The sequence below is a fragment of the Streptomyces sp. DSM 118878 genome, assembly GCF_052936595.1.
Genome location: NZ_CP193622.1, coordinates 6,555,322 through 6,612,474, shown reverse-complemented (window position 1 = coordinate 6,612,474; position 57,153 = coordinate 6,555,322). Strand labels below are relative to the sequence as shown.

The 57,153-nt window shown below is 71.4% G+C and carries 52 protein-coding genes (2 of these 52 cut by a window edge); 41 read left to right on the top strand and 11 right to left on the bottom strand.

Annotated features, from left to right (window positions below):
- Together ACRAKF_RS29320 and ACRAKF_RS29315 are read right to left on the bottom strand one after the other, a co-directional pair.
- Positions 1–398, bottom strand: the 5' end (the start) of a protein-coding gene (locus ACRAKF_RS29320; RefSeq protein ID WP_447040542.1) for an ABC transporter ATP-binding protein. The gene continues 409 nt to the left of window position 1, outside the view; the window shows 398 of its 807 coding nt (coding positions 1–398); its start codon is at positions 396–398; the stop codon falls past the left edge of the window.
- Positions 398–1,276, bottom strand: coding sequence for a DUF4097 family beta strand repeat-containing protein (locus ACRAKF_RS29315; protein WP_447040541.1), 879 nt, complete (start codon positions 1,274–1,276; stop codon positions 398–400). The genes ACRAKF_RS29320 and ACRAKF_RS29315 overlap by 1 nt, the downstream gene beginning before the upstream one ends.
- A 157-nt stretch (positions 1,277–1,433) precedes the next feature.
- Here ACRAKF_RS29315 and ACRAKF_RS29310 point away from each other — a divergent pair, with 157 nt between their 5' ends.
- A complete protein-coding gene (locus ACRAKF_RS29310) occupies positions 1,434–2,012 on the top strand; it encodes a hypothetical protein (protein ID WP_447040540.1) in 579 nt (192 codons plus the stop codon).
- Between the two features lie 46 nt (positions 2,013–2,058).
- Here the strand turns inward: ACRAKF_RS29310 and ACRAKF_RS29305 are convergent, their stop codons facing one another.
- Together ACRAKF_RS29305 and ACRAKF_RS29300 are read right to left on the bottom strand one after the other, a co-directional pair.
- The gene (locus ACRAKF_RS29305; protein WP_447042232.1) at positions 2,059–3,228 is read right to left on the bottom strand and encodes a spore photoproduct lyase family protein; all 1,170 of its coding nucleotides are present in this window, start codon (positions 3,226–3,228) and stop codon (positions 2,059–2,061) included.
- A gap of 150 nt (positions 3,229–3,378) precedes the next feature.
- A complete protein-coding gene (locus tag ACRAKF_RS29300; RefSeq protein WP_447040539.1) occupies positions 3,379–4,161 on the bottom strand; it encodes an ANTAR domain-containing protein in 783 nt (260 codons plus the stop codon).
- A gap of 320 nt (positions 4,162–4,481) precedes the next feature.
- Between ACRAKF_RS29300 and ACRAKF_RS29295 the strand changes: the two genes are divergently transcribed.
- The 3 genes from ACRAKF_RS29295 to ACRAKF_RS29285 are packed head-to-tail and all read left to right on the top strand — an operon-like array spanning position 4,482 to position 6,667.
- Positions 4,482–5,225 carry an ANTAR domain-containing protein gene (locus ACRAKF_RS29295; RefSeq protein WP_447040538.1) on the top strand — a complete coding sequence of 248 codons (744 nt, stop codon included), beginning with the start codon at positions 4,482–4,484 and terminating at the stop codon, positions 5,223–5,225.
- Positions 5,222–5,950, top strand: coding sequence for a GAF and ANTAR domain-containing protein (locus ACRAKF_RS29290; RefSeq protein WP_447040537.1), 729 nt, complete (start codon positions 5,222–5,224; stop codon positions 5,948–5,950). Before ACRAKF_RS29295 ends, ACRAKF_RS29290 begins: the two co-directional genes overlap by 4 nt.
- Positions 5,951–5,974: 24 nt before the next feature.
- Positions 5,975–6,667: a GAF and ANTAR domain-containing protein gene (locus tag ACRAKF_RS29285; RefSeq protein ID WP_447040536.1), complete on the top strand. Its 693-nt coding sequence runs from the start codon at positions 5,975–5,977 to the stop codon at positions 6,665–6,667.
- Between the two features lie 10 nt (positions 6,668–6,677).
- Here the strand turns inward: ACRAKF_RS29285 and ACRAKF_RS29280 are convergent, their stop codons facing one another.
- Positions 6,678–7,859, bottom strand: a complete 1,182-nt coding sequence (locus tag ACRAKF_RS29280) for an epoxide hydrolase family protein (RefSeq protein ID WP_447040535.1) — start codon at positions 7,857–7,859, stop codon at positions 6,678–6,680.
- An 83-nt stretch (positions 7,860–7,942) separates the two neighbouring features.
- On the opposite strand from ACRAKF_RS29280, the gene ACRAKF_RS29275 reads away from it, so the two are divergent.
- The 23 genes from ACRAKF_RS29275 (at position 7,943) to ACRAKF_RS29165 (ending at position 36,926) form a co-directional block, all read left to right on the top strand.
- Positions 7,943–8,518: a CGNR zinc finger domain-containing protein gene (locus ACRAKF_RS29275; RefSeq protein ID WP_447040534.1), complete on the top strand. Its 576-nt coding sequence runs from the start codon at positions 7,943–7,945 to the stop codon at positions 8,516–8,518.
- Positions 8,519–8,640: 122 nt separating this feature from the next.
- Positions 8,641–8,796: a hypothetical protein gene (locus tag ACRAKF_RS29270; protein ID WP_447040533.1), complete on the top strand. Its 156-nt coding sequence runs from the start codon at positions 8,641–8,643 to the stop codon at positions 8,794–8,796.
- A gap of 530 nt (positions 8,797–9,326) precedes the next feature.
- A complete protein-coding gene (locus tag ACRAKF_RS29265; protein ID WP_447040532.1) occupies positions 9,327–10,805 on the top strand; it encodes a sugar transferase in 1,479 nt (492 codons plus the stop codon).
- A 70-nt stretch (positions 10,806–10,875) separates the two neighbouring features.
- Positions 10,876–12,192, top strand: a complete 1,317-nt coding sequence (locus ACRAKF_RS29260; RefSeq protein ID WP_447040531.1) for a nucleotide sugar dehydrogenase — start codon at positions 10,876–10,878, stop codon at positions 12,190–12,192.
- Positions 12,182–13,447, top strand: a complete 1,266-nt coding sequence (locus ACRAKF_RS29255; protein ID WP_447040530.1) for a glycosyltransferase family 4 protein — start codon at positions 12,182–12,184, stop codon at positions 13,445–13,447. The genes ACRAKF_RS29260 and ACRAKF_RS29255 overlap by 11 nt, the downstream gene beginning before the upstream one ends.
- Positions 13,444–14,850, top strand: a complete 1,407-nt coding sequence (locus ACRAKF_RS29250) for a Wzz/FepE/Etk N-terminal domain-containing protein (RefSeq protein WP_447040529.1) — start codon at positions 13,444–13,446, stop codon at positions 14,848–14,850. The genes ACRAKF_RS29255 and ACRAKF_RS29250 overlap by 4 nt, the downstream gene beginning before the upstream one ends.
- Positions 14,847–16,409 (top strand): Wzz/FepE/Etk N-terminal domain-containing protein, encoded by a 1,563-nt coding sequence (locus tag ACRAKF_RS29245; RefSeq protein ID WP_447040528.1) that lies wholly within the window; start codon positions 14,847–14,849, stop codon positions 16,407–16,409. The genes ACRAKF_RS29250 and ACRAKF_RS29245 overlap by 4 nt, the downstream gene beginning before the upstream one ends.
- Positions 16,410–16,412: 3 nt before the next feature.
- Positions 16,413–18,341 (top strand): asparagine synthase (glutamine-hydrolyzing), encoded by a 1,929-nt coding sequence (asnB, locus tag ACRAKF_RS29240; RefSeq protein WP_447040527.1) that lies wholly within the window; start codon positions 16,413–16,415, stop codon positions 18,339–18,341.
- 26 nt (positions 18,342–18,367) lie between these two features.
- On the top strand, positions 18,368–20,545 hold the full coding sequence (locus tag ACRAKF_RS29235) for a bi-domain-containing oxidoreductase (protein ID WP_447040526.1): 2,178 nt from the start codon (positions 18,368–18,370) through the stop codon (positions 20,543–20,545).
- The gene (locus tag ACRAKF_RS29230) at positions 20,545–22,512 is read left to right on the top strand and encodes an alginate lyase family protein (RefSeq protein ID WP_447040525.1); all 1,968 of its coding nucleotides are present in this window, start codon (positions 20,545–20,547) and stop codon (positions 22,510–22,512) included. The genes ACRAKF_RS29235 and ACRAKF_RS29230 overlap by 1 nt, the downstream gene beginning before the upstream one ends.
- A gap of 36 nt (positions 22,513–22,548) precedes the next feature.
- Entirely contained in the window at positions 22,549–24,060 is a 1,512-nt protein-coding gene (locus ACRAKF_RS29225) for a right-handed parallel beta-helix repeat-containing protein (RefSeq protein ID WP_447040524.1), read from the top strand.
- 1 nt (position 24,061) lies between these two features.
- Positions 24,062–25,303, top strand: a complete 1,242-nt coding sequence (locus tag ACRAKF_RS29220; protein WP_447040523.1) for an O-antigen ligase domain-containing protein — start codon at positions 24,062–24,064, stop codon at positions 25,301–25,303.
- Positions 25,304–25,305: 2 nt separating this feature from the next.
- Positions 25,306–26,550 (top strand): glycosyltransferase family 4 protein, encoded by a 1,245-nt coding sequence (locus ACRAKF_RS29215; protein ID WP_447040522.1) that lies wholly within the window; start codon positions 25,306–25,308, stop codon positions 26,548–26,550.
- A complete protein-coding gene (locus tag ACRAKF_RS29210; protein WP_447040521.1) occupies positions 26,547–27,800 on the top strand; it encodes a class I SAM-dependent methyltransferase in 1,254 nt (417 codons plus the stop codon). The genes ACRAKF_RS29215 and ACRAKF_RS29210 overlap by 4 nt, the downstream gene beginning before the upstream one ends.
- Entirely contained in the window at positions 27,797–28,591 is a 795-nt protein-coding gene (locus ACRAKF_RS29205) for a glucose-1-phosphate cytidylyltransferase (RefSeq protein ID WP_447040520.1), read from the top strand. Before ACRAKF_RS29210 ends, ACRAKF_RS29205 begins: the two co-directional genes overlap by 4 nt.
- Positions 28,588–29,250, top strand: a complete 663-nt coding sequence (locus tag ACRAKF_RS29200) for a PIG-L deacetylase family protein (protein WP_447040519.1) — start codon at positions 28,588–28,590, stop codon at positions 29,248–29,250. The genes ACRAKF_RS29205 and ACRAKF_RS29200 overlap by 4 nt, the downstream gene beginning before the upstream one ends.
- A gap of 3 nt (positions 29,251–29,253) precedes the next feature.
- On the top strand, positions 29,254–30,279 hold the full coding sequence (locus ACRAKF_RS29195) for an NAD-dependent epimerase/dehydratase family protein (RefSeq protein ID WP_447040518.1): 1,026 nt from the start codon (positions 29,254–29,256) through the stop codon (positions 30,277–30,279).
- Positions 30,267–31,550, top strand: coding sequence for a DUF4910 domain-containing protein (locus tag ACRAKF_RS29190; RefSeq protein ID WP_447040517.1), 1,284 nt, complete (start codon positions 30,267–30,269; stop codon positions 31,548–31,550). Before ACRAKF_RS29195 ends, ACRAKF_RS29190 begins: the two co-directional genes overlap by 13 nt.
- A gap of 5 nt (positions 31,551–31,555) precedes the next feature.
- A complete protein-coding gene (locus ACRAKF_RS29185) occupies positions 31,556–32,839 on the top strand; it encodes a hypothetical protein (protein ID WP_447042231.1) in 1,284 nt (427 codons plus the stop codon).
- Positions 32,836–33,783 (top strand): glycosyltransferase family 2 protein, encoded by a 948-nt coding sequence (locus ACRAKF_RS29180; RefSeq protein ID WP_447040516.1) that lies wholly within the window; start codon positions 32,836–32,838, stop codon positions 33,781–33,783. The genes ACRAKF_RS29185 and ACRAKF_RS29180 overlap by 4 nt, the downstream gene beginning before the upstream one ends.
- Positions 33,780–35,045: a polysaccharide pyruvyl transferase family protein gene (locus tag ACRAKF_RS29175; RefSeq protein ID WP_447040515.1), complete on the top strand. Its 1,266-nt coding sequence runs from the start codon at positions 33,780–33,782 to the stop codon at positions 35,043–35,045. Before ACRAKF_RS29180 ends, ACRAKF_RS29175 begins: the two co-directional genes overlap by 4 nt.
- Positions 35,042–35,593, top strand: a complete 552-nt coding sequence (locus tag ACRAKF_RS29170; RefSeq protein WP_447040514.1) for a dTDP-4-dehydrorhamnose 3,5-epimerase family protein — start codon at positions 35,042–35,044, stop codon at positions 35,591–35,593. Before ACRAKF_RS29175 ends, ACRAKF_RS29170 begins: the two co-directional genes overlap by 4 nt.
- A 22-nt stretch (positions 35,594–35,615) precedes the next feature.
- Positions 35,616–36,926 carry a glutamate-1-semialdehyde 2,1-aminomutase gene (locus ACRAKF_RS29165; RefSeq protein ID WP_447042230.1) on the top strand — a complete coding sequence of 437 codons (1,311 nt, stop codon included), beginning with the start codon at positions 35,616–35,618 and terminating at the stop codon, positions 36,924–36,926.
- Between the two features lie 12 nt (positions 36,927–36,938).
- On the opposite strand, the gene ACRAKF_RS29160 is transcribed toward ACRAKF_RS29165, so the two are convergent.
- Complete coding sequence (locus ACRAKF_RS29160) at positions 36,939–37,655, bottom strand: phosphatase PAP2 family protein (RefSeq protein ID WP_447040513.1); 717 nt, start codon at positions 37,653–37,655, stop codon at positions 36,939–36,941.
- Positions 37,656–37,751: 96 nt separating this feature from the next.
- On the opposite strand from ACRAKF_RS29160, the gene ACRAKF_RS29155 reads away from it, so the two are divergent.
- The 6 genes from ACRAKF_RS29155 (at position 37,752) to ACRAKF_RS29130 (ending at position 43,989) form a co-directional block, all read left to right on the top strand.
- Positions 37,752–38,024 (top strand): hypothetical protein, encoded by a 273-nt coding sequence (locus tag ACRAKF_RS29155; protein ID WP_447040512.1) that lies wholly within the window; start codon positions 37,752–37,754, stop codon positions 38,022–38,024.
- A gap of 91 nt (positions 38,025–38,115) precedes the next feature.
- Positions 38,116–39,327 carry a hypothetical protein gene (locus tag ACRAKF_RS29150; RefSeq protein WP_447040511.1) on the top strand — a complete coding sequence of 404 codons (1,212 nt, stop codon included), beginning with the start codon at positions 38,116–38,118 and terminating at the stop codon, positions 39,325–39,327.
- Between the two features lie 231 nt (positions 39,328–39,558).
- Positions 39,559–40,515 carry an ATP-binding cassette domain-containing protein gene (locus tag ACRAKF_RS29145; protein ID WP_447040510.1) on the top strand — a complete coding sequence of 319 codons (957 nt, stop codon included), beginning with the start codon at positions 39,559–39,561 and terminating at the stop codon, positions 40,513–40,515.
- Positions 40,512–41,306 (top strand): ABC transporter permease, encoded by a 795-nt coding sequence (locus ACRAKF_RS29140; protein WP_447040509.1) that lies wholly within the window; start codon positions 40,512–40,514, stop codon positions 41,304–41,306. Before ACRAKF_RS29145 ends, ACRAKF_RS29140 begins: the two co-directional genes overlap by 4 nt.
- A gap of 25 nt (positions 41,307–41,331) precedes the next feature.
- Positions 41,332–42,126 carry a MerR family transcriptional regulator gene (locus tag ACRAKF_RS29135; protein WP_447040508.1) on the top strand — a complete coding sequence of 265 codons (795 nt, stop codon included), beginning with the start codon at positions 41,332–41,334 and terminating at the stop codon, positions 42,124–42,126.
- Positions 42,127–42,417: 291 nt separating this feature from the next.
- Entirely contained in the window at positions 42,418–43,989 is a 1,572-nt protein-coding gene (locus ACRAKF_RS29130) for a pectate lyase family protein (RefSeq protein WP_447040507.1), read from the top strand.
- A gap of 50 nt (positions 43,990–44,039) precedes the next feature.
- On the opposite strand, the gene ACRAKF_RS29125 is transcribed toward ACRAKF_RS29130, so the two are convergent.
- Positions 44,040–45,560 (bottom strand): carboxylesterase/lipase family protein, encoded by a 1,521-nt coding sequence (locus tag ACRAKF_RS29125; RefSeq protein WP_447040506.1) that lies wholly within the window; start codon positions 45,558–45,560, stop codon positions 44,040–44,042.
- 27 nt (positions 45,561–45,587) lie between these two features.
- Positions 45,588–46,502 (bottom strand): MBL fold metallo-hydrolase, encoded by a 915-nt coding sequence (locus tag ACRAKF_RS29120; protein WP_447040505.1) that lies wholly within the window; start codon positions 46,500–46,502, stop codon positions 45,588–45,590.
- Positions 46,503–46,725: 223 nt separating this feature from the next.
- On the opposite strand from ACRAKF_RS29120, the gene ACRAKF_RS29115 reads away from it, so the two are divergent.
- The 3 genes from ACRAKF_RS29115 to ACRAKF_RS29105 all read left to right on the top strand — a co-directional run bounded on the left by ACRAKF_RS29115 (position 46,726) and on the right by ACRAKF_RS29105 (position 52,381).
- Positions 46,726–47,592 (top strand): helix-turn-helix transcriptional regulator, encoded by an 867-nt coding sequence (locus tag ACRAKF_RS29115; protein WP_447040504.1) that lies wholly within the window; start codon positions 46,726–46,728, stop codon positions 47,590–47,592.
- A gap of 111 nt (positions 47,593–47,703) precedes the next feature.
- On the top strand, positions 47,704–51,963 hold the full coding sequence (locus ACRAKF_RS29110) for an nSTAND1 domain-containing NTPase (protein ID WP_447040503.1): 4,260 nt from the start codon (positions 47,704–47,706) through the stop codon (positions 51,961–51,963).
- A gap of 40 nt (positions 51,964–52,003) precedes the next feature.
- A complete protein-coding gene (locus tag ACRAKF_RS29105; RefSeq protein ID WP_447040502.1) occupies positions 52,004–52,381 on the top strand; it encodes a CU044_2847 family protein in 378 nt (125 codons plus the stop codon).
- Between the two features lie 3 nt (positions 52,382–52,384).
- Here ACRAKF_RS29105 and ACRAKF_RS29100 read toward each other — a convergent pair whose 3' ends face one another.
- The 3 genes from ACRAKF_RS29100 to ACRAKF_RS29090 form a co-directional block, all read right to left on the bottom strand.
- Positions 52,385–53,125 carry a class I SAM-dependent methyltransferase gene (locus ACRAKF_RS29100; protein ID WP_447040501.1) on the bottom strand — a complete coding sequence of 247 codons (741 nt, stop codon included), beginning with the start codon at positions 53,123–53,125 and terminating at the stop codon, positions 52,385–52,387.
- Positions 53,126–53,204: 79 nt separating this feature from the next.
- Positions 53,205–53,414 carry a DUF397 domain-containing protein gene (locus ACRAKF_RS29095; protein WP_447040500.1) on the bottom strand — a complete coding sequence of 70 codons (210 nt, stop codon included), beginning with the start codon at positions 53,412–53,414 and terminating at the stop codon, positions 53,205–53,207.
- The gene (locus ACRAKF_RS29090; protein ID WP_447040499.1) at positions 53,396–54,238 is read right to left on the bottom strand and encodes a helix-turn-helix domain-containing protein; all 843 of its coding nucleotides are present in this window, start codon (positions 54,236–54,238) and stop codon (positions 53,396–53,398) included. Before ACRAKF_RS29090 ends, ACRAKF_RS29095 begins: the two co-directional genes overlap by 19 nt.
- A gap of 196 nt (positions 54,239–54,434) precedes the next feature.
- Between ACRAKF_RS29090 and ACRAKF_RS29085 the strand changes: the two genes are divergently transcribed.
- The 5 genes from ACRAKF_RS29085 to ACRAKF_RS29065 form a co-directional block, all read left to right on the top strand.
- Positions 54,435–54,662, top strand: a complete 228-nt coding sequence (locus ACRAKF_RS29085; RefSeq protein ID WP_447040498.1) for a hypothetical protein — start codon at positions 54,435–54,437, stop codon at positions 54,660–54,662.
- The gene (locus ACRAKF_RS29080) at positions 54,659–54,889 is read left to right on the top strand and encodes a hypothetical protein (protein ID WP_447040497.1); all 231 of its coding nucleotides are present in this window, start codon (positions 54,659–54,661) and stop codon (positions 54,887–54,889) included. Before ACRAKF_RS29085 ends, ACRAKF_RS29080 begins: the two co-directional genes overlap by 4 nt.
- Before the next feature lie 154 nt (positions 54,890–55,043).
- Positions 55,044–56,360, top strand: a complete 1,317-nt coding sequence (locus ACRAKF_RS29075; RefSeq protein WP_447040496.1) for a helix-turn-helix domain-containing protein — start codon at positions 55,044–55,046, stop codon at positions 56,358–56,360.
- Positions 56,357–57,109 carry a toll/interleukin-1 receptor domain-containing protein gene (locus ACRAKF_RS29070; protein ID WP_447040495.1) on the top strand — a complete coding sequence of 251 codons (753 nt, stop codon included), beginning with the start codon at positions 56,357–56,359 and terminating at the stop codon, positions 57,107–57,109. Before ACRAKF_RS29075 ends, ACRAKF_RS29070 begins: the two co-directional genes overlap by 4 nt.
- On the top strand, positions 57,106–57,153 hold the start of the coding sequence (locus ACRAKF_RS29065; RefSeq protein ID WP_447040494.1) for a hypothetical protein. 1,941 nt of this gene lie beyond the right edge of the window; the window shows 48 of its 1,989 coding nt (coding positions 1–48); it begins with the start codon at positions 57,106–57,108; the stop codon falls past the right edge of the window. The genes ACRAKF_RS29070 and ACRAKF_RS29065 overlap by 4 nt, the downstream gene beginning before the upstream one ends.

The following is a 57,153-nucleotide window of genomic DNA, read 5'->3' as shown; positions in this document are numbered from 1 at the left end:
GTCAGCCCGACGGCGGCGATGAGCGCGTCCGGGTCCCATGGCCGCTCGATCCGCGCGGTGGAGTAGCGGGCGTAGTACATGCCGAGGTGGGCGAGGAGTTCACGCACCCGCCACCTGCCGTGATCGCGCCACGACTGGAGCACCACGCCGACCCGCGCCCGCCAGTGCTCGTCGCCGTGCGCCGGATCGGTGCCCAGCACCTCGACCCGGCCGGCCGACCGCATGCGGAAGCCCTCCAGGATCTCCAGCGTGGTGGTCTTCCCCGCCCCGTTCGGTCCGAGCAGGCACACCACCTCGCCGAGGCGCACCCGCAGGTTCACGTCCTTGAGGACCTCGGTCGCGCCGTAGCGCATGCGCAGGCCTTCGACGTCCAGTACGACCTTCTCGCGCGCCGTCATCACCGCTCCCCCGTCCGTACGGGGCTGGAGCGGCGGATGATGATGTCGCCGCCGTGGGTGCGGACGCGCACCGTGGCGATCTCGTCGGTCTTCGAGGGTCCGCCGGTGGCCCTCAGCGAGTTGTGGACCGTGCCGGTCACCGTGCTCACGTCGAGTTTCGCCGCGGTGCCTTCCCTGATGCCGATCTCGATCTCGGCGGACGCGGCCGTCACCACGACCCGGCCGCGGCTGATCTCACCGATGCGGATGCCGCCGTGGGCGGTCTTGGCCTCGACGCCCGCATGCGCCCGTTCGACGTGGAAGTCACCGTTCATGCCGATCAGACGGATGTTCCCGGTGACGTCGCCGATCCTGGCCTCGCCCTGATCGTTGCCGATCAGAGCCGCTCCGTCGATCGCGTCGACGCGTACACCACCCGAGCCGTTGACGACCTTGGCGTCTCCGGCCACCCGGGCCACACCGATCTCGCCGCGTGACGTGGTCAGCCGGAGCGGTCCCGTCTCCTGTAGCCGGATGTCGCCGTACGCGGCCTCGAACCGGCACTCGCCGAGGCGGCCCTCACCGCGCAGCGTCACCGAGGAAGCGCTCCCCCGCAGAGGGGAGCCCTCGGGAAGCTCGATGGCCACGTCCACGGAGCCGGCGCGACGCGACGGGGTGCCGAGCCGTTGGAGCATCTGCGTCGGGGCCCTGACGTGCAACCTGTCCTGGGCGAAGTCGATCCGCACCTGTTCCGCGGCCTTCACGTCGGCCGGGTCGGAACGGTCGGTGGGGCGGACCTCGACCACCGTGTCGGTCCGTCCGCTCGCCGTGACGGTGATGGCACCCGTGAAGATCTCGATCCTGGCGGTGATCGGTACGGGAGTGTCGAAAGTGGGCATGCCGGCCTTCCTTGGTGAGCCGATTGCGTACGTACGTCATCAGTTTCGTAGCGCCATACTGGCGCAAGTATGGCGCCAAGTACAGATACACCTCGCGTGAGTGACGCCATTGTGGCGCCAATTTGCTCCTCGTGTCGCGTCAGCGTGAGGATGAGCCATGGAACTCATGCGGTACGTCGACAATTTGCGGCAGGAGCTGACCACCGCGGCGGAGGCGGGGGACCCGCAGACACGCGAGGTCGCCGAACGCCTCGTCGCGCCGTTGTCCTCCGCCATCCGGCTGGTACTCCTCGACGCCTTGTCGACCGCCGCGGACGAGATCACCCGCGAACTGGCCCCCGGCTCCGTCGAGGTGCGGCTGCGCGGCCTCGACCCCGGCTTCGTCGTCACACGGCCGCCGTCCGAAACCGCCGCCCTCGACGTCGAGGACGGCTTCGCACCGGCCTCCGGCGGCGCCGCGCTGCCGGCTCCGCCGGAGCCGCCTGCCGCGCCGCCGGCCGACCTCGGCGCCAAGGACGGCGTCACGTCCCGCATCAACTTCCGGCCCCCCGAGCAGCTCAAGACCCGGATCGAGGAGGCCGCCGCCCGCGAGGGGCTGTCGGTCAACGCCTGGCTGGTCAGAGCGGTCTCGGCCACGCTGACCTCGCAGCAGCCCTCCCAGTCCTCCCCGTCCCCCCACCACGCGGGCCCGAGCGCGCCGCAGGGTGGTCGCAGCTACACGGGCTGGGTGCACTGAACCTCGCGTGACGAGGACGGAGACGGCTCTGAAACCGTCCGTCTCCTCAGAACGCGTACCTGACCCGCAGCCACGGCGCTCGCTCGGCGAGCAGCTCGCGCAGGCGCGCCAGTGAGCGCTGCTTGACGTCGATGGCGTACCGGACGTTGAGCGCCCCGTTCTGCGACCGCTTCGTCTCCTGGATGTCCGGCTGCCACAGCAGCTCCTCGGCGCGGGGGTGCCAGCCCAGGTTGACCTCGTGCAGACCCTGGTTGTGGGTGAGCATGATGATCTCGGCCGCCGCCTGTTCCTTCACCCGGGCGGGCAGGACGTCGTCGAGGTGGTCGAGGAGATCGGCCCAGTCCCGCTCCCAGCCCGGCCGCAGCACGACCGGCGAGAGGTTGAAGTGGACCTCGTACCCGGCGTCGAGGAAGTCGGCGGCGGCGGCGATCCGCTCGGGGACCGGGCTGGTGCGGACGTCCAGGAGCTTCGCGTCGTCGGGCGGCATGACGGAGAAGCGGATACGGGTCCGCCGCCGCGGGTCAAGCGCGAGCAGGTCGAGGTTGACGAACTTGGTCGCGAAGGACGCCTTGGCCGTCGGCATGGAGCGGAACGCGGCGATGAAGTCCGCGGTGTTGTCGCAGACCAGGTCGTCGACCGAGCAGTCACCGTTCTCGCCGAAGTCGTAGACCCACGCCCGCGGGTCGCACTGGTTGGGCGTGGTCTTGGGCCCCTGGGCCCGCACGTGGCGCCGCACATGGGCGAGGATCGCCTCGATGTTGGTGAACAGCGTGATGGGGTTGGCGAAACCCTTGCGGCGCGGGACGTAGCAGTAGGCGCAGGACATCGCGCACCCGTTGGAGGTGCCCGGGGCGATCCAGTCGGCGGACCTGCCGTTGACGCGGGTGGTGAGTCCCTTTTTCACCCCGAGGACGAGGGTCTGCGTCTTGATGCGGACCCACCGCCCGATGTTGCCGTCGTTGCCGTGCAGGGACGGGATGCGCCAGTGCCCCTCGACCTCGGTCACCCGCACGCCCGGCAGCCGGGCCATGATCTGCCGGCCGCGCGGGGAGTCGAGGGCGGCGGGCTCCGCGTAGACCTCCCGTACGTCCAGCATCCGCCGCGCCTGCGGGCTGTCCCGGAACGTCCGGTGCGGAGCCGTCTCCGGCGCGGTCTCCTCCCACCCGAAGAGCGCCTGCTGCTCGGGCCCGTCCCTGCCTGGGCGTTCCTCGGGCATCGCCGTCATGGCGGTTGCTCCTCTCCTCACGGCACACTTCCGGCCGGTGCCCGGCGCCTCTGCCGGCCATCACAGCACCGCGCGCCCCGGACGGCGACCGCGACACGTACTCCGTCGGGTTCCACGGCGTCGGGTTCCACGGCGTCGCGGTCAGGTCCGCGGGGGGCCCGGAGAGGGCGGGCCCGAAGAGGCCGGGCCCGGCGGCCCTGGCAGCTCCCGCTTCTCGTGGACGACGGCATGGGCGAGCGAGGGCAGGTCCGTGCCGAGCCTGCGGGTGTGGGCGCGGAGCAGTGCCAGGGCCTCCCCCGTCGAGACGGCGTGCCGGTAGCTGAGCACGCCGATGGCCTGGTGCACGACCGCGGGGCCGGGTACGAGCCAGGCGTCGTCGGGGTCCTCCCCGCTCGGCACGGTGGACGGCGTGGGCGACCACGCGGCGGGAGAGACGAGCAGCAGGTCGGCGGCGGCCGCGTGGTCCCGGGCGGTTTCGAGGTCCCCGTCGGACGCCGGGCCTGGGCGGTCCCTGTAGAGCGTGAGCACGAGGTCGGTCGGCCGGGCGGACACGGAGCCGTCCTGCCCGGGCAGGGCGTAGAGCGCGCGGATGCCGTGCTCCCTGGCCCGCAGGGCGAAGAGCGGCCACTGACGTGTCGCGTCCGCGACGTCGACGTCGTCGACCACGACCGGCGCGTGCCGGCTCAGGGCCTGGACGCAGGGCCCCTCCCCGAGGCTAATCTGCAGCGATTCCCCCGGCCCCGCCAGGAGGCCCGTGGCGGACAGCGACACCCGGTCCGCGTACGCGGACCGGGCCGCCAGCGTCAGTCCCACCGAGTACTCGCCGTGCAGTGCCGTTCGGCACGCCTCGCTGATGAGACGGGCCGGGTGGGCCCGGCCGGCATACCGGGCAGCGATCACCGCCGCTCCCGGGCGGGCGGTCATGACGGGCGAACCGATGCTGATACGGGCGGGGCGACAGCCCGTGCGTGCGCGGCCATGGCGGCCTTCCGATCTCCGGGTCCCACCGCCGACGCCGCCCCGGGCGGAAACTGCTGCGAGGGGCTCTCGGCGGTCGGTGCCACCTGGCGAAGCGTGGCCCTTCAGTCTACGCCGCATGCGGTCCCACAGGCGTGGGGACGTGTCCGCCGGGCACCGCTTCCCCGAAGTCGGACGGCGGGGGCTGTCTAGACTGGTCGTGACACGAAACTGGTTCCCGCGCCGCAGGGCGACCTCTCCGAAGCGGCTGGGTTGGAGGTGCGAAGATGCCGACCGACGATGACCTTGCCGTCGTCCTGGGGAGCCTGCGACCCGCCCCGGGCGACACGAACCTGCTCGGCGCCGATCCCCGTATGTGCGCCCAGGTCCTGGGGGTGGACGGGCTCGCCGTGTCGGTGACGACCGACGGCGGCCCGAGCGAACTGGTGTGGTGTTCCGGTGACGTCAGCGCCCGGCTGGAGGATCTCCAGTTCACCCTGGGCCAGGGGCCGGGCCCGGACGCGGCCGCCTCCTGCGCGCCGGTCTTCGCACCGTACGTGCCGCGCCTGCCGGCCGACCGGTGGCCGGGCCTGCTGCCCGAGATGACGGCACTCGGCATCGGCGCGGTCTTCGGTTTCCCGCTGCACGTCGGCTCCGCCTGCCTGGGCTCCCTGACCTTGCAGTGCGCGGCCCCCGGCCCGCTGCCGGACGCCAGGATGACCGACGCCTGGATCGTGGCGGGCGCCCTGACCGCGGCCCTCCTGGGGGGCGGCCGGGCACAGGACGCCTTCGCCGCGGCGGAGAACGGATCGGACTTCTACCGGGCCGCCGTCCACCAGGCGACGGGCATGATCAGCGTGCAGGTCGGGGTGCCCCTCGCTCAGGCGCTTCTGTTCCTGAGAGCCCATGCCTTCCGCCACGGACGCTCGGTGGTCGACGTCGCCGACGACGTGGTGGCCAGACGACTGCGCTTTAGAGATGATGAGGCCGGGCCGGGAACGGTTGCCGGTGAAGGGACTGACGGGCCATGACGCGCGAGGAAAACCTGTTGGCGGCCATGCTTGACGCCGTGGACACGCTGGTCGACGACTTCGATCTGATCGATTTCCTGCACCAGCTCTGCGAGCGGTGCGACGAACTCCTCGACGTGTCCGCCGTGGGCATCTTGCTCACCGATCCCCACGGCGGCCTCCAGCTGATCGCGGCGTCCAACGAACACACCCGGCTGCTCGAACTCTTCGCGATCCAGGCCGACGAAGGGCCGTGCGTGGAGACCCAGCGCAGCGGTGCCGCCCAGTTGAACATCGCCCTCGCCTCGCCGGCGCAGACCGCCCGGTTCCCGCGCTTCGCCGAGCAGGCCCTGGCGGCGGGCTTCGCCACGACCCACGCCCTGCCCATGCGCCTGCGTCAGCAGAACGTGGGCGCGCTGAACCTCTTCGACACCCGGGCGCAGAGGCTCAGCGAGTCCGACGCGCGGGTGGCACAGGCGCTCGCCGATGTGGCGACCATCGCCATCCTGCAACAGCGCTCCATCGTGCACAGCAACGTCGAGCGGGCCCAGTTGCGGGCCGCCCTGTCCAGCCGGATCGTCATCGAGCAGACCAAGGGCGTCCTCACCGAGCGATGGCAGACCACCCCTGACGAGGCGTTCGGCGCGCTGCGCCGGTACGCGCGCGCCCATCGCCTCTCGCTGACCGTGCTGTGCCGGCAGATCCTCGACGGCAGCCTCGACACCTCCGCCATCCAGCGGCCCTGACCACGCACTCCGCAGGGAAGGCCAGTGAACGACGACCACTACACCAGGGCATGGCAGAACGTCAGTGACTCCGCCGCCACCGGCGGCCCGACGCTCGTGACCGCCTGCCGGGCCTGCGCCGAAGACCTGGACGTCGACTTCGCCGGTGTCACCCTGGTCATCGCCGGAGAGCTGCGGCTGATGGCCTGCGCCACCGACGAGCGCGCCCGCAGCGCGGAGGACGCCCAGCTGGTGGCCGGAGAGGGGCCGTGCACCGAGGCGTACACGAAGCGTGGCGTCGTCGAAGTGCCCGACCTGAACGACGCGGCCGACCGGTGGCCCACCTACGCTCCCATCGTCCTCGAACAGGGAGGCCGCTGCGTGCTGGCCCTGCCCCTGTCCATCGGCGACGTTCCGATCGGCGCCGCGGACTTCTACCGTTGCGAGCCCCGCCCCTTCACACAGGCGCAGAGGACCCGGGCCGCGGCCTACGCGCGCATCCTCGCCCTCCTCGCGCTGGACGAGCACCCGCATGTGCTCATCGCCCGTTCACAGCCCACGACGAGCGGGCCGCAGGGCTATCCGCCGGTGGTCCACATGGCCGCCGGCGTCGTCGCCGCGAAGTACGGCCTCACTCCTGACGACGCCCTCGCCCGGCTGCGGGCCCACGCCTTCGCCAACGACCAGACGCTACAGCGCACGGCCCAGACCGTCATAGACGACCACCACCTCGACTAGCCCCTGCCGTTCACCCGCCCTGGGCCACACGGCCGGCGGCCAGCACCGCCGCGAGGCCTTCTCGGAGGTCCTTGACGAAGTACTCGGGCACCTCCAGCGACGGGAAATGCCCCCCGGCATCGGGCGACCTCCACCGGACGATCTGCCGGTACCGCTCCTGGGCCCAGCCGCGCGGGCACTTCTCGATGTCGCGGGGATACATGGTGATCGCGGAGGGGACGTCGACCCGGAGCCCGGGGTCGAGCGAATTGTGGCTCTCGTAGTAGATGCGGGCTGCCGACGCGCCGGTCCGCGTCAGCCAGTACAGGGTGACGTCGTCGAGGACCCTGTCCCTGGAAATCGTCTCGAAAGGACTGTCGTCGGTGTCCGACCACTCGGCGAACTTGTCGAGAATCCAGGCGAGGAGCCCGACCGGTGAGTCGACGAGCGAGTATCCGATGGTCTGCGGCCGGGTCGCCTGCTGCTTCGCGTACGCCGCGCGGTGGCGCCAGAAGCGGCGGGTTTCCTCCGTCCATGCACGCTCGGCCGCCGTCAGCCCGTCCGTCGTCAGCCCGGGCGGTGCCTCCGCGAACGTGGTGTGGATGCCGAGAACGTGCTCCGGGAACCTGCCGCCGAGGACCGTGGTGATATTGCCTCCCCAGTCACCGCCGTGGGCCAGGAACTCGCTGTAGCCGAGCCTTCCCATCAGTTCCACCCAGGCGGCCGCGATCTTCTCGGTTCCCCACCCGGTGGTGGCCGGCTTGTCGCTGTGACCAAAGCCTGGCAGCGACGGGGCCACGACGTGGAACGCCGGCGCGTCCGCTTCCTTCGGATCCGCCAGCTCGTCGATCACGTCGATGAACTCGGCGACGCTGCCGGGCCAGCCGTGCGTCACGATCAGCGGAGTTGCGTCCGCGCGCGCGGATCGCCGGTGCAGGAAGTGGATTCCCAGACCGTCGATGGTCGTGCGGAACTGCCCCATCCGGTCAAGGCGCGCTTCGAACGACCGCCAGTCGTACCCGGTGCGCCAGTAGTCCACGAGATCCACGAGGTCGGCAAGAGGAACTCCCTGCCCCCATCGGCCGGGGCCGGGCGCGGCGCGATGGACCGTCTCGGCTTCCGGCAGCCGCGCCGCGGCCAACCGCGCGCGCAGATCGTCGAGGTCGGCGTCGGGTGCGCGGGATTCACATGCTTGTACGTCGCTGGTCGACATGAGACCTCCTGGCCATCGGGCGAACCGGCTATGACGGTTCTAGCAGCCCTCAGCGTAGGCCTGCAACCGGCTAAGGTGGTTCCATGCGTGCTCAGTTCCCTGACTTCCGTCTCGGCAAGGTGCTGGCGACCAGCTTCACGGCGACCCTGACGGAGCGTCGCGGCGACGCCGTGGAACGCATTCCCACACCGGGCCGACTCGTCGACTGGCTGACGGTGAGTGGCCTCGCCGTGGAGTCCTGCACCACCGCCCAGCTCGAACGCGCTCGGGAGCTGAGGGAGTCGATTCACGCCGCCGCGACAGCGGCCGCGCGCGAAGACCCCCTCCCCGCGTCCGCTGTGCAGATCATCAATGACCGCAGCGTTCAGGGTCGGGCCGCGGCCGTCCTGACGCCCGAGGGAAACCGGCAATGGCGGCTCGGTTCGAATTCCTCCGTGGAGGATGCCCTGGGCGTTGTCGCCGCCGACGCGATCAGCGTCATCTCGGGCGAACGGGAGGGAAGGCTGGCCTTGTGCGCATCGCCGACCTGCCAGGCGGCCTTTTTCGACACCAGCCGGAGTCGCACCCGCAAATGGTGCGACATGAACACGTGCGGGAATCGCCAGAAGAAGGCGCGTTTCCATGCCGGCAAGCACGAGAGCCACCGATCAGCAAATTAGCGCATGGATGGCCGATCGCAGGGCACACGGATGTGGCACGACCCAATCAGCGCCGCCGGGAACTGTGGGCCCACCGAAGCCGGCGGCCCACGCACCGGTAAGACTTGACGATCGGAGCCGTAATGATTGTTCTTGGCGCCATCCTGCTCATCATCGGCCTGCTGGCAGGTATCTCACTGCTGACGACCATCGGCGGGGTACTCGTCGTGGTCGGCGCGGTGCTGTGGATCCTCGGCGCGACCGGGCGCGCTGTCGGCGGGCGCAAACACTATTTCTAGACACTTTCGGCCAGTCCCGTAACGCGCGACCGGGTGCGTCCTCATTGATGGGGGCGCACCCGGTCGCGGGTTGACATGGTGGCGGCACGGTGGCGGCACGGTGCACGCGATGATCACTGATCATTCAGGCCAGCCCCAAAGCTTGAGCACAAATTCCACACATCCCCTCTCCATACCCGGGCCCCATGGTCTAGATTGACCGTGCTTCAGCTGTTCGGGCACGAGGCGACCAATTAATGATCTTTAGGCCCGACGCTGCGGACAGCCGGCACCGCGTCGTCGCGCCACCGCGTTTTCGCACGCCAGGGCGTTTCCGCTGCCGCCGGAACGGGTCGTACGACCAACGAGTAGCGCCGCAATAGCCGGAATGGCATGTGCGGAGGGTGGGGGCCCTCCGCGGGGAAGAACAGCGCGGCACGGGGGGACTCGGTCCCCCGGGGGGAGCACCAGTGCGGGGGGCGGGGGCGCCTCCCGGGGGGAGGGGCAGTGTTAGGCGTACACGTCGAACCACTGGGGACCTGGGGGGTTCTGTGCGGCAGGGGGGATTAGTCAGCCCGTTTCCGCCGGCGCGCGGGCGCCTGGCGAACGGGACGATCAGCCGACCCACGAGCGACTGGGAACAGCGATATCGCCGTACCGTGATCACCAGCGATACGGTGACCACCGCCTTGGTCGTGGGGTCCATCGGCAGTTTCTTCGGGGCCCGGGACGCGGCCAACTGGCACGAGAAATGGGGAATTCTCGCATTCGGCACCGAGCTTCTCGTACTGGGAGCGCTCGCGATGAGCCGGGCGTGGGCTCCGGCCGTACTCGGTCAGGGCGCCGAGGAATTCCGCCGACTGGGACGCTCGGTGTTCACGGCGGCCGTCGTACTGGCGCTCGGCGGAATCGCCCTCACCTCGCGCAACATCAAATTATGGATCTTCGTCGCGATTCCCGCGATCGGTCTTCTCACCATGACCGCGCGGTATTGCCTGCGCCTGTGGCTGCACAAACAGCGTAAGGAAGGGCAGTGCCTGAGACCGGTGCTCGCCGCCGGGAGCCTGGCCACCGTGCAGGACCTGATCAGCCGGGCCCGCAAGCTCCCGCACCTGGGCTGGCGCGTGGACGCGGTGTGCACGACGGACGGTCTCGGGTCCGACGGTGACCAACTCGACGGAGTGCCGGTCGTCGGCCGGCTGTCGGACGTCGCGGGCCACGTCCAACGCGACGGCTACCGTGTCGTCGCGATCACACCGGACCCGCACTGGTCACCGGACGGGTTGCAGCGGCTGGCCTGGAACCTCGAAGGCAGCGACGCCGAGATGGTCGTGGCCCCCGTACTGATGGAGGTGGCGGGGCCGCGGCTGCACGTCGACGCGGTGCTCGGGATTCCGCTGCTGCGGGTCAGCATGCCGACCTTCACCGGGGGCCGCCGTGCGATAAAAGGGGTCGTCGACCGGCTGGGCGCGGCGATCCTGCTGCTGCTGTTCGCGCCGCTGATGGTGCTCGTCGGGCTGCTCGTGCTGGCGGACAGCCGCGGTGGCGTGTTGTACCGCCAGCGCAGGGTCGGCAAGAACGGCCGCGAGTTCACCATCTTCAAGTTCCGCACCATGGTCACCGGGGCCGACGGGGCCCGTGCCGAGCTGGCCGGCCTCAACGAAGGCGCCGGCCTGCTGTTCAAGCTCCGCCGGGACCCGCGGGTGACCCGGGTGGGAGCCGTGCTGCGCCGGTACTCGATCGACGAGCTCCCGCAGCTCTTCAACGTACTCACCGGGTCGATGTCGCTCGTCGGCCCGCGGCCTCCGCTGCCGGAGGAGTCCGCCGCGTACGGCCCGGACATCCGGCGGCGGCTGCTCGTCAAGCCCGGCCTCACCGGCCTGTGGCAGATCAGCGGGCGCAGCGACCTGCCGTGGGAGGAGGCGGTCCGCCTCGACCTGCGGTACGTGGAGGACTGGTCGCTCGCCCTGGACACAGTGATCTTGTGGAAGACGCTGCGTGCCGTGGTCTACGGGCAGGGGGCCTACTGATGGGCGGGGACCGGCGTCCAGCCGGCGTACGGACCGCGGGCCGAAAGGGCCTGCCTTGGGGGGACGGGTCATGAGGGTCAGCGTTTTCGGGCTGGGTTACGTGGGCTGCGTGTCGGCCGCGTGCCTGGCCGGCATGGGGCACGAGGTCATCGGGGTGGACGTCAACCAGGTGAAGGTCGACCTGGTCAACGACGGCAAGGCCCCGGTGGTGGAGGAGCGGATCGGCGAGCTCATCGACGAGGTCGTGCGGACCGGAGCGTTACGCGCCACCGGCGACGTCCGCGAAGCGATCATGGCCAGCGAGGTGTCGCTGATCTGCGTGGGCACACCGTCGGAGCCCAACGGCAGCCTGTGCACCACGTATCTGGAGCGGGTCACCGAGCAGATCGGCGCCGCGCTGGCCGAGCGGGGCGGGCGGCACACCGTCGTGTTCCGCAGCACCATGCTCCCGGGCACCTGCCTGAACCTGCTGGTGCCGATCCTGGAGAAGTCCGTCGGCGGCACCGCCGGTGTGGACTTCGGGGTCGCGGTCAACCCGGAGTTCCTGCGCGAGGGCACCAGCGTGCGGGACTTCTTCGACCCGCCCAAGACCGTCATCGGTGAACTCGACGCGGCGAGCGGCGACGTGGTGGCGACGCTGTACGACAGCCTGCCCGGCGAGGTGTTCCGGGTGCCGGTGCCGACGGCCGAGGCGATCAAGTACGCGGACAACGCGTTCCACGGCCTCAAGATCGGCTTCGCGAACGAGCTGGGCGCGGTCTGCCAGGCCCTCGGGGTGGACTCGCACCAGGTGATCGACGTCTTCCTGGCCGACCGCAAACTCAACATCAGCCCCGCCTACCTGCGGCCCGGGTTCGCCTTCGGCGGCTCCTGCCTGCCCAAGGACCTGCGCAGCCTGGTCCACGCGGCACAGCGCGCCGACGTCTCGGTGCCCATCCTCGCCCACGTGCTGCCCTCCAACTCCGACCATCTCCAGCGTGCCGTGGAACTGGTCGAGCGCACCGGCAAGCGCCGGGTGGGCCTGTTCGGTCTCTCCTTCAAACCCGGCACCGACGACCTCCGCGAGAGTCCGCTCGTCGAGCTGGCCGAGAGACTCCACGGCAAGGGGTACGACCTGCGGATACACGACGCCAACGTGAGCCTCTCGCGGCTGCTCGGCGCGAACCGCGAGTACATCGAGACCCGGCTGCCGCACCTCGCGCAACTGATGGCGGGCTCCGTCGGCGAGGTGCTCGACCACGCCGAGGTGTGCCTGGTCGGGACCAAGGACCCGGCCGTCCTCTCGGCCCTGCCCCATGGCGAGGGCCCCGTCATCATCGATCTCATCCATCTTCCCGACGCCGCCGCGCGCCGGACCGAACCGGGGTACATAGGCCTTGCTTGGTAACACGACCAGCAGTGACCGGCCGGGCCGGCGCGCGCTGATCCTGGTGGAGAACCTGTCGGTGCCGTTCGACCGGCGGGTGTGGCAGGAGTGCACGACGCTGCGCGACGCGGGCTGGGAGGTGCACGTCATCTGTCCGCAGGGCAGCAAGCGGGACACCGAGCCGGAGGCAGTGATCGACGGGGTGGCCATCCACCGCTACCCGTTGCGCGCGGCAACCGGTGGACCCGCGGGCTACCTGCGGGAGTACGGATCGGCGCTGTGGCACACGGCCCGGCTGGCCCGCAAGGTCGGCCCGGTCCATGTGGTGCACGCCTGCAACCCGCCCGACCTGCTGTTCCTGCCGGCCCGGTGGCTGACGCGGCGCGGCGCGCGGTTCATCTTCGACCAGCACGACCTGGTGCCCGAGCTGTACCTCTCCCGGTTCGACCGCGGCGAGGACCTGCTCTACCGCGGCGTGTGCGCACTGGAACGGCTGACCTACCGGGCCGCGGACATCGTGATCGCCACGAACGAGAGCTACCGGGACGTCGCGGTGCGCCGCGGCGGCAAGCGGCCCGAGGACGTCTTCGTGGTGCGCAGCGCGCCCGCGACCGACCGGTTCCAACCCGTGCCGCCCGAGCCGGAGTTGAAGAACGGCAAGCCTCATCTGCTGTGCTACCTCGGCGTCATGGGCCCGCAGGACGGTGTCGACTACGCCTTGCGGGCGCTCGCGAAGCTCCGCGACGAGCTCGGACGGACCGACTGGCACGCGGTGTTCGTCGGCGGCGGCGACGCCTTCGACGCGATGGTGGAGCTGTCCCGGCAGCTCGGGCTCGGCGACCAGGTGCGGTTCACCGGGCGCATCCCGGACGCCGACCTGGTGCGCTACCTGTCCACCGCGGACGTGTGCCTCTCCCCCGACCCGCGCAATCCGCTCAACGACGTGTCGACCATGAACAAGGTCCTGGAGTACATGGCGATGGGCCGGCCGATCGTCTCGTTCGACCTGAAGGAGGCGCGGGTCTCCGCCGGTGACGCCGCCGTCTACGCGTCCGACGACGACGAGGCCGCGTTCGCCGGGCTCATCGCGCTGCTGCTCGACGATCCGGAGAAGCGGGCCCGCATGGGCAAGATCGGCCAGGAGCGGATCGACGGAAAGCTCTCGTGGCGGAACTCGCAGGCGTCGCTGCTCGCCGCGTACGCCGCCGCCTGCCGTGGCCGCACCGCGGTGTCGGCGCGCGGCCCGGCCGGCGCAGGGAAGAGGCCGCACCGTTGAGCGACGAAACGATACGTCTGGTCACGATCGGGCGAATTCTCCGCAGGCGCCTGCGGCTGCTGGCCGCCCTGGCCGTGGTGGGCGCGCTGGTCGGCTACGGCGTCTCGGTGCTCTTCCCGCCGCGTTACACGGCGTCGGCATCGGTACTGCTGCCTGGTCAGTGGGAGGAGCGCGAGCTGCTGACCCAGGTGGACATCGCGACCAGTTCGTCGGTGGTCGACCGCGCGGCGGCCAAGCTCGCCTGGGCGGGTGTCGGCGGGGCCGAGCTGCGGGAGCAGGTGAGCGCCGAGGCTGCCGACGGGAACATCATCAAGATCTCGGGCACGGCCGGCTCACCGGAGCGCGCGCAGCGGCTCTCCGACCGGATGGCCGGGGAGTTCGTCACGTTCGCCGCGCGCCTCACCGGTGACGGCACCGACCCCGAACCGGCCACGGGGCCCGAGGTGCTGCGGGAGAAGGTCAGGGAGACCAACCGCCGCATCAGCGATCTGGCGAAAGCCGCCGACCCGGGACGGACCGTGGAGAGCGTGCAGGCGCGCACCTCCCTGGAGAAGCTCCGCAGCGCGCTGGAAGAGGCCGTGAAGAAGCTGGACGAGGCCGACCCGGCGGGCGCCAAGGGCGGCATGGTCGTCATGGGCCCGGCGGCCCGGCCGACCGCGGAGGCGCCGCCGACGAGGACGCAGCTCATCGCGGGCGGGGCGCTGCTGTTCTTCGTGCTCACGGTCATCGGCCACCTCACCGCCGCGCGGACGAACCGCCGGCTGTGCACCGAACCGGAGATCGCCGCCGCGCTGGGCTCGGCGGTCATCGGCACCGTCGACGTGCCGGAGGAACGGCGCGCGCACCGGCCCGAGGGCCGTGGCCCCTGGCCCGTGATCCGCCGGTTCCTCGCCCTCGACACCCGGTGGGACATGCCCGCCCCGCGGGCGTCCGGCGACGAGGCCGGCAGGCGTATCCGCTACCGGCGGGTGTGCGCCCGCCTCCGGGACCGGTCGCCGGCCCCCCGGCGGCTCCTCGTCGTCGTACCGGAGGGCGACGAGATCGCCCGCCGGGCCGCCGGGCAGCTCGTCGCCGAGTCCGGGAGCGAGGCTTCCCCGACCTCGTCGAGCAGTTCGAGCAGGGGGTATCCCCTGCTGCGGGTGGTGGAAGTGCCGGTGTCGCAGCCGATGGTGCCGGACCGCGGCACCGAGTCCGGTGCCCTGGTCGTGCTCAGCGCGGGCAACTGGACGGCCGGTGAGCTCGCCGGCATCGCCGAGGCGTGTGCGGACGGCAGGCACGAGGTCGTGGGCGTCGTCGTCGCCGGTCCGGTCCGGGCCCCCGCGACACCGTCCGCCGGCCGGCCTCCGAAGGATGCCACTCCGGCGTTCGCGGTCCCCGGCCACGGGAGGGGAGGTTCAGGGTGACGACACGTACGACCGAGGAGTCGTCGGCAGCCGCTCCGCTGCTGGACCTGCACGCGCTGGTGGTGGCGGTGCGCAGACGCCGCCGCCTCTGGTGCGTCATGGCGCTGCTCGGGATGCTGGCCGGCGTGGCGGTGGCGGTCCTGCTGCCGCCGCCGCCGAGCGCGGTGACCAAGGTGCTGGTCTCCCACGCGGAGGACCAGCCCAACGACACCGGCACGCTGATCCGCACCGACGTCGAGCTGCTGGGGACCACGCGCATCGCCGGCAAGGCCTTGCAGGCCCTCAAGTCCGCCGAGAAGCCGGAGGACTTCATCCAGGACTACCGGGGCACCGGCCTGACCAACAACCTGCTCCGGATCGATGTGACGGGTGACAGCGACGCACAGGCGGTGGCCCGGGCCCAGGCCCTGGCCGACGCGTTCATCGCGGACCATGTGCGGCGGATGCGGGAGACCGCGAAGGCCGAGGCCAAGGCCCTGCTCGACCAGCGTGACCGCATGCGGGAGGAGCTGGCCGAGGTCAACGAGGAGATCGGCGGCCGCTCGCCGGACACCGACCCGGAGGCCTCGGCGAGCACCGAGTCGCTCTTCGCCCGCCGGGCGGAACTCAACTCCCGTATCGCCGACTTCGACCAGCGCGCCGCGGAGGCGCGCACCGGCACGCCCAAGCTGGTCTCCGGCACGCAGATCGTGGACGCGCCGCGCGCGGTGCGGTACTCCCTGCCCAAGACCGCGGCCACCGACGCCGCGATCGGGCTCGCGCTCGGGCTCGCCCTGGGGCTCGCGCTGGCCGCGGTCGGCTCCGTGGTGGCGGACCGGCCCGTGCTGCGCCGGGAGATCGCGGCGAACCTGGGCGCCTCGGTCATCGCGGAGCTGCCCCGCACGCACCGCCTCTCGGCCCGGCTGTGGCAGCTCCGGCGGACCCGGGCGGCACGGGCGAGGCTCACCACCACCCTGGCCCGCACCGTGCGCGGCTCCACGGAACCGGTGTCGCTGCTCGAACTGGGCTGTGCGCGCAGTACGAGCGTGATCGCCCTCGACGCCGCCGCGGCACTGGCGGCGGAGGGGCCGGTGGCCGTCATCGACGGGCTGCCCGGCACGGAGCTCACCGGCAGCCGCCGGATGCCGGACGACGTGAGCGTGGTCGGCGGCGAGCGTGCCGCGTCCATGCCGCGTCAGGTGCGCAGGATCGGCGTCGGTTCGGTCGCGCCCGGCACGGCGTGGACCGACCTCCAGTACCTCGGTGGCCGGACCGTGCTCGTCGTGCGTGCCGGGCACGGCAGCGCCGCATGGCTGCACACCGTGGCACGGCAGCTCGCGGACCAGCGCATCGCGGTGATCGGCGTGGTGCTGATCGACCCCGATCCGCGTGACCACACCGACGGCACGCTGTGGGACGGGCCGCACACCGCGCTGCGCGGCCATCGCGAGCGGCCGGCCCGGCAGAACGATGGGGTTACCTCCCACGCCGTCGAGGCCGTGGGAGAGGGCCAACCGCGGACGGAACGGCCCTTGATGCCGGCCGTACGGGTCCCGGACAGCGACCAGGAGGTGCGGTAGAACATGTGTGGCATCGCAGGCACGTACCGATGGCCGGACGGGAAGGCCGTGACCGACCGGCTGACCGATGTCCTCGCCCATCGCGGCCCGGACGGGGCGGGCCGGTACGGCCACCCGCTGGGCGACGGCGACGTACAACTCGGGCACCGCCGGCTCGCCATCATCGACCTGTCCGAGACCGGCGCCCAGCCGATGGTCTCGGACGGCCTCGCCCTCACGTACAACGGCGAGCTGTACAACGCGCCCGACCTGCGCGCCGAGCTGACGGGCGCCGGGGTGCGCTTCCGCGGCACCTCCGACACCGAGGTGGTACTGGAGGCCTGGCGGCGCTGGGGCACGGACTGTCTGCCGCGGCTGCGCGGCATGTTCGCGTTCGCGGTCTTCGACGAGCGGACCGGTGACCTGGTGCTCGCCCGCGACCAGTTGGGCATCAAGCCGCTGTTCCTGCTCCGGCGCGGCACGGGCCTGATGTTCGCCTCGGAGCTCAAGGCGCTCGCCGCCGTGACCGGCGGGTCGCTGGAGGTGGACCACGGGGCGCTCGTGGCCTCGCTGCTCTACTACTGGGTGCCGGACTCGCGCTGCGCGTTCCGCGAGGCGGAGAAGCTGCCGCCGGGGAGCTGGCTCAGGTGCCGCCCCGACGGCCGGGTCGAGCGCGGCCGGTACTGGAACCTGAAGGACGTCGCCGCCGAGGGCCAGGAGCGGGCCCTCAGCGGCGAGCGGCCGGACCTGGCGGCCATCGTCGAGGAGTCGAACCGGCGGCACCTGCTCTCCGACGTCCCCGTGGCGACCTTCCTCTCCGGCGGTCTCGACTCCAGCTATCTGACCGCGCTCGCGGCCCGCCGGCAGCCCGGGATTTCCGCGTACACGATCGGTTTCCGGCCCGAGGACGCCAAGTTCGAGGCGATGCCGGACGACCTGCGCTACGCCCGGCAGGTGGCCGAGCAGTTCGGCGTCGACCTGCACGAGATCGAGATCGCCCCGAACGTGCTCGACCTGCTGCCGCGGATGACGCACCACCTGGACGAGCCGATCGGTGACCCCGCCGCGATCAACACGTTCCTGATCTGCCAGGCCGCACGGGAGGCCGGGGTCAAGGTGATGCTCTCGGGGATGGGTGCCGACGAGCTGTTCGCCGGGTACCGCAAGCACCTGGCCAACCTCCTCGCGCTGCGCTACCAGCGCGTCCCGCGGCCCCTGCGGCGCGGCCTGTCCAGGGTTGTGGACCGGCTGCCGGTCGCCACGTCCCGCCGGGGGTACCGGTCGGTGCGCTTCGCGAAGCGGTTCCTCTCCTTCGCCGACCTGCCGGAGGAGACCGCGTTCCGGCGCAGCTACACCATGTACGACCGGGAGGAACTGCTCGGCCTGGTCGATCCCGACCTGGCGGGGACGGTCGACGACGTGCTGACCGAGCACACGGACGTCTACGAGGACAACGAACTCGACGACTTCGTCAACCGTATGTGCCTGGGCGACTCCCGGATGTTCCTGCCGGGCCTGAACCTCGCCTACACGGACCGCGCCAGCATGGCCGCGTCGACCGAGGTCCGGGTGCCGTACGTGGACGTCGAGGTGGTCAAGGCGGCGTTCACCGTGCCCGGCGACCGCAAGATCGTGGGGCGGCAGGGCAAGGCCGTCCTGAAGGAGGCGGCAGGGTCGGTCCTGCCACGGGAGATCGTGTACCGGCCCAAGGGCCTGTTCAGCGCACCGCTGCGCGCCTGGATGAGCCGGGATCTGGCACCGCTGGTGCGCGAGGTGGTGAACGACGGCGAGCTCGTCCGTTCCGGGCTGCTGCGCCGTGACGCGCTGGCCCGGATGGTCGCCGAGGACGCCGCGGGGCACCGGGACTTCTCCAAGCATCTGTGGCATGTGCTGACCCTTGAGTACTGGTACCGCGGCGCGACCTCCGGCTCCGGCCGGGGCGAAGCGGCCTGACAGCGCGAGAATCAAGAGGAGCTCCGGTGAAACAGGTTGTGCAGAACTACAAGAGCGGCGAGCTGGCGCTGCTCGACGTGCCCGTGCCGGAGTGCAAGCGGGGCGGCGTGCTGGTGCGGAGCGCCTACTCGCTGATCTCCACCGGGACCGAGCTCATGAAGGTGTCCGAGGCCGGCATGTCGATGGTCGGCAAGGCCCGCTCCCGTCCCGACCAGGTGGCCAAGGTCATGCAGAGCGTGGCCACCAACGGGGTGCCCGCCACCTACCGCAAGGTGATGGGCAAGCTGGACTCCTACACGCCGCTCGGCTACTCGCTGTGCGGCGTGGTCGAGCAGGTCGGTGCCGGGATCGACGATGTGGCGGTCGGCGACCTGGTGGCGTGCGCCGGCAATGAGCACGCGCTGCACGCCGAGCTGAACTGGGTGCCGAAGAACCTCTACGCCCCGGTGCCCGACGGCCTCGCGCCGCGGCACGCGGCCTTCGGCACCGTCGGGTCGATCGCGATGCAGGGCGTCCGCCGCGGCGAACCCCAGCTCGGCGACGTCGCGTTGGTCATCGGCCTCGGTCTGATCGGGCAGTTGGTGGTGCAGCTCCTCACCGCGTCGGGGGTGCGCGTCGTCGGGGTCGACCCCGACCCGGCGCGCTGCGAGCTCGCCGAGCGCTCGGGCGCGGCGGCCTGCGGCGACCCGGAGGCCGCGACCGTGGAGGCGGCCGTCGCCGAACTCACCGGCGGCCACGGCGTGGACCAGGTGTATCTGGCCGCCGGCGGCGGCAGCAACCAGCCCGTCGAGCTGGCCGCCCGGCTGTGCCGTGACCGCGGCCGGGTCGTCGACATCGGCAAGTGCCGCCTGGACCTGCCCTGGAACGCGTACTACGAGAAGGAGCTCGACGTCCGGTTCTCGCGCAGTTACGGCCCCGGGCGCTACGACCCGGAGTACGAGCTGGAGGGGCGCGACTACCCGATCGGCTACGTGCGCTGGACCGAGCGCCGCAACCTGGCGTGCTTCCTCGATCTCGTCGCCCGAGGCCGCGTCGACGTGGAGCCCCTGATCTCCCACATCGCCGACTTCGACGACGCCGCCGAGACGTACCAGCGCCTGAAGGACGGCGATCTGAAGGCCGTCGCCGTGCTGTTCCGCTACCCCGAGCAGTCGGTGGAGGCCGAGCCTCCGACGGTGGCCGTGCCCGCCGTGAACGGGAAGCGGAGCCCGGCCGGGACCGCCGGGACGCCCGGAACGCCGGTGCGCCTGGCGTTCGTCGGCGCGGGGAACTACGCGACGTCGATGCTGCTGCCGCACCTGGCGCGGCGCGACGGCGTGGAGTTGTCCGCGGTCGTCACCACGACGGCGCTGTCCGCGGCCAACGCGAAGCGGAAGTTCGGCTTCGCCGAGGCGACCACCGATCTCGACGCCGTGCTCGGCGACAAGTCCGTCGACGCGGTCTTCGTGGTCACCCGGCACAGCTCGCACGCCGAACTGACCCGCAAGGCGCTCCTCGCCGGCAAGGCGGTCTTCGTGGAGAAGCCCCTGGCGCTGACCGAGGACGAGCTGGCCGACGTGCTCGCCGCGGTGGAGGAGTCCGGCAACGACCGGCTACAGGTGGGCTTCAACCGCCGGTTCGCGCCGCTGCTCCAGGAGGCCAGGAAGCGGTTCGGAGCCCGGACCGGCCCCGCGAACCTCCGCTACCTGGTCAACGCCGGCCGCCTCGCGCACGGTAGCTGGTACCTCCAGCAGGGCACCCAGGGCTCGCGGTTCGCGGGTGAGGGCGGGCACTTCATCGACACGGCGAGCTGGCTGCTCGCCGCCGACCCGGTCTCCGTGTACGCGACCGCCGCCCCCGGCAACGAGGACCTCCAGGTCGTCCTGCGCTACCCCGACGGGTCCACCGCCACCATCAGTTACGTCACCACTGGACCGGCCGGCTTCCCCAAGGAGACGCTGGACATGGTCGCGGACGGCCATGCCCTGCGGCTCGACGACTTCGTCCGCGCGTCGGTATACGGCTCCAAGCGGTGGGTCAGCTCGCGGCTGCCCAAGGCCAGGGACAAGGGCCAGTCCGCCGAGCTGGCCTCGTTCGTCAGGGCCGTGCGGACCGGCGGGCCGATGCCGGTGCCGCTGGAGTCGCTCGTCGCCACCACGGCGGCCACCCTCGCCGTGCGGACCTCCCTGGTCACCGGCGCGCCGGTGACCCTGGCGAGGCCCTGATGACGGTGAACTCCGGAAGTCCGGGCTGGTACCTGCGGCGGCTGGCCCGGATGGGGCCGCGGGAGGTCGGCGGCCGGGTGGGCGACGCGGTGCGCAGGCGGCTCTGGCGGTCGGCACGGCCGGACTGCCCGAGCGTGACCGGCGCCCGGTTCACCGCGGCGCTGCCCGCCGGGACGATCGCCGCCGTGCCGCCGGACGCCGCGAAACGTCTCGTCGCCCAGGCGGACCGGCTGATGGCCGGGCACGCCGAGTACTTCGGGGTGGACCGCGACGACCTGGCCGACCCGGACTGGTGGTACGACCCGAAGACCGGGCGCCGGGCTCCCTGGGGCTACGCCTTCGACGTGCCGTACCGCGACGAGGACGCGGTCGGCGACATCAAGCAGATCTGGGAGCTGTCCCGGCACCAGTACCTCACCGTCCTCGCCGCCGCCTACGCGGTCACCGGGAACGAGCGGTACGCCGAGCGGGTGGCCGAGCACCTGCGGTCGTGGTGGGCGGCCAACCCGCCGCTGCGCGGCGTGCACTGGATCAGCGGCATCGAGCTGGGCATCCGGCTGCTGTCCTGGGTGTGGGTGCGCCGGCTGCTCGACGGCTGGCCGGGCGCGGCCGCTCTCTTCGAGGACAACCCGCTGGCGCTGCGCCAGATCTGGCACCACCAGCGCTGGCTCGCCGCCTTCCCCAGCCGGGGGTCCTCGGCGAACAACCACGTCATCGCGGAGGCCGCCGGGCAGGCCGCCGCGGCCTGCGCGTTCGGCTGGTTCCCGTCGTCGGCGCGCTGGCGGGACGACGCGCTGCGGTCCCTGGACCGGCAGTTGCGTGCCAACACCTTCGGCTCCGGCCTCAACCGCGAGCTGGCCACCGAGTACCACGGGCTCGTCCTTGAGCTCGGCCTGGCCGCGGTGGCCGAGGCGGACGCCGCGGACGTGCCGGTCCCCGCGACCGTACGGCTCGTGCTGCTGCGCATGACCGACGCGCTCGCGGCCGTCGTGGACGGCCGGTTACGGCCGCCGCGCCAGGGCGACGCTGACGACGGGCACGGCCTGATCGTCGACGGTAGCGGCACCGACCGCTGGGCCTCGCTCCTTTCCACCGGGAACGCCGTGTTCGGCTCTCTCCCCTGGTGGCCCGCGGTGACCGGCACCGATGTACGTACGACGCTCCTCGCCGCGCTCATCCGGCCGTACGCGAAGCAGGGGACCGCACCGGCCGTGGCCCGCCCGGCGAGCCGCCCCGACCACTTCGCCGACGCGGGCATGACCATCCTGCGCGGTCCGGGGGAGATCTGGTGCCGCTGCGACGGTGGCCCGCACGGCTTCCTGTCCATCGCCGCGCACGCCCACGCCGACGCGCTGTCCGTGGAGGTCCGCCACGACGGGGTCGACGTGCTCGCCGACCCGGGGACGTTCTGCTACCACGGGCAGCCCCAGTGGCGGCAGTACTTCCGCTCGACCCTCGGCCACAACACCCTGGAACTGGACGGCGTCGACCAGTCCGTCTCCGGCGGCCCGTTCCTGTGGACCCGGCATGCCCGCGGCCGCGTCCTGGTCGCGGACACGTCGGGCGAGGGCGTGGCCCGCTGGTCCGCCGAGCACGACGGCTACGGGCGCTCCGTGCACCGCCGCCGGGTGGAGCTGACCGCCGCGAGCCGGGAGCTGCGCGTGATCGACCAGGTGCGCGGCCAGGGCAGGGCCGCGCGGCTTGCCTTCCACCTCGGCCCCGCGATCACCGCGGACCTGGTGGGCAACCGGGCGGTGCTCACCTGGACCCGGGACGGCGAGGACCGCTCGGCGGTGCTCGACCTGCCCGGACAGCTGAGCTGGCGGGCGCACCGCGGTGAGACCGATCCGGCGCTGGGCTGGTACTCCCCCGGCTTCGGACGCAAGGAACCCGCCACGGCGCTGATCGGCACCGGCTTCGCCGACGGCGTGGAGGGGTTCACCACCGTACTGAGGTTCCGGGGTTAGGGGGGACGCGTGGTGATCAGGTGGCGGCATGGGGGCTTGTCCGCGGCACCGCTGGCGGTGGTCCTGCTGGTGGCGACGGGGTGTACGAGCACGTCGGACGCACCGGCGGAGCCGACCGGTGGGCCCTCCACGTCCGGGGCGCCCGCCAAGTCCGTGGCCCGGGTGTGCGCCAAGCCCACGGCCGGGCCCGCGAAGGCACCGAAGGGCGCGGTGACGGTCGACCCCTCGGTCGTCGGTGACCTGGCGGCGAAGACCGGGAGCAGCCCCCCGAACACCACGTTCTGGCTCCGGCCGGGCAAGCACAGGCTCAAGCCGGATCGCTACGCGCAGGTCATGACCAAGAAGGGGAACCGCTACATCGGCGCGCCGGGCGCGGTGCTCGACGGCCGGAAGAAGAACCAGTACGCGTTCAGCGGCACCGCCCCCGGCGTCACCATCCGCCACCTGACCGTGGAGCGTTTCGTCGCACCGCACGACGAGGGCGTGGTCAACCACGACATGGCCGACGGGTGGGTGATCGAGCACGCGAAGATCCAGTACAACTCCGGCGCCGGGCTGATGGCAGGTGCCCGCCAGCAGGTCCGCGCCAACTGCCTGCGCGACAACGGGCAGTACGGAATGAACGCGTACAAGACCGGCGACTCCATCAAGGGTCTGGTGGTCGAGGGCAACGAGATCGTGGGCAACAACACCGGTGACTGGGAGCGGCGGCGGCGTGGCTGCGGCTGCACCGGAGGCATCAAGTTCTGGGCCGTCGACGGCGCCGACATCCGCGGCAACTGGGTGCACGACAACCGCGGGGCCGGGTTGTGGGCGGACAACAACAACAACGACTTCCGCATCGAGGACAACGTCCTCGAAGCCAACGACGGTGCCGCGCTGATGTACGAGACCAGTTACAACGCGGTCATCCGGAACAACACGATCCGGCGGAACAACTGGGTCGAGGGCCGCAAGTACGCCAAACGCGGCGACGACTTCCCGTACGCGACCATCTACGTGTCCGAGGCCGGCGGCGAGCCACGGGTCAAGGCCCGCACGGACAAGATCGAGATCTACCGGAACGTGCTGGAGGACAACTGGTCCGGCATCACCTTGTGGGAGAACGCCGACCGGTTCTGCAACAGCCCGGCCAACACCTCGACCGGCTACTGCACGCTGCTGGTGAAGGACACCGACCGCTGCGAGCGGCCGAAGATCACCACCGCGCCCCTGTACGCCGACTGCCGGTGGAAGACCCAGCGGGTGGACATCCACGACAACCGCTTCACGCTGGACACGTCCGTCGTCAAGTGCTCGGTGGAGTGCGGCCGCATGGCGGTGCTCGCCAACTACGGCACGTACCCGAAGTGGTCGCCGTACAAGGGCAAGCGGGTGGCCGAGGCGATCACCCACAAGCAGCACAACCGCTGGCGCGACAACGTCTACCGCGGACCGTGGAGCTTCATCGCCGAGGACACGAGCCAGGAGCTCGACTCCGGGCAGTGGCAGAGCCCGCCGTACCGGCAGGACGCGGGCAGCACCTTCACCTCCGGGGCCGGTGATTGAGATGGGCGGTGAACGTCCTGCCCGCGCACCGAAGGCCGTCGCGGTCGTCTGGGTGCTGCTGGGCCTCAACACGCTCGGCTCCGCCGGGGCGAAGACCATCGTCCCGCTGCCCCGCTCCCTCATCCAGATGGTCACCATGGGCGCGCTGGTCGCCGCGTTCACGCTGGCGCTCGCGCTCAATCTCCGGCTGCGCGTCCGGGCCGGGGCCTTCGTGTTCCTGCTGACCCTGCTGCTCGTGCCGAGCGTGATCTCCAGCGTGGACCCGGAGGTCGGCTTCGGCGCGCTGTTCCGCTGCACCCGCCTGGCTCTCTTCGTCGGCACGCTGTGGCTGCTCAGCCGCTGGTGGGACGGCGGCCTGACCTTCGTGCGGCACCACATCCGGATGTACTTCGCGGTGCTCTGCTCGGTGGCCGTCGGCCTGGTCATCGCACCGGGAACGGCCCTGCCCGAGTACTACGGCGGGCGCCTCGTCGGCGCGTTGTGGCCGCTCACCCCGCCGCAGATCGGGCAGTACGCCGCAGTGATCATCGGGCTCACCGTGCTGCTCGTGCTCGGCCGCCGCACCGACGGGGCCGGCGCGACGGTCATCATCGTGCCCTCACTCGTCCTGCTCGCGTTCACCCACACCCGCACGGCCACGCTCGGCCTGGTCATAGCGCTGACGCTGGCGGTCGGCTCGCTCGTCCTGACCAGTGCGGCCGCCCGCCGGTTCTTCACCTGGGCGGTGCTGAGCGCCGCGGTGGCCGCGGTGGTGTTCAGCTCGGCGCTGCGGGCGTGGTTCCTGCGCGGGCAGGACCAGGAGAACCTCTCCAACCTGACCGGTCGCGCCAAGGTCTGGGACGCCCTGCTCGCGGAGGACCGGACGACCGCGGAGAAGTGGTTCGGCATGGGCCTGGGCGACAAGTCGTTCGGCGGGCTGCCGATCGACAACAGCTGGCTGGCCGTCTACCACGAGCAGGGTCTGATCGGTATTGCCGTCGTGGCGACGCTCATGGCCGTGCTCGGCGCCGTCGCGCTGCTGCGGCCCCCCTCGCTGCAACGGGCCTGCGCGATCTTCCTCATCACCTACTGCGGGATCTCGTCGTACACCGAGGCCGGCCTCGGCGACGCCTCGCCCTATCTGCTGCACCTGGCCCTGGCCGCCGCACTGCTCGCGGCACCCGCCGCGGCCACGCCCCTGCCGGTGCCGCCCGCCCCTCGACGACGTGTCCCGAGCTGGGCCCGGGACCGGAAGGTGACCTGACCATGCACGTCCTCGTGGTGCACAACCGCTACTCCTCGGCGCAGCCGAGCGGGGAGAACAGAGTCGTCGACGAGGAAGTGGGGCTGCTGCGCGCGGCCGGCCACCGGGTCGAGTTGTTCGAGCGGCGCAGCGACGACATAGCCGCCCGGTCCCTGCTCGCCAAGGTCGCGGTGCCGCTCCTCGTCCCGTGGAACCCGGCGGTCCGCACGGAGCTCGCGGCCCTGCTCCGCGCCGAGCGGCCCGACGTGGTGCACGTCCACAACGTCTTCCCGCTCCTGTCGCCCTCGGTCCTCGCCGCCTGCGCCGACGCCGATGTGCCCGTCGTCGCCACGCTGCACAACTACACCCAGGTCTGCCCGCCCGGCACCCTGCACCGGAACGGCGGACCGTGCACCGAGTGCGTCGGGACGAAGGCGTCGCTGCCCGCCGTCCGGCACGGCTGTTACCGCGACTCCAGCCTCGCGACGGTGCCGCTCGCGGTCAGTCTTCTCCTCAACCGGCGGCGGTGGTGGTCCGGCGTGGAGCGGTTCTTCTGCATCTCCGGGGCGCAGCGCGACGTCCTGGTGCGGTCGGGCATGCCACCCGAACGGCTCGCGGTGAAGCACAACTTCGTGCCCGACACGGTCGCCCGCCGCACGGGCGCCGGCGAGCACCTGCTCTTCCTCGGCCGGCTCGCGGACGCCAAGGGCGTGCGGCTGCTCATGACCGCGTGGGACGAGATCGCGGCGAGCGGCGGAGTGGGTGTGCCGCTCGTGTTCGTCGGCGCGGGGCCGCTGGCGGACGAGGTGACCGCCTGGGCCGCGGGCCGGGACGACGTGCGCTACCTCGGCCTGTACGACCCGGAGCAGTGCCGGGAGGTCATCGCGCGGTCGGTCGCCATGGTGACTCCGTCGGTGGCCATGGAGACGTTCGGCCTGGTGGTCGCGGAGGCGATGGCGGCCGGGGTCCCGGCCGTCGCCGCGCGTCACGGCGCCTTCGTCGAGCTCGTCGAGGACGGCGTGACCGGGCTGCTCCACCGGCCGGGCGACGCCGCCTCGCTCGCGTCCCGCATCCGCCGGATCACGGCCGATCCGGACCGCAACCGGGAGATGGGGCAGGCGGCCCGGCGCCGTTACGAACAGGGTTTCAGCCCGGCCGTCGGTCTTGAGCGCCTGGTGGAGGGATACCGCACCGCGATCGCGGGTCGGTCAGCACTGGCTCGCGGCGGGGACACCCCCGCGGGCAAGGGGGATGGGAACAGCAGATGACTCAATGCCGACTCTGCGGCTCGGAAGCGATGGCGAGCGTCGTCGACCTCGGGGCGACGCCGCCGTGCGAGAGCTTCCTCGCCGCGGACCAACTGGACCGGGCGGAGCCCGCGTACCCGCTGCACCTGCGGGTCTGCACCGACTGCTGGCTGGCGCAGATCCCGCCGCTGATCACGCCGGAGGAGACGTTCAGCGAGTACGCGTACTTCTCCTCCTTCTCGACCTCCTGGGTGGAGCACGCGCGCACGTTCGTCGCCGACGCCGTGCGGCGCCTCGGTCTCGGGCCCGACGCCTTCGTGGTCGAGGTCGCGAGCAACGACGGATACCTGCTGAAGCACATGGTGGACCGGGGGATCCGCTGCCTCGGCATCGAGCCGTCGGTGAACGTCGGCGCCGCGGCGCGGGAGGCGGGTGTGCCCACGCTCACGGAGTTCCTGAGCCCGGACACCGGCTCGGCCGTCCGCGCCGAGCACGGCCCGGCGGACCTGGTCGTGGCCAACAACGTGTACGCGCACATCCCCGACGTGGTCGGCTTCACCCAGGGGCTGCGCGCCCTGGTCGCCGACGACGGCTGGGTCTCCATCGAGGTGCAGCACCTGCTGACCCTGATCGAGCAGAACCAGTACGACACGATCTACCATGAGCACTTCCAGTACTACACGGTCGCGTCCGCGATCCGGGCCCTGGCGAGCGGCGGACTGACGCTCGTGGACGTCGAGTTGCTGCCCACGCACGGCGGCTCCATCCGGCTCCTGGCCCGGCCGGCCGAGGTGGCCGGTGAACCCACGCGGCGGGTGGCCGACGTCCTGGACCGGGAGAAGGCCGCCGGGCTCCAGGACCTGTCCGGGTACACCGAGTTCTCCGACCGGGTGGCCAAGGTGCGCAGGGACCTCCTGAAGTTCCTCATCACAGCGGCCGAGCGCGGCGAGACGGTCGTCGGCTACGGCGCCCCCGGCAAGGGCAACACCCTGCTCAACCACTGCGGCATCCGGCCCGACCTGCTCTCGTACACGGTCGACCGCAACCCCTACAAGCACGGCAGGTTCACCCCGGGCACCCGCATCCCGATCCTGCCGCCCGAGCGGATAGCCGCCGACCGGCCGGACTATGTACTCGTCCTGCCCTGGAACCTGCGGGCCGAGCTGGTCGAGCAGCTCTCCTTCGTGCACTCCTGGGGCGGCCGTCTCGTCTTCCCCATCCCGGAACTGAGCATCGTCGAGGGCACGCCCTTGAAAGAGGTCACAGCATGAAGGTCGTACTGTTCTGCGGCGGTTACGGGATGCGGATGCGCAGCGGCACCGCCGACGACGTGCCCAAGCCGATGGCGATGGTCGGCCCACGGCCCCTGATCTGGCACGTCATGCGCTACTACGCGCACTTCGGGCACACCGAGTTCATCCTGTGCCTGGGCTATGGCGCCCACCACATCAAGGACTTCTTCCTCAACTACGAGGAGACGACGTCCAACGACTTCGTGCTGCGGGGCGGCCGGGCCGAGCTGCTGTCCACCGACATAGCCGACTGGACGATCACGTTCGCGCAGACCGGCATCGAGTCACCCATCGGTGAGCGGCTGCGCCGGGTGCGGCACCACCTGGACGGCGACGAGATGTTCCTCGCCAACTACGCCGACGTGCTCACCGACGCCCCGCTGCCCCGGATGATCGAGCAGTTCGCCGGGCGCGACGCCGGCGCGTCGATGATGGTGGTGCCGCCGCAGTCCTCGTTCCACTGCGTGGACCTGGGCGAGGACGGCCTGGTGGGAGGCATCACCGCGGTGAGCGAACTGCCGCTGTGGGAGAACGGCGGCTACTTCGTGCTCCGCCAGGAGGTCTTCGACCACATCCCCGAGGGCGGTGACCTGGTCGCCGACGGCTGCGCCCAACTCGCCAAGCGCGGCCGGGCGGTGGCCTACCAGCACCGCGGCTTCTGGAAGCCGACCGACACCGTGAAGGAGCGGGCCGCGCTCGACGACGCCTACACCCGGGGCGACCGCCCGTGGGCCGTGTGGGAGCGGGACGGCGCGGAGGTGGGCGCGTGAAACGGCTCGGGACCGGGCGTCTGGACCGGATCGCGGCGGTGGGCGCGCACTGCGACGACATCGCCATCGGTGCCGGCGGCACGCTCCTGACGCTGTGCCTCGCGCGACCGGGCATCCGCGTCGACGCGCTGGTGCTCACCGGCGGTGGCAGTGAGCGGGAGCAGGAGGAGCAGGCCGCGCTCGCCGCCTTCTGCCCCGGCGCCGACCTGCGGCTGACCGTGCTCAAACTGGCGGACGGCCGGCTGCCCGCGCAGTGGGAGGAGGCCAAGGCCGCCGTCGAGGAGCTGCGCGGGCAGACCGATCCCGACCTGGTGCTCGCCCCGCGCACCGACGACGCCCATCAGGACCACCGCGGCCTGGCGAAGCTCATGACCACCGCGTTCCGCGACCATCTCGTACTCGGCTACGAGATCGTCAAGTGGGACGGCGACCTCGGCCGCATGGCGGCGTACCAGCCGCTGGCCCCGGAGATCGCCGAACAGAAGGTGCGGCTGTTGCAGGAGCACTACCCCTCGCAGCGGCACCGGCCCTGGTACGACCGTGAGGCCTTCCTCGGTCTCGCCCGTATCCGCGGCATCGAGAGCCACGCGCGCTACGCCGAGGCGTTCGCCGTCACCAAACTCACGCTCGATCTCGGCACTTTCGACCTGGAGGAATGAACCTTGCGCGTACTGCTCACCGGACACCAGGGCTATCTGGGCACCGTGATGGCCCCGGTGCTCGTGGCCGCCGGACACGAAGTCGTCGGTCTCGACGCCGGCCTGTTCGCCGACTGCGTCCTCGGCCCGCCACCCGCGGACCCCTCGGGGCACCGGGTGGACCTGCGCGACGTCACCGCCGAACACGTGGCGGGGGTGGACGCCGTGATCCACCTGGCCGCGCTCTCCAACGACCCGCTCGGAGCGCTGGCACCGGACCTCACCTACGACATCAACCACCACGCGTCCGTACGCCTGGCCCGGCTGGCCCGCGACGCCGGGGCGCGGCGCTTCCTGTACGCGTCGACCTGCTCCGTCTACGGCGCCGCCGGCGGCGAAGGACTGGTCGGGGAGGACGCCCCGCTGCACCCGGTGACGCCGTACGCGGAGTCCAAGGTGCGGGTGGAGGACGACCTGCACGCGCTGGCGGACGGCGACTTCAGCCCGGTGTTCCTGCGCAACGCCACCGCCTTCGGGTACTCCCCCCGGCTGCGCGCCGACATCGTGCTGAACAACCTGGTGGGCCACGCGCTCCTGTCCGGTGAGGTGCTCGTGATGTCCGACGGCACGCCCTGGCGTCCGCTGGTGCACGCCGCCGACATCGCACGGGCCTTCGTGGCCGCCCTCGACGCGCCGCGGGAGGCCGTGCACGACCGGGCGTTCAACATCGGCAGCGAGGTCAACAACGTCACGGTCGCCGAGATCGCCGGGCAGGTCGCCGACGCGGTGCCCGGCTCCAAGGTGGTGATCACCGGGGAGACCGGTGCCGACCCGCGGTCCTACCGGGTGGACTTCTCCCGGTTTCGCGCCGCGATACCCGGCTTCGACTGCGAGTGGACGGTGCAGCAGGGCGCGCTCGAACTCGCCGACGCCTACCGGAAGCACGGGCTGACCCGGGAGGACTTCGAGCGGCGCTTCACCCGCCTCGCCGTGCTGCGCGCGGCGTCCGAGGCCGGCACCGTCGACGACACCCTGCGGTGGCGCCGATGACCGAGGCGGGCGAGCGGATGCACGCACTGGTGGAGCGGCTGTACCCGCTGTGCCGGAGCATCACCGGCGACGGGGTGCGCGCCACTCTGGAGATCGTCGACGAGTACGTCCCGCTGACGGTGCACGAGGTGCCGACCGGGACGCAGGTGCTCGACTGGACGGTGCCGCAGGAGTGGAACATCCGGGACGCCTACATCGCCGACGCCGCGGGCAACCGCGTCGTCGACTTCGCCGCGTCCAGCCTGCACGTGCTCGGCTACAGCGTGCCGGTGTCGGCGACCATGCCGCTCTCCGAACTCCGCGCGCACCTGCACACCCTGCCGGACCACCCGACGTGGGTGCCGTACCGCACCAGCTACTACAAGCCGGAGTGGGGCTTCTGCCTGGCCCAGGAGACCCTGGACGCGCTGCCGGACGGCGAGTACGAAGTGCGCGTCGACTCCACCCTCGCCGACGGCCATCTCACCTACGCCGAGCACGTCGTCCCCGGGCAGGTCCCCGACGAGGTGATCGTGTCCTGCCACGTCTGCCACCCGTCGCTGGCCAACGACAACCTGGCGGGCATCGCGGTGGCGACGTTCCTGGCCAGGGCGCTGGCGGAGGAGACGCCGTACTACACCTACCGGTTCATCTTCGCGCCCGGCACCATCGGGGCGATCACGTGGCTGGCCCGCAACAAGGAGCGGATCGAGCAGGTCAAGCACGGTCTCGTGCTGGCCTGCGCGGGCGACAGGGGCCACCTGACGTACAAGCAGAGCAGGCGCGGCGACGCGGAGATCGACCGGGTGATGCGGCATGTGCTGACCGCCTCCGAACGCCCGCACGAGGTGCGGGAGTTCACCCCGTACGGCTACGACGAGCGGCAGTACTGCTCGCCCGGGTTCGACCTCGGCGTGGGCTCGCTCAGCCGCACCCCGTACGCCGGATACCCCGAGTACCACACCTCGGCGGACAACCCGGACTTCGTCACCCCGGAGGCGATGGCGGACACGCTCGCCGTCTGCCACGAGGCGTTCGCCGTGCTCGACCGCAACCGGCGGTACGTCAACCTCAGCCCGTACGGAGAACCGCAGTTGGGCCGGCGCGGGCTGTACGGCTCGCTCGGCGGCCGGAGCGACGCGCAGCAGGCCCAGATGGCCATGCTCTGGGTGCTCAGCCTCTCCGACGGCGAGCACGGCCTGCTGGACGTCGCCGAGCGGTCCGGGCTGCCGTTCGGCGCCGTCACCGCCGCGGCCGACGCCCTGCACGCCGCCGGGCTGATCAAGGCATGACGCGCATGACCACCGGGGAGGAGAAGACGGCCCGGCCCACCGGCAGGCGGGCCATCCTCGGCCGGCTGTCCTGGGGCCTCGCCGACCAGGCGGCCTCCAGCATCAGCAACTTCGTGGTGGGGATCTACGTGGCGCGCTCGCTGGGCCTCGCCGCGTTCGGCGTGTTCAGCCTGGCCTGGGTGACCTACGGCGTCGTGCTCAACGTCTCCCGCGGCCTTGCCACCGACCCGCTCGTGGTGCGCTTCAGCGGCGTGCCCGAGGCGTCCTGGCGCGGGGCGGTGGCCCGGTCGTCGGGCACCGCGCTCGTCGTCGGCACCGCCATCGGCGCGGTGACCGTGGTGGTCGGCCTCGCTGTCGGCGGCCGGGTGGGGCCCGCGTTCGCCGGTCTCGGCGTCATGCTGCCGGGGCTGCTGCTCCAGGACGCCTGGCGGTACTCGTTCTTCGCCGCCGGCAACGGCCGCAAGGCGTTCGTCAACGACGTGGTGTGGGGCGTCGCACTCGTGCCGGCCATGGTGGTGGCGGCGCGCGTGGGCACCGTGACCGCCTTCATCCTCGCCTGGGGCGCGTCCGCCACGGTCGCCGCCGTGTACGGCTGCTTCCAGTCCGGCATCCGGCCCCGGCCGGCCGGAGCGCGCCAGTGGCTCCGCGAGCACCGCGACCTCGGCTACCGGTACCTCGTCGAGAACGTCGGCGTCAGCGGCGCCAGCCAGTTGCGGGCGTACGGGCTCGGCGCGATCGTCGGGGTCAGCGCGGTGGGGGTGATCCGGGGTGCCGAGCTGCTGCTCGGCCCGTTCCTCGCCGTACTGATGGGGCTGACGCTGGTCACCGTCGCGGAGGCCGCACGGATGCTGCGCCAGGCCCCGCACCGTTTCGGCACGTTCTGCCTCGTGCTGGGCGCCGGCCAGGCCGCTGCCGCGCTGCTCTGGGGCGCGGCACTGCTGCTGGTCCCCGACCGGCTCGGCACGTTCGTCCTCGGTGACGTCTGGAGCTCCGCCTCGGCTCTGATCGTGCCGGTCACGCTCAGTGTCGCGGGCGCCGGCCTCGGCAGCGGCGCGGCGGCCGGACTGCGCGCGCTCGCCGCGGCCCGGCGCAGCCTGCGCTGCCAGCTCTTCGCCTCCGCCTGCTATGTCGGCGGCGGGCTCGGCGGTGCCTTCGCGGCAGGCACGATCGGCTCGGCCTGGGGCGTCGCCGCCGCGTCCCTCTGCGGTTCCGTCGTGTGGTGGCTGCAACTGCGGTCCGCCCTGCGCGAGCGCCACCAGAAATCCCTTCGTGAAGTGAGGACGTCATGACCGCCCAACCCCGGCTGAGCATCGGCCTGCCCGTCTACAACGGTGAGGAGTACCTGGCCGAGTCGCTCGACGCCCTGCTCGGCCAGACCTACGAGGACTTCGAGCTGGTCATCACCGACAACGCGTCGACCGACGGGACCGAGGACATCTGCCGTAAGTACGCCGCCCGGGACTCGCGCATCCGGTACATCCGGCTGCTCAGGAACATCGGCGCCGCGCCGAACCACAACTACGTGTTCACCCAGTGCCGCGGCGAGCTGTTCAAGTGGGCGTCGCACGACGACCTGTACGCCCGGGACCTGCTGCGGCGCTGCGTCGAGGCGCTGGACGAGCGGCCCGACGTCGTCCTCGCCCACGCCGATCAGGCGGTCATCGACGGCGAAGGACAGGTGAAGGTCCCCTACGAGTACACACTCGCCACCGACTCGCCGCGCGCGCCCGAGCGCTTCCGCAGCATGCTCTTCGAGCCCGGCGGCGACGACTTCTACGGGGTGATGCGCGCCGACGTGCTGCGCCGCGTGAAGCCGCACGACAGCTACCACCACGCGGACCGCACGTTCGTCGCCGAGATCGGCCTGCACGGGCCCTTCCACCAGGTGCCGGAGCTACTGTACTTCCGCCGCGACCACCCCACCCGGGCCGAGCGGGCCAACCCGTCCAAGCGCTCGCGGTGCGTCAACCTGGACCCGCGCCGGGCGGGCCCGCTGCACCCCACGCCCCGGCTGCTCGCCGAGTACGTCTGGGGGTTCGTCGCGGCGATCCGGCGGGCGCCGCTGTCCGTCGCCGACCGGCGCGCGTGCTACCGCCACCTGGCCGCGTGGATGACCAGCCGGGCCCGGCCCGGCGTCGGCGAGCGGGTCGAGGACCGCGCCCCGGTCGACCCGGCCCTGTCCGGCGTCTCCGTCGACGCCGTCGTCGCCGGACGCGACGGGAGGCAGGCATGAGATCCGGGAACGGGGCTCCGGTGCGCGTCGGGGTGTTCGGTCTGCTCGGCTCCGGCAACGTCGGCAACAACGGGTCGCTGGAGGCCGTACTCGGGTACCTCCGCGCCGCGCACCCGGAGGCGGTCGTGGACGCGCTGTGCGGCGGTCCCGACGACGTCACGGCCCGCTACGGGATTCCCGCGACGCGGCTGAACTGGTACCGCGGGGAGTACCGGACCGCGTCACGTGCGGGCGCCATCGCGGCCAAGGGCCTCGGCAAACTCGTCGACGCCGTCCGCACCGCCGTCTGGGTGCGCCGGCACGACGTCGTGATCGTGCCGGGCACCGGCGTCCTTGAGGCCACGCTGCCGCTGCGGCCGTGGGGCTTCCCGTACTCGCTGTTCCTGCTCTGCGCGAGCGGCAGGCTGCTGGGCACCCGGGTCGCGCTGGTCAGCGTCGGCGCCGCCACGATCGGCAGCCGGCCGACCCGGACCCTGGTCCGCTGGGCGGCGCGCCTTGCCACGTACCGCTCGTTCCGGGACGACATGTCCCGCGACGCGATGCGGGCGATGGGCGTGGACACGTCCCACGACGAGGTCTACCAGGACCTCGTGTTCGCCCTGCCGACGCCGCCGCCGAGCGCGCCCACGGGGCCCTCGGACCTGGTCTGCGTCGGCGTCATGGCCTTCCACGGCAGCAACGACGACCGCGCCCGTGCCGAGGAGATCCACCGGCGCTACCTCGACGGGACGACGCGGTTCGTCCGCGCCCTGGCCGAGGCCGGCAGGCCGGTGCGGCTGCTCACCGGCGACGAGGTCGACCGGCCGGTGGTCGCCGCGATCCTCGACGCGGTGGACTCGCCGCTGGTCACCGCGGCCGAGACGGAATCCCTTGCCGACCTGATGAGGGAGATGGCGGCCGCCGACACCGTCGTGGCGACCCGCTACCACAATCTGATCTGCTCGCTGAAGGTCGGCACCCCCACGCTCGCGCTCAGCTACTCGGCGAAGAGCGACACGCTCATGGACCGGATGGGTCTCGGCGCGTACTGCCACCCGGCCCGCGAGGTCGACACCGACCGGCTGCTCGACCAGTTCCGGGCGCTGGAGGAGGAATCGGCGGAGCTTCGGCAGACACTCACGGAGCGGAACGTGCGCGCCGCCGAGCACCTGGAGCACCAGTTCACCGCCTTGACCACCGCCGTGTTCCCCGCGAAAGAAGCCCACACCCCCGCCCCTCCCCCTCCCTCTTCCCCTTCCCCCGCCACACGAGAGGTCTCATGAAAGCGACAGAAGTCCCGGGGATCGCGGGCGCGTTCCTCTTCGAGCCGACGCCGTACGCCGACGAACGCGGCTTCTTCTGCCGCACGTTCGACGCCGACGTGGTCCGCTCGGTGGGCCTCGACCCGCACGCCTTCACCCAGGACAGCGTGTCCCGCTCGGTCCGGGGCGTGCTGCGCGGCCTGCACCTGCGCTCAGGAGCCGGCGAGGCCAAGCTGGTGCGCTGCTCGTACGGGAAGATCTTCGACGCCGTCGTGGACCTGCGGCCGGACTCACCGACGTACCTCGGCCGCGCGTTCTTCGAGCTGTCCGGCGAGACGCAGACGACCCTCTACATTCCGGCGGGGTGCGCCCACGGCTTCCAGGCGCTGACCGAGACCGCCGACACCTCGTACCGGATCGACCGCCCGCACGACCCGGCCGAGGACGTGACGATCGCCTTCGACGACCCGGAGCTGGCCATCCCCTGGCCGCTGCCGGTCACCTTGATGTCCCGGCGGGACCGCGAGGCGCCGGGCCTCGCCGAGGCCCTGAAGCAGAAGGAGGCGTGAAGTGGGCGAGGATACGCGGGAAATGAACCTCGCCGGGTCGCGGCGGGCGAACGAGCGGCTGCACGCCATGATCCCCGGGGGCGCGCACACGTACGCCAAGGGTGACGACCAGTACCCCGAGGACCTGGCCCCGGTCATCAGCCACGGCCGCGGCGCCCACGTGTGGGACGTCGACGGCAACCGCTACATCGAGTACGGCTCCGGCCTGCGCTCGGTCAGCCTCGGACACGTCCACCCGCGCGTGACCGAGGCGGTACGACGCGAACTCGACCGCGGCAGCAACTTCGCCCGGCCGTCCATCGTGGAGGTCGAGGCCGCGGAACGCTTCCTGGCCACCGTGCCGACCGCCGACATGGTGAAGTTCGCGAAGAACGGCTCGGATGCCACCACCGCCGCGGTGCGCCTGGCCCGCGCCGTCACCGGCCGTCCGCGGGTGGCCATCTGCGGCGACCATCCGTTCTTCTCCGTCGACGACTGGTTCATCGGTACGACGCCGATGCCCGCCGGTGTCCCGGCGTCGACCACCGACCTCACGGTGTCCTTTCCCTACGGGGATCTGGCCGCCACGGAGGAGCTGCTCACCCGGTACCAGGACGAGATCGCCTGCCTGATCCTCGAACCCGCGGGCCACACCGAGCCCCCTGCCGGGTACCTCGCGGGCCTGCGCGAACTGGCCGACCGGCACGGCTGCGTCCTGGTCTTCGACGAGATGATCACCGGCTTCCGCTGGTCCGAGGCGGGCGCCCAGGGCCTGTACGGGGTGGTCCCCGACCTCTCCACCTTCGGCAAGGCGCTGGGCAACGGGTTCGCCGTGTCCGCCCTGGCCGGGCGCCGCGAGCTGATGGAGCGGGGCGGGCTGCGCCACTCCGGTGAACGGGTGTTCCTGCTGTCCACCACGCACGGCGCGGAGACACACTCCCTGGCGGCCGCGATGGCCGTGCAGAGCACGTACGCCGAAGAGGGCATCACCGCCCAACTGCACGCCCTGGGCGAGCGGTTGGCGGCCGGTGTGCGCGACGCCGCGGCGGGCATGGGCGTCGGCGACCACGTCGTGGTCCGGGGCCGGGCCAGCAACCTGGTCTTCGCCACGCTCGACGAGAACGGTCAGCCGTCACAGCGGTACCGCACGCTGTTCCTGCGCCGGCTCCTCGCGGGCGGGGTGCTCGCCCCGTCGTTCGTGGTGAGCAGCGCGCTCAGCGAGGCCGACATCGACCGAACCGTGGAGGTGGTGGCGCAGGCATGCGCGGTATACCGAAAGGCCCTGGACACGGCCGACCCCACACCCTGGCAGGGCGGCCGCCCGGTGAGGCCGGTGTTCCGCCGCCTGGCTTGAGGTGACGCGGCGTCAGCGACATTCCCGTTGACCGGAGGCGCCGGCCATCCGTTCGGCCCCCTGCTCGGCCCGCCGGTCGACGAGGCGGTCGGCCGCCCGGTCGACCAGCCACGCGGTCACGGGTACCACCGCCAGCGCGGTGCACCAGCCGCCGAGGACGTCGGTCACGTAGTGCGCGCTCAGGGCGACCTCCGCCCAGCCCATGGCGGCGCCGGCGGCCAGCGCCGCGGCGAGCGTGAGCAACGTACCGGCCGCCCTGCCCAGGCCGAGCCGGCCGGTCGCGAGCAGCGCCGCCATGAGGGCGAGCGCGGTGAGGAAGGCCGTGTGCCCGCTCGGATAGGCCAGGTTGCCGTCCCCGTGGATGGTGCGTCCCACCAGAGGTTTCATCAGCGTCGTCGTCCCCACGGCCACGCAGACGCCGACCACGATGAACACCGCCGCGCGGGGCCGCCGACGCCACAGGCAGCCCGCCACGGCGGCCACCACCAGCACCGCCGCCCCGATGGGCTCCCCCAGGAAGTCCGTGGCCAGAGCGACGTACCGCCACGGCGGCCGCACGCTGTCCGCCGTCGGCTCCACGAACCACCGGTCCACCGTGCCGGGTTGGCTGTGCCCCGCGTACATGACCCCGAGCGCGACGACCACCAGCGCGGCGAGAGCCGCGACCACCCCGAGCCACGCGCGCAGCGACGGCGGCAGCACCGCGGTAATCGGTGTATGGCGTCCCACCCACGAGCCCCCCGCCTGCCCTTGCCACCTCGACGCTGCTCAACAATAGGTCACGGCAATCCGGGTGTCCCAGGCGAACCACAGGGAGAACAGAGCGTGACAGACAACGGCGTTGAGCGGAACGACGAGCAGCCCCACGCCCCGGACCCCTGGTGGGCGGGGATCGGAACGTGGGGTGCGGTCGGGCTGATCGTCTTCGGCGCCTCCGCGGCAGCGTGGGTCTTCCTCGGACTGCCCGGCACTTCGGAGGGGTCGCCGACGGCTTACCTGGGGGCGGCCAAGGTCGCCGCCATCGGCCTGGTGATCGCGGGAACCGCCTTGCTGGGACGCCGCCGCACCCAAGCCACGGACACGGACACGGACACGTAGGAGACGACCAACGAAATGACCCGACGCGTCGCCCGGTAATCCGGTCAACGCCTCTTCTGTCGCTGAGATTCCGCTCATACGCTCCATTGTCATGACTATCTCAAGGAGAACGCTCCTCGGTGCGGGAGTCGCCGCACCACTGGCAGCCACCGCAGGCACCCTCGCCTTATCGACCCCGGCACTCGCCGCCCCTCAGGACTACCGACTCGACAAGCGACTCACCGCCGACGTCCGCGGCAACCGCGCGCCGTACGCGGCCACGGTCGAGGCCCTTGCAGCCGTGCTGGGAACGGTCTCCGTCGACGCCGTTCTGGCCGACGCCAACCGCCAAGGCACCAGGATCGACACCGCCGAGGGCCGGAACATCGCCGAGCAGTATGCCTTCGGCTTCCACTGGCAGGTTCCCGGTGACCAACTGGCCAGCGGCTGGCGCCCGCAGGGAGTCAGCACCACCTACGACTCCCTCGGCGCTCCGGTCAGCACGGTCATGGTGAGCTGGTACGACCTCGGTGGCCGCGTCGACCAGGGCATGCGCCTGTCCCTTGTGGACTGGCGCACCGCGCGGCCGAAGTACCGGCACGTCCTGTTGGTGGAGCCGTACCGCACCGGCGGCGGATTCCCCACCTTCGCCCCCATCCAGCGGCATGCAGGCGGTATCGCCTGGTACGGCAACACCCTCTACGTCGCCGACACCTTCGAAGGCCTGCGCGTCTTCGACCTCACCCGCATCATGCGGGTGCGCGACGACCGCCCGAACGTGGTCGGCCTCATCGAAGACGGCAACGGCGACGCAGGCGACTACTACGGCTACAACTACAAGTACGTGCTCCCGCAGATCGCCGCCTACGACAATGCGGGACGGCGATTCCGCTACTCAGCGGTCTCCGTCGACCGCACCGGCTCCGCCCACACCATGGTGGCCAGCGAGTATGTCCCCAACGAGCGCACCCGCCCCAAGGTGCTGCGCCTGCCCCTGACAGAGCTGAGCACCGCCCCGGACGAACTGGTCGGCACCGACGTCAGGACGATCACCCGCCGCCGCGGCGGCAGGACCGTGGGCCAGCGCAGCATTCAGGGCGCCGTCAGCGTCGACGACACGTACTACTTGTCGGTCAGCGCCGGCGACGCCCGCGGAACTCTGCGCTCCTGGAAGCCGGGCGCCACCAGCCCGACGCACCGCAGCAACCTGTCTGTCGGGCCCGAGGACCTCAGCTACGACAAGACCGAGAACGTCCTCTGGACCTGCGGCGAGTACGAATCCTTCCGCTACGTCTACGCGGTGGACCCCGCGCCGGCGGGCTGAGCCCATTCCCTGGTCCGCAGGAAGACCGGCGTGCGTAACTGCACGCAAGAGGTCCCGCACCGCCCTGCGCGACACGTAACCGCTGGACCAGGGAGGTGATGCGTACATCTCCGGGTCCCGCTCCATGGTCGGCGACCGTCGGCGCATCCGATGGCGATGCGCCGAGGGCCTGCCTCTGAGGCCGCGCCGCGGTTGACCCTGACGCAGGGGCAACCTCGCAGCATGGCAGGCATGACGACGAGAACCAACGCGATCGAGATCGCCGGGCTGCGCAAGTCCTACGGTGACCACGAGGTGGTGGCGGGGGTCGGCCTGACCGTCCCCGCGGGCACTGTCTACGCCCTGCTCGGCCCCAACGGAGCCGGCAAGACCACCACGGTCCGCATCCTGTCCACGCTGCTCCCCGCCGACGCCGGTGAGGCTCGTGTCGCCGGACACGACGTACGCCGCGAGGCGGACCAGGTGCGTGCGTCGATCGGGGTGACCGGACAGTTCTCCGCCGTGGACGAGCTGCTGACCGGGCGGGAGAACCTGCGCCTGATGGCGGACCTCGGCCACCTCGACCGCGCCCGTGCGGAGAGCGTGGTCGGGCAACTGCTGGGGCGGTTCGACCTGTTCGCCGCCGCCGACCGGCGGGCGGCGACGTACTCCGGCGGCATGAAACGGCGGCTGGACCTGGCGATGACCCTGGTGGCCGGGCCCCGGCTGATCTTCCTCGACGAGCCGACCACCGGCCTCGACCCGCGCAGCCGCCGCGCCCTGTGGGGGATCGTGCGGGAGCTGGTGGCGGACGGGACCACCGTCTTCCTCACCACCCAGTACTTGGAGGAGGCCGATCAGCTCGCCGACCGGATCGGTGTGCTCGACAGTGGCCGGCTGGTCGCCGAGGGCACCGCGGCCGAGCTGAAGCGGCTGGTCCCCGGCGGCCGCATCGAGCTACAGGCCGCCGACAGCGAGCGGCTGGCCGGGCTGGCGCGCGAGTTCCCCGGGGCGAGCCCGAACGCCGCCGCGCTCACCCTGTCCCTGCCGCACGACGGCAGCCTCACCACCCTGCGACGCCTGCTGGCCGGGCTCGACGACGACGCGGTCACCGGGCTCGCCGTGCACACCGCCGGCCTGGACGACGTGTTCCTGGCTCTCACGGACCGCCCCGCCGCCGACGAGACTCCCCGGGCGGTACGGGCATGAGCGGCGCGACGTATGCCGTCCGTGACTCGGCGACCATGCTGCGCCGCAACCTGAAGCGCATGGTCCGGTACCCGTCGCAGACGTTGATGCTGATCGGCCTGCCGCTGCTGTTCCTGCTGCTGTTCGTCCACGTCTTCGGCGGCACCATGGGCGCCGGCCTGCCCGGAGCCCCGGCGGGGGGCCGCGGCGACTACCTGACGTTCATCGTTCCCGGCATCCTGGTGATGGCGGTGGCGAGCGTGTCCATCAGCACCGCGGTCTCCGTCGCCGCCGACATGACGGGCGGGATCATCGACCGGTTCCGGACCATGGCCATCGCCCGGGTCTCCGTGCTCACCGGCCATGTGCTCGGGGCGATGATCCAGACCGCGCTGGCACTCCTGACGGTCTTCGGCGTGGCGTTCCCGCTCGGCCTCAGGACCGCGGCCTCGGCGCCGCAGTGGCTCGGCCTGGCCGGTCTGCTCGCGCTGCTGTCGTACGCGATGACCTGGTTCACCGTGGCGCTCGGCCTGTTCAGCCCGAACCCGGAGGCTGCGAGCAACTGGCCGATGATCTTCATCATGCTGCCGTTCGTGGGCAGCGGGTTCGTGCCGGTCGAGTCGATGCCTGCCGGACTGCGGTGGTTCGCCGAGCACCAGCCGTACACCCCCGTCATGGACGCCTTCCGCGGTCTGCTGGCCGGGTCGCCCGATGGCCCGGACGTGCTCCTGGCCATCGGCTGGTGTGTGGTGATCGGGCTGACCGGTCATCTCTGGGCGCGGCGCCTCTACCGGACCCGGGCCGCGAGCTAGTGTCCGCCGTCAGGAGACTGATCTGATGCTGACCATCGGCGAGCTGGCGTCGTATGCCGGAGTGACGGTCCGCGCGGTGCGGCACTATCACGCCAAGGGGCTGCTGCCCGAGCCGGAGCGGGACCACTCCGGCTATCGCAGGTATGACGCCGCCGCCGTGGTCGAGTTGGTCAGGATCCGCACCCTCGCCGATGCCGGGGTCCCGCTGGCGCGCGTGCGGGAGCTGTTGCGGGCCGGCGAGGAGGAGTTCGCCGCGGCGGTCGCCGACATCGACGAGCGGCTGCGGGCGGAGATCCGGGAGCGGCAGCGGCACCGCGAGCGGATCGCCCGCCTCACCGCCGGGGACAGCCTGGCGCTGCCCCGGGAGGTGGTCGAGTTCCTCGACCGGCTGCGGGCCCTCGGGGTCGACGAACGCATTGTCCGGGTCGAACGCGACGGCTGGATCCCGCTGGCCGCGCGCTCCCCCGAGCGCGTCCCGGAGTGGATGGCACGCAAGCGGGAGCAGATCGCCGACCCGCGGATCATCGACTTCTATCTCACCCTGAGCAGTGCCCTCGACCGCGCCGACGACGACCCGCGGCTGGTGGAACTGGCCGACGAGCTGGCCGCCTACATCACGCAAGTGGCCGACGAACAGGGCGACTCCTACGTCGACGACACCGCCCTCGAACCACCGTTCGCCGAGCTGCTCGACACCCATGTGTTCGCCACCCTGCCGCCGGCCCGTCGGCTGATCGAGCTGCTGAAGGAACGCGGCTGGACGGGCTGGACCCAGCTTGAACGCGTGCACCCGACACGGAGTACGGGCGGAACGCGGTAGGGGGACGCCGCGGTGCGGCGGTGACACGTGCGGCGCCGCACGCGGGCCGCGCCAGGAGCATTTCGGCCCCTGCACAAGCCTTGTCAGCCTCCTCGCGACCCCCCTATTCTCGCGGCAGAAAGCGCTTTCCCCTTACCGCGGCTCCCATCAGCTCCGCTTCCCGGCGGCAGTGCTTGTCATGACTCTGTCATGCCCTCGCGCGGTAGCCGCCACCTGTCCGGCGAGAGGTCCGGCCGGGGTCGGGAAGCCGAGCCGGACCAGGGCCCGTCAACGACGAAGAGGGATACGAACATGAGAAGACCAATCGCCCTGCGGCTCTCCGCGGCCGTGGCCGTGATGGCCTTGGCCGGCGCCACCGGCGCCGCCCTGACGATGTCCGACGAGGCATCGGCGGCGCCCGCCGGCGTCGTCGGCAGCGCCACCGGCTACGCCTCCCAGAACGGCGGCACCACGGGCGGCGCCGGCGGGCAGACGGTGAAGGCCACCACGGGCACCGCCATCCACGCCGCGCTGTGCGGGCGTGCCAGCAGCAGCACCCCGATCATCATCGAGGTCGAGGGCACCATCAACCACGGCAACACCACCAAGGTATCCGGCAGCAGTTGCAACACGGCGGCCGGGGTGATCGAGCTCAAGCAGATCAGCAACGTCACGATCGTGGGTGTGGGCAGCGGCGCCGTGTTCGACCAACTCGGGATCCACATCCGTGAGTCGCGCAACATCATCATTCAGAACGTGACCGTCAAGAACGTCAAGAAGTCCGGTTCTCCCACGTCCAACGGCGGTGACGCCATCGGCATGGAGAGCGACGTGCGCAACGTCTGGGTCGACCACTCCTCCCTGGAGGCCTCGGGCGGCGAGTCCGAGGGCTACGACGGCCTCTTCGACATGAAGGACAACACCCAGTACGTGACGTTGTCCTACAGCACCCTGCGCAACTCCGGACGCGGCGGTCTCATCGGTTCCAGCGAGAGCGAACTCTCCAACGGGTTCGTCACCTTCCACCACAACCTGTACGAGAACATCGACTCCCGCGCCCCGCTGCTGCGCGGCGGCACCGCGCACATGTACAACAACCACTACGCGCGGCTCAAGGAATCCGGGATCAACTCCCGCGCCGGAGCCAAGGCCAAGGTGGACAACAACTACTTCGAGGACTCCAAGGACGTCCTCGGCACCTTCTACACCGACGCGAAGGGCTACTGGCAGGTCAGCGGCAACATCCTGGACAACGTGACCTGGTCGCCCCCGAGCAGCGACACCAACCCGGCCGGTCCGGACCTCAAGTCGACCACCACGGTCTCCATCCCGTACTCCTTCGCGCTCGACGCGGCCTCCTGCGTACCGTCCGTCGTGGCGCAGACGGCGGGCGCCGGCAAGGGCATGAAGGTCTCCGACGGCAGTTGCACCCCGCAGACCCCCACCCCGGACCCCACCGACCCCACGCCGAACCCGACCGACCCCACGCCGGACCCCACCGACCCCACGCCGCCCACCGGGACCAACCTCAGCATCGGCGCCGGCGCGGACGGCTCCGACAAGGCCTCCGGGACGAGCTACGGCAACGTGCGCGACGGTGACCTGAACACCTACTGGTCGCCCTCCGGGTCGACCGGCTCCGTCTCGATCAAGTGGGGCACCGCCACCGCCGTGTCCAAGGTGAACATCCGCGAGTCGGCGGGTGCCACGGGCCGCGTCGGCGCCTGGCGCGTGGTCAACGGCGACACCGGCGCGGTCCTGACCTCCGGCAGCGGCGCGGGCGTCATCACCTTCCCCCGGACGTCCCTGAAGAAGGTCACCTTCGAGATCACCGGCTCGACCGGCACCCCGAGGATCGCCGAGTTCGAGACGTACGCGAGCTGACCGTGTGACCGTGCCCCGGCAGCGTGTGTCGGGGGCAAGGGAGCGCCGGGTCAGGTCCACACCCGGCGTTCCCGGCCGCGAGGGTCGTCGATCAGGGCCCAGTCGGCGTCGACACGCATCGTGGCCCTGCGCTCGGAGTCGTACGGGTCCCAGCCGGGGTCGCCCGTCGCGGCGAACCGTATCCACGCCTCGTGCACGCGGGGGGCGAGATCGGCGGGGGGCCCGTCGGGGCCGAGCAGGGCGTGGGGACCGTACAACTGGGGCAGCCGCGTGAGGTCGAAGACGAAGGGCAGCTCCATCGTGTGGGTGGCTCCCAGTTCTCCGCCCAGGGCGTGGGAGCGCCACGCGAACTCGTAGCGGTAGGTGGCGCCCCCGGTCCGGCCGGCGCGCGTGTTGGCTTGCGCGTCGGCATGTGCGTCGGCCAGGGCCCGGCTGCCCGCGCCGAACAGGGCGTCGCCCATGATGGCGGACCGCAGTTCACCGAAGGTCGCCCCCGGGCGGGTCTCGCGGTAGGTGTCCACGAGCCGGCCCGGATCGGGGTGCGCACGTGCCGCGACGGCGTCGACGTCCGCGCGGGTCGAGGTGGCGTACGCGTCCACCGGGACCAGGTAGAGGTTGCCCTCCTCGGTGTTGGTCCCGACGAGCAGGTCGACGTCGGCGGCGAGGCCCGCGGCGACACCGGCGGCCGGCTGGGTGTCCAGGACCAGGCTGAAGGGGCTCAGCCCGATCAGCGGGTCGTGGTGGGTGGCCGTCCGCAGGTCCGTGCCGGTGACCGCGGACGCCGCCTCCACCAGGCGGGCGTCCGGGATCCGCGCGAAGGCGTCGACGTGCGGCTCGATGCCCAGGGCCCGGGCCGCCGCGCCGGTGACGCGGGCGGCCTGCTCGGCCGTGAACGCGCCCAGGCCGCTGCCGCTCTGGACGATCGCCCGGCGGACCAGGCCCGCGGCCTCGGGAGTGGCCAGGACTCCCCCGACGACGGTCGCTCCCGCCGACTGGCCGAAGAGGGTCACGTTGTGCGGGGCGCCGCCGAAGGCCGCGATGTTGTCCCGTACCCAGCGCAGCGCGGCCACGACGTCGAGCAGGCCGCGGTTGGCGGGCGCTCCGGGGATGTCGAGGAAGCCGCCTATGCCGAGGCGGTAGTTGAGGGTGACGAGGACGACGCCGTCGCGGGCGAAGGCGGAGCCGTCGTACAACGCGGACCGCGTCGACCCCGCGACGAATCCGCCGCCGTGGACGAACACCATGACGGGCAGGTCGCCGTCCGCGTCGGCGGGCGTCCAGACGTTGACCGTGAGGTAGTCGTCGCCGCGGCTCCAGCCGGCGCCGAAGTAGGGGGACATGTCCACGCGGCCGAGCTTGCGTTCGGACTGCGGGGCGTTGGGGCCGGGCATCGTGGCATCCCGTACGCCGTCCCACGGTTCGTGCGGGCGGGGCCCCGCGAACCGGTCGGCGCCGCGGGGCGGAGCGGCGTAGGGAATGTTCAGGAAGGTGTGGACGCCGCCCTGGCGCAGGCCGCGGACGGAGCCCCGGGTGGTGGCCACGACGGGGGCGGGGCCGGTGTGCTGGTTCACTTGGAGTGCCTTTCCTCAGGGCTTGGCTCAGCCCTGTTCGTCGTACGGGGAGAAGGGCGCCCAGCCCTTGACGGCGAACCTGCCGCCGTCGCGTGCCACCTGCGCGGCGCCGTGGCCGCCCAGGTGCGCGGGGATGACGAGGGCGTTGTCGTCGGCCGCCCGGCCCAGCACCTTGTGACGGGTGGCGCGTGCCTGTGCGGGGTCCTCGCAGAAGCAGCTGTTGGAGTCCGGTTCGAGGATCTGCACCGGGTTGTGCAGCAGGTCGCCGACGAAGACCGCGCGGTCCGTGCCGGAGGCGAGCGTCAGTACGGAGGAGCCGGGGGTGTGTCCCGGGGCGGCCTCCAGGCGCAGCCCGGCGTCGATCCGGTGGCTGCCCTCCCACAGCAGCGTCCGGCCCGCCTGGTGCACCGGCAGGACACTGTCCTCGAACACGTTCTGGTTGCCGCGCCCGAGTACGGTCTTGTGGCCGTTCTCCGGGTTCCAGAAGTCGAAGTCGTCCTTGGGCATCAGGTAGGTGGCGTTGGGAAAGGTGGGAACCCAGGTACGCCCGTCGAGATACGTGTTCCAGCCCACGTGATCAATGTGGAGATGCGTATTGATCACGATGTCCACATCCTCGGGGCGGACTCCGGCGCGGGCGAGGTTGTCGAGGAATCCGGTATTCATCCGGCTCCACACAGGGGCGTACGGGCGCTCCTTGTGATTGCCCACGCCGGTGTCGACGAGGATGATCTTGCCCTCGCTGCGCAACAGCCAGGTCTGGATCGCCGAGTTGACGATCCGGGTCTCGTCGTCGAAGAACTCCGGGACCAGCATGGCGCGGTGTTCTTCCCATGCCTGCGCCGGGCTGTCCGGGAAGAACGTCTCGGGAGTCATGTCCACGGGTCCGTAGTACTCCCGGATGCGGGTGACGCTGATGTCACCCAGGGTGATGGTGTTCACGTTGCTCTCCATACAGGTCAGGGGTCAGGGGTCAGGGGCAGGGGTCGGGCCGACCGGCGGCCGGTGACGGGAAGCGGCGCACCGCACGGAAAGTGCCGCCGTCGCGGCGGATGAACGGTGCGGGACCCATGTCAGCGGCATCGCGGCGGCCGAGCCAGACCGGGCCGTGCCTATCCCTGACCGGGTCAGGTTCGCGGCCGGCGGGGCGCACATACTGGGCCTCATGAGCGGACAGCGAGAACTCGGGAACTTCCTCCAGACGCGGCGCGCCAAGCTGCGCCCCGAGGACGTCGGGCTCCGGGACTACGGAGACCGGCGCCGGGTCCCCGGCCTGCGCCGGGAGGAACTGGCACTGCTGGCCGGCGTGAGTTCCTCGTACTACACACGTCTCGAACAGGGCCAGTCCGTGGGCGCCTCACCGGAGGTCCTCGACGCCATCGGCCGGGCCCTGCGCCTGGACGGGGCCGAGCAGCGTCACCTCCACGACCTGGCGGACAGCGTGAAGCGGCGCGCGGTCGCCGAGCACCCGCCGCCGGAACACGTCGACGCGGCGATCTCCCACCTGCTGGAGTCTTTCGGTGACGTTCCCGCCCTCGTCAGCGGGCGGCGCAGTGACGTACTGGCCTGGAACCGCATGGGCCACGCGCTGTTCGCCTCCCACGTCGACCCGGCCGGGCCGGCCGATCCCGGCAACCGCCCCAACCTGGCCCGGCTGGTCTTCCTCGACCCCCACACCCGCGCGCTGTACGCCGACTGGCCGAGCAAGGCGAGGGCGGTCGTGGAGAACCTCCGCATGACGGCCGGCCGACACCCCGACGACGCGCTGCTCACGTCACTCGTCGGCGAACTGACCGTGAAAAGCCCGGAGTTCGCCGCCATGTGGGCCGACCACCGGGTCAGCCCCTGCGACTCCGCGGAGTACGAGATGCACCACCCGCTGGTCGGCAGCCTCACCGTGACGCAGCAGAGCCTGCGTTCCCCGCAGGACGACGAACGGCACATCGTGCTCGCCGTCACCGAGCCGGGCTCCCCGTCACAGGCCGCACTCCACCTGCTCTCCCGGGCGACCGCCCCGCCGACGGCGAAGTGACCCCAAAGCCCCTGCTGCACACGGGTGTTGTGCGTAAAGTGACACCAGTGAAAGGCTGCGCCACCTAGCTGTTGACGTGTCCCCAAGGCGCAGGGGATGTGAGGGCTGCCCATGGCCGCTGTACGGGGAAGCGACGTCCTGGAGGCGTCGCAGGTACGGGTGCGCGCGAGTGACGGAGAGGTCGTCGGGGCCGGGTTCCTGGTCACCGAGGACGTGGTGTGCACCTGCGCGCACGTCGTCGTCAGAGCACTGTCACCGGCAGCGGCATCGGCATCGGAGTCGGAGACCGGGCCGGACGAAGCTCCGGACGGTGCCGTCGACATCGACTTTCCCTTGCTCCCCGGCCGCCCCCGGGCGCGCGCGACGGTGGAGTCCTGGCGTACGGGCGACGCCGATGTGGCGCTGCTGAGGCTCGACGCGCCGGTCGAGGGAGCGCGGCCCGCACCCCTGGTCGACGGGACGGGCGTGTGGGGGCACACCTTCCGGACGATGGGCTTTCCGGCCGGCGCCAGTCAGGGAATCTGGGCGTACGGGACGCTGCGCGCCGGTCAGGGGGCCGGCTGGGTGCAGATGGAGGCGGACGAGCCCGGCCCCCGCGTCGCGGAGGGGTTCAGCGGGGCGCCGGTCTGGGACCACACGCAAGGCGGCGTCGTCGGGATGACGGTGGCCGCCCACCTGAGCGAGCGCACCGCGTACCTGCTGCCTTCGGCCCATCTGATCGACGAGGCCACGCTGGAGTCCCGCTGCCCGTTCCAGGGCCTGGCCGCGTTCACCGAGGACGACGCCGAGTTCTTCCACGGCAGGGACGCCGACACCGAACGGCTGCTCGCCGCTGTCCGCACGCGTGCCGTGACGCTCGTGGCCGGGCCTTCGGGGTGCGGCAAGTCGTCACTCGTGCGGGCAGGGGTGCTTCCCCGGCTGCGGGCGGCCGGGGCCGACGTGACGGAACTGCGGCCCTTGCTGGGCGTGCCCCCTGCCGACGTCGTCGCGCGGGCGCTGACCGAAGTGCTTGAACCTGGGCTGGGCGAGGTCGGCCGTCTCTCCAGAGCGCGGGAGCTGGCCGGTCTGCTCGACGCGGGCCACGGCGTCACCTCCGAGGTGCGCGCCCGGGTGCTGGGCCGGAGCAGCGGCTCAGGACGCGTCCTTTTCGTGGACCAGCTTGAGGAGTACGTGGCCGGTGAACCGGCCGCCGCCCGTGCGCTCTTCGGCCTGCTGGCCGACCTGGCGGGCGAGGAGCTGCGGATCATCGCGACGGCACGCCCCGACTCGCTCGATGTCCTGATCACGGCCGGCACCTCCGACCTCATCAGCGACGCCGTCCGGTTCCTCGCGCCTCTCGCCGCCGAGAACCTCCGGCAGGCGGTGACGGCACCGGTCGACACCGTCCCCGGGCTGTGGTTCGAGGCGGGCCTGCCGGAGCGGATCGTCGCCGACGCGGGCGACGAACCCGGCCGTATGCCGCTGGTCCAGTTCGCGCTGACCGAGCTGTGGCGGCGGCGCAGCCGCGCCATGCTCACCCACGCGGCCTACGACGACCTGGGCGGAGTCGCGGGCGCGCTCGTCGGCTACGCCGACCTCGCCCACCAGAACCTCTCCGCGGCCGATCAGGTCCTCGCCCAGCGGCTCCTGGTCCAGCTCGCCCGCCCGGGTGAGGGCGACACCTTCACCCGTAGACCCACCCGCACGGCCGGTCTCGCACCGGAACTCGTCGCGCTCGCACACCGGCTCGCGCCGGGCAAGCTCGTCGTCCTCTCCCACGCGCCGGGCGGCGACGGGCACGAGGAGATCGTCGACCTGGCCCACGAGGCACTGACCACGCACTGGCCCCTCCTGCGGCAGTGGCTGACCGATTCCCGCGACTTCCGCCTCTGGCAGGAGCAGGTACGCGCCGACCTGCACCGCTGGCAGTCCCAACAGCGCGAGCCCGCCCGCCTGCTCAGCGGCACGGACCTGACCGAGGCGGAGTGCCGGCTCGGCGCGCATCCCGACCCGGACGACATCTCGTCGGCCGAACGGGAGTACATCCACCTCAGCAGGAACCACGCACGGCGTGGCTCCCGGCTGCGGCGGGCCGCCGTGGCGGTGCTGGGCGTGCTGACCGTCCTCGCGGTCATCCTGGCGTTCACCACCTACCAGAGCCTCCGGCGGACCGAGCTCCAGCTCCGCACCCAGGCAGCGAGCACCCTCGCCCAGGTGGCGGAGGAGCGCCCGCCGAACGACCCGGCCACCGCGCTCCAGTTGGCCCTGGCCGCATGGCACACGGAGCCCACCTCACGTGCCCGGCAGGCGCTGATGAACCAGTACATGCGGGGGCAGTTCGTCACGGGCACCCACCCGTCGCTGTGGCACGGCAACGTCGACGAGTTGACCGCGAGCGAGGACGGCCGGGTGCTCGTGGTGGAATCGAAGCCCTCGGGCGGCGAACGGTCGACGGTCACCGTGGTCACCGGCGCCCGTGACGGTGAGCCCCGCGCGCGGAAGCTCAGCGGCGTTCCCGAGGGCAACCTGGTCACCGTGGTGAGCCCCGACGGGCGTCATGTCGCGGTCGCCGCCGGGCAGGGAGACGTTCTGCTGTGGCGGACGAGCGCAGGCGGCGCGAAGCGCCCGGTGACCCTGGAGACCGGCTCGCACAGACTCGACGCGGAGAAGAAGGATCCGCGGAGGGTCCTCGACTTCAGCGGCGACGGCAAGCGTCTGCTGCTGTTTTATCCCTACGAAGGGTGCGCGGCCGAGGCGCGGAAGTGCGGTTCGGCCTTCATGGACGTGTGGGCCACCGACTCCGGACACCCGGGGAAGGCCATCGACCGGATCGCGCTGCCGGCCGACCTGGACGACGTCGCGTTCACGGCCGACGCGGACGCGGTGGCTACACTCCGCTCCTCCGCGGCGACCAGGGACGTCGTCGATGTACGGGACCTGTCGTCCGGGCACCGGCTGCACTCCACACGCATGGCCACACCGGCCTCGCTGCGGGCGGGCGGGGAGATCGCCGTCCAGGACGACGGACGGGCGCTGAAGCTCGGCCGCGCACCCGGACGCCCGTATCGGATACCCGCCGCCGGCGGATTCAGCGTCACCGACGCCACCAGCCGCTACGAGATCAGGACCGCTCGGCCGCGCAATCCGGCGAGCGAGAGGCACGACTACGCGGAACACACCCTGACGGATGTGCGCACCGGCCGCGCCTTCCACACCCGGGTGCCGGACTCGGGCGACGCGTCCGTGGTGGCGACCGCTGTCGCGGCCTTCCCGGGGGAGGGAAACGGGCTCACGGTCCTGACGGCCGTCGGTTCGACCCTGGTGGAGGCACGGGCCGAACCGATCGGCGGCAAGCGGTCCCCGTTCGGCATCCTGGAAGTGGACACGGAGGCGTTGTCCCCGGACGGGCGGCTCCTCGCCCAGGTCTCCTCGGAGGGCCGGCTCGCGATCCTCGGCGCCTCCCGCAGGGAACTGCGGTCGATTCGGGTTCCCGGACCAAAGGGTGACAAGCCGGTGAGGTGGACCGTCACGTGGACCGCCGACTCCCGACGGCTCGTGGTGTGGGACGAAGGCCTCGGCCTCAACCGGTCGTACGCGGCGGACGACCTCAGTTCCCGTCCCGTGGCTCTGGACGACGCGTTGCCGGGCCTCGACCGTATCCAGGGTGTGGTCGGTGTCGGCGGCGGTGAGATCGCGTTGCTTTCCCGGGGACGGCTGGCGCGGGTCGACGCCGCGGATGGAAGGGTGACAACACGCCCCTTCTCCCTCGACCGGGGCACACCCGCGGACGGGAGTCCGGACGACGGCCGCTACGTCGGAGATCAGCTCGTGGCGAGGCCGGGGCACCCCGGGCAGGTCGCGGTCACCGACAGGCGCGGCAAGATCTCGTTGTGGGACCTACGGGCGCCCAGGCGCGTCGACACGTTGCACGGCGCCCCCATCAGCTACGGATCGGCCAGTGCGCCCTACGAAGCCCTGCTCGCCTTCGATCCGACGGGCACGTACCTCGCGGTCGTCAACGACGATGCGCAGGCGCGGGTCTGGAACGTACCGAAGAGGAAGCGATACACGCGCGGCATCCCCTGGGCGGACGACAAGGACGGCCTCGTCGGCCTCACCACGGACGGTCACGTGATGGTCTTCCGTGACGATCGACTCCGTTTCGTCGACCCGGGCAGAGGCGGGAGCGACTTCTCGGTCCCCTTGATGAGGGGTTTGTTCCACGTCGACGGGGAGCGATTGGTGGTGGACACGGGGACGGCGCGACAGACCATCGACCTGCGTCCCGAGGCGCAATTCCGCGCGCTCTGCGACGCCGCAGGACGCGACTACACCGCGGCGGAACGCAGGCTGCTCCCCGAGGGCACACCCGAGGGACCGCCGTGTTCCTGACGACCAGGTAGACACCCACGTACACACAGGAGGAGCCGTCTTGACCGACTCTCAGCAGCCGCGACTCACCCTGGACGACGGGACCACGGTCCGGTTCGTCCTGACGGAGGAGGCGAGCCCCGTCACCAACGGCTTGGGCCCCGCCGTACCCGTCGCCCGCGCACGGAACATCCCCGCGCTCGCCACCGACACGCTGCGCGCCACGCTCAAGCCGCTCGGCCCGCTCGTACAAGAGGTGCACGCCGCGGTGAACACCGCGTCGACGCCGCCCACCGAGATCACCGTCACCTTCGGCGTGCAGGTGGGCCAGGACCTCAAACTGGGCATCGTGAACGGCAGCGGCCAGGCCCACTTGACGGTGACGGCCACGTGGCGCCCGGACGGGACGGAGGGCGGGGCACGGGGGGCGGCGGGCTGAGTGCTACGGCTTGTGGGTCACCCAGAGCAGTTCCGCCGGCCAGCGGTGTGCCCAGTCGGGTGGGTCGGTTTCGTTGTAGCCGTTGGGTGTGCCGGGTCCGGGCCGCGGCTCGATGAGGTCGTCGATGACGAGACCCGCGCCGCGCAGGACCCTGACCCAGTCGCCGTAGGTGAGCTGATAGCTGGTCGCGCCGTCGCCTTCGGCGATGGTGTTCAGCCCGAAGTAGTCCTGCTGCAACGTCGTGGTCACGCGACTGGCGGCTTCGTCGTAGCAGGCTTCGAACCATGGGCTGGCGACGTTGAACACCAGGCGTCCGCCTCGGCACAGGACGCGTGCGGCCTGCGGGACGGCCAGATGCGGGGACGCCCAGCTGAGCCCACCGAAGTCGCAGAACACCAGGTCGAAGCTGTCGGAGGCGAAGGGGAGTCGCTCGGCGGCGCCTTGCACCAGCGGGTAGCGGACGGCTCCCATAGCGCCACTGGCCGCGGCGAGTTGGGCCTCAGCCAGGTCGAGCCCGACCACGGTGGCGCCCTCGGCCGCGAGTGCCCTGGACCACTGGCCGGCACCGCAGCCGAGTTCGAGGACGCGCTTGCCGGTGACGTCGCCCAGGGCGTGCAGGTGCGCGTCGGGAATGGAGTACATGCCCCACAGCCGGGGTGTGGCGCCGATTCGCGGGTCGTGCCGATGCTGGTAGGCGCTGCTGATCTGGTTCCAGAGCCGCCGATTGGCGGGGATGCTGTCCACGCGCCGACTCCAGCACTGTTCGCCGGGGGCGGTCAACACGATTACCCCCTACTGACCGGGACGCCTGAACTCCGGCCTCTCAGTCGCTCAACTGCCCGCCCTTGATCGCCGCAACGAAGGAGGCCCAACCAGTAGCGGGGAACACGAGGACAGGACCGTGCGAAACCTTGCTGTCCCGGACCGGGACGGCAGCGGCGAAGTCGTCGGAGACCTCGACGCACGCCCCACCGTCCTGGTTGCTGTAGCTGCTCTTACGCCAGGAGGCGGCAGTCAGGTCGATGGATCGCACTTTGCTTCCTCCAGAATCCGCAGGATGAACTTGCGCGACTCAGCCGGGCTTAGCGCCATGTCGCGCACCGCATCGTACCTCTTCTGCAAACGCACGACCGGGCCTGCATCCTCGATGAGTTCGCCCCGGTATCCATTCTCGGTATACGCGACGGTCCTGCCATCCGGAAGGAGCAGGTACCACATGTCGGCGCTCACGAGGCCGTGTAGACCTGCACTCTGCAAAAGCACATGGACCGTCACGTGGGGACGCTCCGTCACTTCCCACAGGTACTCCAACTGCCCCCGCCACTCCTCCACATCCCGCAACGGCGTCCGCAGCACCGCCTCCGACAGGATCGTCCGGAACGGCGGCGCATCCTCCCCCGTCAGCAACTCCCGCCGCCCCATCCGGGCCTCCACCTGCTGCTCAAGCTCCTTCCCCTTGAGCCCGCCCGCCGCAAGCACCTCCCGCGCGTACCCCGCTGTCTGCAACAGCCCCGGTAGCACGCTCACCGCGAAGTGCCACAAACTACCCGCCTCCGCCTCCAGCGCCATGTACCGCCGGTACCGCTCGCGGAACTGCGTGTGGTCACCGGCCGCCAGCTCCCAGAGGGCCAGCAGCAGGCCCGGCGTCCCGTAGTGCGTGTCGAGGGCCTGGACGACCTCCGGGCTGCCGAGTGTCTCGCCCTTCTCCATCTTGCCGAACAGCGACCAGTCCCAGCCCAGCCGTTCACCCAGCGCCCGCAGGCTGATCCCGCTCGCGGCCCGCAAGGTCCGCAACTCCTGGGCGAATCGCTGACGGGGTTCCTGACTGCGACCGGTGATGACGCGTCGTTGCGACATACCGCTCCTTCCGGGGGCGTTCGCGGGACCGACGTGGAACCTGTGGAACCACCTCCGCGCGACGGGGAACCACCGCCCCGTCCACAACCCGGTCGCCCACATCCCGGCGCATTCTCGTGACGGCCGGGCTACTCAGCGTAATTCACCCAGCGTAGGCCGGTCATGAAATCAGCGAACCGCACCCACGAGGACCCAAATGAACCCCACCCCCGCCCCCGACGTCGAGGAAGCCCTGGAAGCCCGCGATGCCCTCGCCACCGCCCTCTCCCAGGCCGGCATCCAACTCCCCGCGATGGACATCCGCACGCCCTGGGCGGACGACCGCGAGGCCGAAGCCGGTTACGCCCTGGTCCACTTGGGGGTGTGCTCGGCGCCCATCGCCCTGATGCTCGCGGATGTGATCACGAAGGGACTCTCCGGGTGACGGAGGATGCCGACGGCGGCCCCGCTGTCGGGGAAGCCGTCCACGACAGCTCCCGCGACCGCGTCGGACGGGTCATGGGGCACGAGGGCCCGTGCGTCCAACTGCGCCCGCTCTCCGGTGGCCGCGAATGGGACGCCGACCCCGGCCACCTCCGCGTCCTCACGCGGAATGAGCTGCTGAGCGCCCTCCTCGCGGAGGTGAACGCACGGAGCAGACAGCCCAGATGAGGGCGAACCCGACTGCCCTCATGAGCTTGCGGCGCCTCGCTGTCGGAGAAGGAAACGGGAAACAGCTTCGATCGCCTTGTCCGTCCGGGAGTTGGTACCGCACTCTTCCGTGCAGTGCCACCTCAGTCCGGACGACCGGGTTTGGGAGGTTCCCGTGCCACATCCGTCCACCCCGTTCGGCGAGGAACTGAGGAAGCGGCGCCTGGAGGCCGGACTGAGCCTTACGGGCCTGTCCGGTCTCGTGCACTACAGCAAGGCACAACTCAGCAAGGTCGAGCGGGGCATCAAGACACCCAGCCGTGATCTCGCGCGGCTGTGCGACGCCGCACTCGGTGCCGATGGGGCGCTGATCACCCTGAGCACCCCTGCTCCTACCGCTGTCGATTCACCCGCCGTGTCGGCGCCAGGCCAGATCGAGGAGGAGAACTGGATGATGCAGCTGTCACCGGACGGCCCGAGCTCGTTCGGGCCCGTGGGCCGACGTGAGGTGATGAATGCCGGTGTCGCCTCACTGATGACCTGGAGGTCGGACCGATCGGGTCCGGTTTCCCCGGCCGCCGGCGCCGGCATGCTGGAAGCCTCACGCTCACTGTTCACGCACTACCGCAGACTCGGCCAGGCCGTGGAGCCGGGCCTGCTCCTGCCCGTCCTGATCACGCAGACACACACGCTGCGGGAACTGTCGGCGCAGAGCGACAGCGACACCAGGCGTCGCCTGCTGGCGCTCGGTTCCCGGTACGCCGAATACGTGGGCTGGCTGGTACAGGAGACCGGGGACGAGCGTGCGGCGCTGTGGTGGACGCAGCGTGCGGTCGACCTGGCCGCCGCCGGCGGTGATCAGGCACTGGCCGGTTACGCGCTGGTCCGCAGGGCGTTGGTCACCCTGTACCGGGAGGACGCCGAGCAGACGATCGCGCTGGCCCGCCGGGCGCAGAGCGGCGTGCTGCCGTCACGGATCCGCGGTCTCGCCGCACAGCGCGAAGCGCAGGGCCATGCCCTCGCCGGTGATGTCGGCGCCTGTCTCCGTGCCCTGGACCGGGCCCGTACTCTGCTCGCCCGCCGGAACGACGGTGCCGACGGTCCGGTGATCGGCTCCATGCATCTTCCCGACTCGGTCGGCATGGTCACCGGCTGGTGCCTCGTCGATCTCGGGCGAGCGCGCGAGGCGGGCGAGGAACTGGATCGGCAGCTCACTCAGGTCGGCCCCGCCGCGGTGCGTACACAGGTGCGGTACGGCGTACGCCGCGCGCTCGCCTATGCCTCCGCCGGCGAGATCGACCACGCGTGCGCGCTGACGGAGCCACTGCTCGACGGCGTGGCGGCGGTGCGCTCGGCGACCGTCACGACCGATCTCCGACGGCTCGTCCGGGTGCTGGGCCGCTACCCGGACCACCCGCCGGTACGCCGGCTGGCACCGCGGCTCGGCACCTTGTCAGGCCCGACCACCCCTCTTGAGGAGTCACCGTCATGAGCGAGATCTTCATCAACTACCGCACCGGGGACGGGGAGAAGACTGCGGCCCTGCTCCGCCAAGGGCTGTCGCACCGCTTCGGCCCGGGACACGCGTTCCACGCGTCACAGTCCATCGTCCCCGGTGAAAGCTGGCCCGAACGGCTCCTGTCCGCCGTACGGCGCAGCTCCGTACTTCTGGCCATCATCGGACCGGACTGGACGAACTTCCGTACCCGGCTGGAGGATCCCGAGGACTGGGTGCGCAAGGAGATCGAGGAGGCTTTCCAGTGTGAGGTCCCCGTGGTCCCCGTTCTGGACGGACGCAAAACCAGCCGGCTGAGCAAGGCCGATCTGCCGCCCGCGTTGCGACGGCTCGCCGATCTCCAGTCCATCGCGTTCGACTCCGGTGACACCGACGTGTGTGTCGCGCGCATCGGTGATCTGATGACCGACCTGATCCCCGGCCTCGACGACCGGTCCGGCACCGAGGCGGGAACGCCCGCGCCGGGCAGCGTGTCCAACTCCATCGGGACCGTGAACGGTACAGCCGTACAGAGCCGTGACTTCACCGGTGACGTCGGCACGGTCGTCAAGGGCGCCCACGGTCCTGTCCACACCGGGAACGGCAACATCTACTCGCATTCACGTCACGTCTCGGGCGACCGTCACATCTCGGGTGACGGGACGACGTACTTCGAGGGTGACCACCACGGCCCCATCCAGCACCGGTTCGGTGAACGGGACGGTCACGAGGACAAGGACCGGTGAACCAGCACACCGGCACCTGGGTCCGGGACTCGGGTGTCACGGTC

What these genes read in the sequence shown, in the direction of transcription:
- ACRAKF_RS29165 (WP_447042230.1), top strand. Translation starts at nt 35,616, where the DNA reads ATGAACCTCGCCGGGTCGCGGCGGGCGAACGAGCGGCTGCACGCCATG.
- ACRAKF_RS29085 (WP_447040498.1), top strand. Translation starts at nt 54,435, where the DNA reads ATGAACCCCACCCCCGCCCCCGACGTCGAGGAAGCCCTGGAAGCCCGC.
- ACRAKF_RS29210 (WP_447040521.1), top strand. Translation starts at nt 26,547, where the DNA reads ATGACTCAATGCCGACTCTGCGGCTCGGAAGCGATGGCGAGCGTCGTC.
- ACRAKF_RS29115 (WP_447040504.1), top strand. Translation starts at nt 46,726, where the DNA reads ATGAGCGGACAGCGAGAACTCGGGAACTTCCTCCAGACGCGGCGCGCC.
- ACRAKF_RS29175 (WP_447040515.1), top strand. Translation starts at nt 33,780, where the DNA reads ATGAGATCCGGGAACGGGGCTCCGGTGCGCGTCGGGGTGTTCGGTCTG.
- ACRAKF_RS29270 (WP_447040533.1), top strand. Translation starts at nt 8,641, where the DNA reads ATGATTGTTCTTGGCGCCATCCTGCTCATCATCGGCCTGCTGGCAGGT.
- ACRAKF_RS29150 (WP_447040511.1), top strand. Translation starts at nt 38,116, where the DNA reads ATGACTATCTCAAGGAGAACGCTCCTCGGTGCGGGAGTCGCCGCACCA.
- ACRAKF_RS29070 (WP_447040495.1), top strand. Translation starts at nt 56,357, where the DNA reads ATGAGCGAGATCTTCATCAACTACCGCACCGGGGACGGGGAGAAGACT.
- ACRAKF_RS29145 (WP_447040510.1), top strand. Translation starts at nt 39,559, where the DNA reads ATGACGACGAGAACCAACGCGATCGAGATCGCCGGGCTGCGCAAGTCC.
- ACRAKF_RS29140 (WP_447040509.1), top strand. Translation starts at nt 40,512, where the DNA reads ATGAGCGGCGCGACGTATGCCGTCCGTGACTCGGCGACCATGCTGCGC.
- asnB (WP_447040527.1), top strand. Translation starts at nt 16,413, where the DNA reads ATGTGTGGCATCGCAGGCACGTACCGATGGCCGGACGGGAAGGCCGTG.
- ACRAKF_RS29180 (WP_447040516.1), top strand. Translation starts at nt 32,836, where the DNA reads ATGACCGCCCAACCCCGGCTGAGCATCGGCCTGCCCGTCTACAACGGT.
- ACRAKF_RS29315 (WP_447040541.1), bottom strand. Translation starts at nt 1,276, where the DNA reads ATGCCCACTTTCGACACTCCCGTACCGATCACCGCCAGGATCGAGATC.
- ACRAKF_RS29110 (WP_447040503.1), top strand. Translation starts at nt 47,704, where the DNA reads ATGGCCGCTGTACGGGGAAGCGACGTCCTGGAGGCGTCGCAGGTACGG.
- ACRAKF_RS29185 (WP_447042231.1), top strand. Translation starts at nt 31,556, where the DNA reads ATGACCACCGGGGAGGAGAAGACGGCCCGGCCCACCGGCAGGCGGGCC.
- ACRAKF_RS29215 (WP_447040522.1), top strand. Translation starts at nt 25,306, where the DNA reads ATGCACGTCCTCGTGGTGCACAACCGCTACTCCTCGGCGCAGCCGAGC.
- ACRAKF_RS29220 (WP_447040523.1), top strand. Translation starts at nt 24,062, where the DNA reads ATGGGCGGTGAACGTCCTGCCCGCGCACCGAAGGCCGTCGCGGTCGTC.
- ACRAKF_RS29230 (WP_447040525.1), top strand. Translation starts at nt 20,545, where the DNA reads ATGACGGTGAACTCCGGAAGTCCGGGCTGGTACCTGCGGCGGCTGGCC.
- ACRAKF_RS29290 (WP_447040537.1), top strand. Translation starts at nt 5,222, where the DNA reads ATGACGCGCGAGGAAAACCTGTTGGCGGCCATGCTTGACGCCGTGGAC.
- ACRAKF_RS29170 (WP_447040514.1), top strand. Translation starts at nt 35,042, where the DNA reads ATGAAAGCGACAGAAGTCCCGGGGATCGCGGGCGCGTTCCTCTTCGAG.
- ACRAKF_RS29260 (WP_447040531.1), top strand. Translation starts at nt 10,876, where the DNA reads ATGAGGGTCAGCGTTTTCGGGCTGGGTTACGTGGGCTGCGTGTCGGCC.
- ACRAKF_RS29205 (WP_447040520.1), top strand. Translation starts at nt 27,797, where the DNA reads ATGAAGGTCGTACTGTTCTGCGGCGGTTACGGGATGCGGATGCGCAGC.
- ACRAKF_RS29090 (WP_447040499.1), bottom strand. Translation starts at nt 54,238, where the DNA reads ATGTCGCAACGACGCGTCATCACCGGTCGCAGTCAGGAACCCCGTCAG.
- ACRAKF_RS29310 (WP_447040540.1), top strand. Translation starts at nt 1,434, where the DNA reads ATGGAACTCATGCGGTACGTCGACAATTTGCGGCAGGAGCTGACCACC.
- ACRAKF_RS29305 (WP_447042232.1), bottom strand. Translation starts at nt 3,228, where the DNA reads ATGCCCGAGGAACGCCCAGGCAGGGACGGGCCCGAGCAGCAGGCGCTC.
- ACRAKF_RS29295 (WP_447040538.1), top strand. Translation starts at nt 4,482, where the DNA reads ATGCCGACCGACGATGACCTTGCCGTCGTCCTGGGGAGCCTGCGACCC.
- ACRAKF_RS29130 (WP_447040507.1), top strand. Translation starts at nt 42,418, where the DNA reads ATGAGAAGACCAATCGCCCTGCGGCTCTCCGCGGCCGTGGCCGTGATG.
- ACRAKF_RS29275 (WP_447040534.1), top strand. Translation starts at nt 7,943, where the DNA reads ATGCGTGCTCAGTTCCCTGACTTCCGTCTCGGCAAGGTGCTGGCGACC.
- ACRAKF_RS29300 (WP_447040539.1), bottom strand. Translation starts at nt 4,161, where the DNA reads ATGACCGCCCGCCCGGGAGCGGCGGTGATCGCTGCCCGGTATGCCGGC.
- ACRAKF_RS29135 (WP_447040508.1), top strand. Translation starts at nt 41,332, where the DNA reads ATGCTGACCATCGGCGAGCTGGCGTCGTATGCCGGAGTGACGGTCCGC.
- ACRAKF_RS29280 (WP_447040535.1), bottom strand. Translation starts at nt 7,859, where the DNA reads ATGTCGACCAGCGACGTACAAGCATGTGAATCCCGCGCACCCGACGCC.